Source organism: Methanocella paludicola SANAE (assembly GCF_000011005.1).
GTDB lineage: Archaea > Halobacteriota > Methanocellia > Methanocellales > Methanocellaceae > Methanocella > Methanocella paludicola.
Genome location: NC_013665.1, coordinates 280916 through 337051 on the forward strand (window position 1 = coordinate 280916; position 56136 = coordinate 337051).

The 56136-nt window shown below is 58.7% G+C and carries 59 protein-coding genes and 1 tRNA gene (2 of these 60 only partly in view); 31 read left to right on the forward strand and 29 right to left on the reverse strand.

Features of this window, described 5'->3' with window-relative positions:
• Positions 1 to 337, reverse strand: the beginning of a protein-coding gene (locus MCP_RS01420) for a glucose-6-phosphate isomerase family protein (protein ID WP_012899027.1). 431 nt of this gene lie to the left of the window's left edge; only the first 337 of its 768 coding nucleotides appear in the window; the start codon lies at positions 335 to 337; its stop codon lies beyond the left edge, outside the window.
• A 110-nt stretch (positions 338 to 447) separates the two neighbouring features.
• On the opposite strand from MCP_RS01420, the gene MCP_RS16105 reads away from it, so the two are divergent.
• Positions 448 to 576 carry a hypothetical protein gene (locus tag MCP_RS16105; RefSeq protein ID WP_269445993.1) on the forward strand — a complete coding sequence of 43 codons (129 nt, stop codon included), beginning with the start codon at positions 448 to 450 and terminating at the stop codon, positions 574 to 576.
• Positions 577 to 613: 37 nt separating this feature from the next.
• Here the strand turns inward: MCP_RS16105 and MCP_RS01425 are convergent, their stop codons facing one another.
• From MCP_RS01425 to MCP_RS01440, 4 genes are all read right to left on the reverse strand, one after another.
• Positions 614 to 988, reverse strand: coding sequence for a ferritin family protein (locus tag MCP_RS01425; protein ID WP_012899028.1), 375 nt, complete (start codon positions 986 to 988; stop codon positions 614 to 616).
• 327 nt (positions 989 to 1315) lie between these two features.
• Positions 1316 to 1702, reverse strand: a complete 387-nt coding sequence (locus MCP_RS01430) for a hypothetical protein (protein ID WP_012899029.1) — start codon at positions 1700 to 1702, stop codon at positions 1316 to 1318.
• Positions 1703 to 1714: 12 nt separating this feature from the next.
• Complete coding sequence (locus tag MCP_RS01435; protein WP_012899030.1) at positions 1715 to 1894, reverse strand: methytransferase partner Trm112; 180 nt, start codon at positions 1892 to 1894, stop codon at positions 1715 to 1717.
• Between the two features lie 4 nt (positions 1895 to 1898).
• A complete protein-coding gene (locus MCP_RS01440) occupies positions 1899 to 2912 on the reverse strand; it encodes an adenylosuccinate synthetase (RefSeq protein WP_012899031.1) in 1014 nt (337 codons plus the stop codon).
• Between the two features lie 122 nt (positions 2913 to 3034).
• On the opposite strand from MCP_RS01440, the gene MCP_RS01445 reads away from it, so the two are divergent.
• From MCP_RS01445 to MCP_RS15815, 8 genes are all read left to right on the forward strand, one after another.
• Positions 3035 to 3448, forward strand: a complete 414-nt coding sequence (locus MCP_RS01445) for a hypothetical protein (RefSeq protein WP_128859885.1) — start codon at positions 3035 to 3037, stop codon at positions 3446 to 3448.
• Positions 3449 to 3970: 522 nt separating this feature from the next.
• On the forward strand, positions 3971 to 5338 hold the full coding sequence (locus MCP_RS01450) for an FAD-binding oxidoreductase (RefSeq protein WP_012899033.1): 1368 nt from the start codon (positions 3971 to 3973) through the stop codon (positions 5336 to 5338).
• 10 nt (positions 5339 to 5348) lie between these two features.
• Entirely contained in the window at positions 5349 to 6392 is a 1044-nt protein-coding gene (locus MCP_RS01455; protein WP_012899034.1) for a (Fe-S)-binding protein, read from the forward strand.
• Positions 6393 to 6401: 9 nt separating this feature from the next.
• The gene (larA, locus tag MCP_RS01460) at positions 6402 to 7649 is read left to right on the forward strand and encodes a nickel-dependent lactate racemase (protein WP_012899035.1); all 1248 of its coding nucleotides are present in this window, start codon (positions 6402 to 6404) and stop codon (positions 7647 to 7649) included.
• 151 nt (positions 7650 to 7800) lie between these two features.
• Positions 7801 to 8172, forward strand: a complete 372-nt coding sequence (locus tag MCP_RS15240; protein ID WP_012899036.1) for a hypothetical protein — start codon at positions 7801 to 7803, stop codon at positions 8170 to 8172.
• A 182-nt stretch (positions 8173 to 8354) separates the two neighbouring features.
• Positions 8355 to 8891 carry a molybdopterin-dependent oxidoreductase gene (locus tag MCP_RS01470; protein ID WP_012899037.1) on the forward strand — a complete coding sequence of 179 codons (537 nt, stop codon included), beginning with the start codon at positions 8355 to 8357 and terminating at the stop codon, positions 8889 to 8891.
• Positions 8892 to 8895: 4 nt separating this feature from the next.
• Positions 8896 to 11070, forward strand: a complete 2175-nt coding sequence (locus MCP_RS01475; protein ID WP_012899038.1) for an amylo-alpha-1,6-glucosidase — start codon at positions 8896 to 8898, stop codon at positions 11068 to 11070.
• A 73-nt stretch (positions 11071 to 11143) separates the two neighbouring features.
• A complete protein-coding gene (locus MCP_RS15815; protein ID WP_173332306.1) occupies positions 11144 to 11287 on the forward strand; it encodes a hypothetical protein in 144 nt (47 codons plus the stop codon).
• On the opposite strand, the gene MCP_RS01480 is transcribed toward MCP_RS15815, so the two are convergent.
• From MCP_RS01480 to MCP_RS01490, 3 genes are all read right to left on the reverse strand, one after another.
• Positions 11282 to 12532: an MgtC/SapB family protein gene (locus MCP_RS01480; RefSeq protein WP_012899039.1), complete on the reverse strand. Its 1251-nt coding sequence runs from the start codon at positions 12530 to 12532 to the stop codon at positions 11282 to 11284. The genes MCP_RS15815 and MCP_RS01480 overlap by 6 nt on opposite strands.
• Positions 12533 to 13060: 528 nt before the next feature.
• Complete coding sequence (locus MCP_RS01485; protein ID WP_012899040.1) at positions 13061 to 13699, reverse strand: phosphoribosyltransferase; 639 nt, start codon at positions 13697 to 13699, stop codon at positions 13061 to 13063.
• A gap of 11 nt (positions 13700 to 13710) precedes the next feature.
• Complete coding sequence (locus MCP_RS01490; protein WP_128859886.1) at positions 13711 to 14130, reverse strand: hypothetical protein; 420 nt, start codon at positions 14128 to 14130, stop codon at positions 13711 to 13713.
• Between the two features lie 127 nt (positions 14131 to 14257).
• Between MCP_RS01490 and MCP_RS01495 the strand changes: the two genes are divergently transcribed.
• Positions 14258 to 14614 (forward strand): hypothetical protein, encoded by a 357-nt coding sequence (locus tag MCP_RS01495; RefSeq protein ID WP_012899042.1) that lies wholly within the window; start codon positions 14258 to 14260, stop codon positions 14612 to 14614.
• Between the two features lie 6 nt (positions 14615 to 14620).
• Here the strand turns inward: MCP_RS01495 and MCP_RS01500 are convergent, their stop codons facing one another.
• From MCP_RS01500 to MCP_RS01540, 9 genes are all read right to left on the reverse strand, one after another.
• Positions 14621 to 15727: a DUF373 family protein gene (locus MCP_RS01500; RefSeq protein ID WP_012899043.1), complete on the reverse strand. Its 1107-nt coding sequence runs from the start codon at positions 15725 to 15727 to the stop codon at positions 14621 to 14623.
• 256 nt (positions 15728 to 15983) lie between these two features.
• On the reverse strand, positions 15984 to 16844 hold the full coding sequence (locus MCP_RS01505; RefSeq protein WP_012899044.1) for a coiled-coil protein: 861 nt from the start codon (positions 16842 to 16844) through the stop codon (positions 15984 to 15986).
• A complete protein-coding gene (gene serB / locus MCP_RS01510; RefSeq protein ID WP_012899045.1) occupies positions 16804 to 17508 on the reverse strand; it encodes a phosphoserine phosphatase SerB in 705 nt (234 codons plus the stop codon). Before serB ends, MCP_RS01505 begins: the two co-directional genes overlap by 41 nt.
• Positions 17489 to 18757: a serine hydroxymethyltransferase gene (gene glyA / locus MCP_RS01515; RefSeq protein WP_012899046.1), complete on the reverse strand. Its 1269-nt coding sequence runs from the start codon at positions 18755 to 18757 to the stop codon at positions 17489 to 17491. The genes serB and glyA overlap by 20 nt, the downstream gene beginning before the upstream one ends.
• Positions 18758 to 18882: 125 nt before the next feature.
• Positions 18883 to 19644, reverse strand: coding sequence for a CBS domain-containing protein (locus MCP_RS01520; protein WP_012899047.1), 762 nt, complete (start codon positions 19642 to 19644; stop codon positions 18883 to 18885).
• Positions 19641 to 20486 carry a CBS domain-containing protein gene (locus MCP_RS01525; protein ID WP_012899048.1) on the reverse strand — a complete coding sequence of 282 codons (846 nt, stop codon included), beginning with the start codon at positions 20484 to 20486 and terminating at the stop codon, positions 19641 to 19643. The genes MCP_RS01520 and MCP_RS01525 overlap by 4 nt, the downstream gene beginning before the upstream one ends.
• Positions 20483 to 21460 (reverse strand): CBS domain-containing protein, encoded by a 978-nt coding sequence (locus MCP_RS01530; protein ID WP_012899049.1) that lies wholly within the window; start codon positions 21458 to 21460, stop codon positions 20483 to 20485. The genes MCP_RS01525 and MCP_RS01530 overlap by 4 nt, the downstream gene beginning before the upstream one ends.
• The gene (locus MCP_RS01535; protein ID WP_012899050.1) at positions 21457 to 22242 is read right to left on the reverse strand and encodes a CBS domain-containing protein; all 786 of its coding nucleotides are present in this window, start codon (positions 22240 to 22242) and stop codon (positions 21457 to 21459) included. The genes MCP_RS01530 and MCP_RS01535 overlap by 4 nt, the downstream gene beginning before the upstream one ends.
• Positions 22243 to 22253: 11 nt before the next feature.
• Entirely contained in the window at positions 22254 to 22865 is a 612-nt protein-coding gene (locus MCP_RS01540) for a CBS domain-containing protein (RefSeq protein WP_231845132.1), read from the reverse strand.
• 112 nt (positions 22866 to 22977) lie between these two features.
• Here MCP_RS01540 and MCP_RS01545 point away from each other — a divergent pair, with 112 nt between their 5' ends.
• Genes MCP_RS01545 through MCP_RS01555 form a run of 3 tightly spaced genes read left to right on the forward strand, consistent with a single transcriptional unit; the run spans position 22978 to position 24439 of the window.
• The gene (locus tag MCP_RS01545) at positions 22978 to 23613 is read left to right on the forward strand and encodes an Era-like GTP-binding protein (protein ID WP_012899052.1); all 636 of its coding nucleotides are present in this window, start codon (positions 22978 to 22980) and stop codon (positions 23611 to 23613) included.
• A gap of 1 nt (position 23614) precedes the next feature.
• Positions 23615 to 23965 (forward strand): DUF2073 domain-containing protein, encoded by a 351-nt coding sequence (locus MCP_RS01550; protein WP_012899053.1) that lies wholly within the window; start codon positions 23615 to 23617, stop codon positions 23963 to 23965.
• Between the two features lie 9 nt (positions 23966 to 23974).
• Positions 23975 to 24439, forward strand: a complete 465-nt coding sequence (locus MCP_RS01555) for a Zn-ribbon domain-containing protein (RefSeq protein WP_012899054.1) — start codon at positions 23975 to 23977, stop codon at positions 24437 to 24439.
• Between the two features lie 3 nt (positions 24440 to 24442).
• On the opposite strand, the gene MCP_RS01560 is transcribed toward MCP_RS01555, so the two are convergent.
• From MCP_RS01560 to MCP_RS01570, 3 genes are all read right to left on the reverse strand, one after another.
• Entirely contained in the window at positions 24443 to 24913 is a 471-nt protein-coding gene (locus MCP_RS01560) for a hypothetical protein (protein WP_012899055.1), read from the reverse strand.
• Between the two features lie 135 nt (positions 24914 to 25048).
• Complete coding sequence (locus tag MCP_RS01565; RefSeq protein ID WP_012899056.1) at positions 25049 to 25369, reverse strand: ribonuclease P protein component 4; 321 nt, start codon at positions 25367 to 25369, stop codon at positions 25049 to 25051.
• 76 nt (positions 25370 to 25445) lie between these two features.
• Positions 25446 to 25517, reverse strand: a tRNA-Gly gene (locus tag MCP_RS01570).
• Positions 25518 to 25581: 64 nt separating this feature from the next.
• Between MCP_RS01570 and MCP_RS01575 the strand changes: the two genes are divergently transcribed.
• Positions 25582 to 26337, forward strand: coding sequence for a 4Fe-4S dicluster domain-containing protein (locus MCP_RS01575; RefSeq protein ID WP_128859888.1), 756 nt, complete (start codon positions 25582 to 25584; stop codon positions 26335 to 26337).
• A 465-nt stretch (positions 26338 to 26802) separates the two neighbouring features.
• Here MCP_RS01575 and MCP_RS15245 read toward each other — a convergent pair whose 3' ends face one another.
• Positions 26803 to 26991, reverse strand: coding sequence for a hypothetical protein (locus tag MCP_RS15245; RefSeq protein WP_012899058.1), 189 nt, complete (start codon positions 26989 to 26991; stop codon positions 26803 to 26805).
• Positions 26992 to 27111: 120 nt separating this feature from the next.
• Here MCP_RS15245 and MCP_RS01580 point away from each other — a divergent pair, with 120 nt between their 5' ends.
• Positions 27112 to 28095, forward strand: coding sequence for an OmpL47-type beta-barrel domain-containing protein (locus MCP_RS01580; RefSeq protein ID WP_158301425.1), 984 nt, complete (start codon positions 27112 to 27114; stop codon positions 28093 to 28095).
• Between the two features lie 10 nt (positions 28096 to 28105).
• Here the strand turns inward: MCP_RS01580 and MCP_RS01585 are convergent, their stop codons facing one another.
• Together MCP_RS01585 and MCP_RS01590 are read right to left on the reverse strand one after the other, a co-directional pair.
• The gene (locus MCP_RS01585) at positions 28106 to 28666 is read right to left on the reverse strand and encodes a flavin reductase family protein (protein ID WP_012899060.1); all 561 of its coding nucleotides are present in this window, start codon (positions 28664 to 28666) and stop codon (positions 28106 to 28108) included.
• A 46-nt stretch (positions 28667 to 28712) separates the two neighbouring features.
• A complete protein-coding gene (locus MCP_RS01590; RefSeq protein ID WP_012899061.1) occupies positions 28713 to 29582 on the reverse strand; it encodes a PHP domain-containing protein in 870 nt (289 codons plus the stop codon).
• 171 nt (positions 29583 to 29753) lie between these two features.
• Between MCP_RS01590 and MCP_RS01595 the strand changes: the two genes are divergently transcribed.
• From MCP_RS01595 to MCP_RS01665, 15 genes are all read left to right on the forward strand, one after another.
• Positions 29754 to 31244 carry a zinc-ribbon domain-containing protein gene (locus MCP_RS01595; RefSeq protein WP_012899062.1) on the forward strand — a complete coding sequence of 497 codons (1491 nt, stop codon included), beginning with the start codon at positions 29754 to 29756 and terminating at the stop codon, positions 31242 to 31244.
• A gap of 309 nt (positions 31245 to 31553) precedes the next feature.
• Positions 31554 to 32903, forward strand: coding sequence for a phage tail sheath subtilisin-like domain-containing protein (locus MCP_RS01600; RefSeq protein ID WP_012899063.1), 1350 nt, complete (start codon positions 31554 to 31556; stop codon positions 32901 to 32903).
• A gap of 10 nt (positions 32904 to 32913) precedes the next feature.
• On the forward strand, positions 32914 to 33327 hold the full coding sequence (locus tag MCP_RS01605) for a hypothetical protein (RefSeq protein ID WP_012899064.1): 414 nt from the start codon (positions 32914 to 32916) through the stop codon (positions 33325 to 33327).
• Positions 33328 to 33344: 17 nt separating this feature from the next.
• Positions 33345 to 33701 carry a hypothetical protein gene (locus MCP_RS01610; protein ID WP_012899065.1) on the forward strand — a complete coding sequence of 119 codons (357 nt, stop codon included), beginning with the start codon at positions 33345 to 33347 and terminating at the stop codon, positions 33699 to 33701.
• Positions 33698 to 33922: a hypothetical protein gene (locus MCP_RS01615; protein ID WP_012899066.1), complete on the forward strand. Its 225-nt coding sequence runs from the start codon at positions 33698 to 33700 to the stop codon at positions 33920 to 33922. Before MCP_RS01610 ends, MCP_RS01615 begins: the two co-directional genes overlap by 4 nt.
• 74 nt (positions 33923 to 33996) lie before the next feature.
• The gene (locus tag MCP_RS01620) at positions 33997 to 36168 is read left to right on the forward strand and encodes a hypothetical protein (protein WP_012899067.1); all 2172 of its coding nucleotides are present in this window, start codon (positions 33997 to 33999) and stop codon (positions 36166 to 36168) included.
• A 15-nt stretch (positions 36169 to 36183) separates the two neighbouring features.
• Positions 36184 to 37365 (forward strand): Ig-like domain-containing protein, encoded by a 1182-nt coding sequence (locus tag MCP_RS01625; protein ID WP_128566960.1) that lies wholly within the window; start codon positions 36184 to 36186, stop codon positions 37363 to 37365.
• A 74-nt stretch (positions 37366 to 37439) separates the two neighbouring features.
• Positions 37440 to 38642: a hypothetical protein gene (locus MCP_RS01630; protein WP_128566961.1), complete on the forward strand. Its 1203-nt coding sequence runs from the start codon at positions 37440 to 37442 to the stop codon at positions 38640 to 38642.
• A 33-nt stretch (positions 38643 to 38675) separates the two neighbouring features.
• Entirely contained in the window at positions 38676 to 39536 is an 861-nt protein-coding gene (locus MCP_RS01635) for a phage baseplate assembly protein V (RefSeq protein WP_012899070.1), read from the forward strand.
• Positions 39537 to 39544: 8 nt separating this feature from the next.
• On the forward strand, positions 39545 to 39940 hold the full coding sequence (locus MCP_RS01640) for a PAAR domain-containing protein (RefSeq protein WP_012899071.1): 396 nt from the start codon (positions 39545 to 39547) through the stop codon (positions 39938 to 39940).
• An 11-nt stretch (positions 39941 to 39951) separates the two neighbouring features.
• Positions 39952 to 40389 carry a GPW/gp25 family protein gene (locus MCP_RS01645; protein ID WP_012899072.1) on the forward strand — a complete coding sequence of 146 codons (438 nt, stop codon included), beginning with the start codon at positions 39952 to 39954 and terminating at the stop codon, positions 40387 to 40389.
• Entirely contained in the window at positions 40389 to 41927 is a 1539-nt protein-coding gene (locus MCP_RS01650; RefSeq protein ID WP_012899073.1) for a baseplate J/gp47 family protein, read from the forward strand. Before MCP_RS01645 ends, MCP_RS01650 begins: the two co-directional genes overlap by 1 nt.
• Positions 41924 to 42835 carry a hypothetical protein gene (locus MCP_RS01655; protein WP_012899074.1) on the forward strand — a complete coding sequence of 304 codons (912 nt, stop codon included), beginning with the start codon at positions 41924 to 41926 and terminating at the stop codon, positions 42833 to 42835. The genes MCP_RS01650 and MCP_RS01655 overlap by 4 nt, the downstream gene beginning before the upstream one ends.
• A 38-nt stretch (positions 42836 to 42873) precedes the next feature.
• Positions 42874 to 43503 carry a hypothetical protein gene (locus MCP_RS01660; protein ID WP_012899075.1) on the forward strand — a complete coding sequence of 210 codons (630 nt, stop codon included), beginning with the start codon at positions 42874 to 42876 and terminating at the stop codon, positions 43501 to 43503.
• A gap of 4 nt (positions 43504 to 43507) precedes the next feature.
• The gene (locus tag MCP_RS01665; protein WP_012899076.1) at positions 43508 to 44206 is read left to right on the forward strand and encodes a hypothetical protein; all 699 of its coding nucleotides are present in this window, start codon (positions 43508 to 43510) and stop codon (positions 44204 to 44206) included.
• Between the two features lie 307 nt (positions 44207 to 44513).
• Here MCP_RS01665 and MCP_RS01670 read toward each other — a convergent pair whose 3' ends face one another.
• The 4 genes from MCP_RS01670 to rbr all read right to left on the reverse strand — a co-directional run bounded on the left by MCP_RS01670 (position 44514) and on the right by rbr (position 53489).
• A complete protein-coding gene (locus tag MCP_RS01670) occupies positions 44514 to 48455 on the reverse strand; it encodes a Calx-beta domain-containing protein (protein ID WP_012899077.1) in 3942 nt (1313 codons plus the stop codon).
• Complete coding sequence (locus MCP_RS01675; protein ID WP_012899078.1) at positions 48455 to 51646, reverse strand: double zinc ribbon domain-containing protein; 3192 nt, start codon at positions 51644 to 51646, stop codon at positions 48455 to 48457. The genes MCP_RS01670 and MCP_RS01675 overlap by 1 nt, the downstream gene beginning before the upstream one ends.
• 180 nt (positions 51647 to 51826) lie before the next feature.
• On the reverse strand, positions 51827 to 52804 hold the full coding sequence (gene ala, locus MCP_RS01680; RefSeq protein WP_012899079.1) for an alanine dehydrogenase: 978 nt from the start codon (positions 52802 to 52804) through the stop codon (positions 51827 to 51829).
• A gap of 100 nt (positions 52805 to 52904) precedes the next feature.
• On the reverse strand, positions 52905 to 53489 hold the full coding sequence (gene rbr, locus MCP_RS01685) for a rubrerythrin (protein WP_012899080.1): 585 nt from the start codon (positions 53487 to 53489) through the stop codon (positions 52905 to 52907).
• Positions 53490 to 53736: 247 nt separating this feature from the next.
• Between rbr and MCP_RS01690 the strand changes: the two genes are divergently transcribed.
• A complete protein-coding gene (locus tag MCP_RS01690; protein WP_012899081.1) occupies positions 53737 to 54492 on the forward strand; it encodes a V4R domain-containing protein in 756 nt (251 codons plus the stop codon).
• A gap of 16 nt (positions 54493 to 54508) precedes the next feature.
• Here the strand turns inward: MCP_RS01690 and MCP_RS01695 are convergent, their stop codons facing one another.
• Positions 54509 to 55474: a S1C family serine protease gene (locus MCP_RS01695; protein WP_231845133.1), complete on the reverse strand. Its 966-nt coding sequence runs from the start codon at positions 55472 to 55474 to the stop codon at positions 54509 to 54511.
• Between the two features lie 70 nt (positions 55475 to 55544).
• Positions 55545 to 56136, reverse strand: partial view of an OmpL47-type beta-barrel domain-containing protein gene (locus MCP_RS01700; protein ID WP_012899083.1) — the final stretch only. The gene runs 857 nt beyond the window's last position; 592 of the gene's 1449 nt are visible here — the last part of the coding sequence; its start codon lies off the right edge, out of view — the gene reads right to left on this strand; the stop codon is at positions 55545 to 55547.

Consider the following 56136-nt stretch of genomic DNA (forward strand, 5'->3'; position numbering starts at 1 on the left):
TCTGTAATAAGTAGTGTGCCATGCCCCTGAGCACCTCGTAGACCTCTGGGTACGTGCAGCACGTGCCCGGCACGCAGGGATGATAGTGCCCCGCGGTCTTCACGTACTCGGCGCCGAGCTTTCCCGGCGGTATCACCGTGATGTCGAAGCGCAGGTGATTATCGAGCATCAGCGACCGGTCGTTCCTGCTCATGGCCAGGTCACGGTACATGTAATACAGGTCCCTGTCCGGGGCGGTCTTGAGCCAGTCGATGTCGTATATGACATCCCTCATCTCGCTTAGCTTTCGCACGTCGGGCTCTACCTCGTTCTGGCCGAATCGGAGCGCTCTTTCCATCGATACACCATGTCTATATTCGAAACCTACCTTTATATTTTTTAAGGAAGGTCCGGGCAAAAGCAGTAACCGAATTCTTTATAAGGCGGGGGCGACGAGACGTTATAATTATGGAAGAGGTTGACCAGAGTAAGGTCTTTTTCGTGTGTAGAACCTGTGGCTTCGTGTTCCAGGAGGACCCCGACGCTTTCCCGGTCCGCTGCCCTCAGTGTGGAAGCGAGGATACCGCGAGGACATAAAATAGATAATAGCGGCCTGAAGGCCGCAAAATAAAATTCACTTCATCTTGTTTAGGAACCCCTGCAGGCCTGACCTGTGGCGGTTCTCGTCCGCGGAGGCGCGCTCGAAGAAGGTAGCTGCGTCGTTGTTGCCCTCCTCCTTCGCGATGCGGGCGGCGTCCATCTTCTCCCTGGTGGCCATCGTCTCGCCGCCGAGCATGTACTCGAGGTTCTCCTTCGTGCCCTTGATCTTGTCCAGCATGATCGCCACTTCGCAGGCGTGGCCAGCCTCTTCCATGGCCAGGCCGCGCAGGTAGGTCGCGACCTCGGGCATGTTGTCCAGCTCGGCCTTCTTGGCCATGGCCAGGTACAGCCCGACTTCATAGGTCTCGCCGGTGAAGGTCTGTTCCATGATCTTGGTTAACTTCGACATGTAATGACTCCTTTATTTTTTATCTTCTTCAACCTTATGCATCATGCCTCTGCGGGCTCCGCACTTCGGGCACAGATGGGGCCGGATAGCGGCCCTGGTCACGTTCCCAGAGGCCTCGCATATAAAGCTTAACATAGGGTCTCCTCTTAGCCAGTCGTTTTTTGTTCGTTTGCCATAGAACATATTTGTGGATTTCCTATAAATGGTTTTTCATCTGTATTTTAATCCACTCAAAAATCATTAAAAACTTTGAGGCGCTTCAGGCCCTCTTCGAGTCGCTTCGTGGCTGAAAACGTCTTCGTGAGCGCTTATTATACTTAGTGATGCTTATCTCGTTCGGACGAGCTTCATGGCCGTATAAAACAGGAGCGCCATGACCACGATGGACGCCAGGAGGGCGCCGTAGAAATCGGGCAGCAGGTGCATGCCGAACGTAGCGTAGAGTATGACGCCGCAGATCAGGAGCGTCCCAATGGACACGGCCAGCATCATCTTCGCCGTATCCTCGAAGCCCCGGAAGTTGAACGAAAAGCCCCGGCCCATGGGCCGTTTGGAGCGGGCACGATAATTATTGCGGGACGACAGGGATTTCTTGCCTTTTCGCCTGCCTTCGCCCATCCCGCCTCTATTACCTGCTATCTGTCCGCCGTTAAACACCTGGTCGGCGTCGACGTCGTCGTAGCCGCCGAGCTCTTCCATCGAATCCATCCCCATGTGCTCACCCTCTTATCGCAGCTCGGGCGGCAGCAGGTTAGGGATGCCGTCCTCGATGGGATAGTTCTCGTTACACTTCTTACAGTGAAGCGTGCCCTCGATGACCTCGGGGCCGCTCTCCTTTTTTACCGTGAGCTCCAGGTCGCCCTTGCAGACGGGGCAGCACAGGATGTCCATCAGGTCCTTTTTCATTTTATCACTTCTTATGATTCCGCAGGTCCACAATATCCTTCTGGTCCGGGCCGGTGGATAACAGCGTGAACGGCACGCCCGCGTCCTTCTCGGCCTGCTTCACGAACTCCTTGACATTCTCCGTGAGCTTATCGTATTCCTGCACGCCCTTCACCGCCGGGTCGATGCGGTCCAGGCCGGTGATGGCCGCCTGGGTGGCGCCGTTGATCATGGCCGAGTACCGGGCCATCTTCGGGTCCCAGTATCCGATGCGCCTGGCCCGGCCGGTGACTGTGCCGAACTCCGCTATGCCCCTCTTCTGCGCCTCTTCCGGAGTCATCTCGGTCTCGAACGGCCCCTCGCCTACTCTCGTGGGGAACGCCTTGAACACGACGACGACCTCGTCGATCTTCGTGGGCCCGACGCCCACGTCCGCCGCCAGCGAGGACGCGGACGTATCCTTCGAGGTGACGAAGGGATAAGTGCCATAATAAAGGGAGATGCCGAAGCCCTGGGAGCCCTCGATGATGAGGTTCTCGCCCCTGTCGAGGGCATCGTTGCACTCCTGAGAAACGTCAGTGAGGTACTTTTTAAGGGACTCCACGTCGGCGGCCTGCTTCGCGCTGCGCATCACCCGCTCCTTGTTGGCCGGCCCGCACCCCGTGCCCGTGGTGCCGATCTTCTTTGCAAGGCGCTCCGTGCCCTTGTCCTCGGCGATGTGCTTCTCCTCGATGATGGAGCAGCGATAGTCGACGCCGATGCGGCCGCCGCAGCCCAGCAGCTTGACCTCGCGGTCCAGCACCACCGGGTCCACGAGGACTCCGGCGCCTATGAGCAGCCTCGCCTTATCGTAAACAAAGCCCGAGGGGACCATGCGGACCCCGTACTTGACCCCATCCTTGTAGACGGTGTGTCCGGCGTTCGGGCCCACGCCTCCCCGCGCGATGATGGAAGGATGTTCAGTATAAGCGATGTGGGCGACGATCTTGCCCTTGCCCTCGTCTCCAAAAAACCCACCGACAACGATGGTTGAAACCATTAGTAAGACTCTCCATCTAACGTATACCGACTCTTTATTAAAAAGGTTGCCGTATCCGGATAGTCGCAAGTACGTCCGTAGCTTACGGAATGCCTATATTCTATGGCGCCGATTTTAATTTAATGAAGGCTTCGACCGTTATTCTCTTTGTGGCCCTGACAGCATCTGCAGCAATGTGTTTCGGCTGTATATCGAACGCCGATGGCGAGAAAGGCACGCTGTCCGGCAACGTTACCGTGGGGCCGCTGACCCCGGTGGAAAGGGTCGATGCGACGCCTATCCTTCCGGCGCCAGAGGTCTTCACCAGCCGCCATCTCATCGTTTACGAAGCCGACGGCATGGCGAAGGTAGCCGACGTTGGCATCGTCCCCGCGGGCTATTACGGCACGTACAGCGTGTCCCTGGCTCCGGGCACATACGTTCTCGATTACGTGCACCAGGGCATCGGCCGTGCCAGCCCGCTCCCGATGAAGGTCACTATCGAGGCTGGCAAGACCACCATCGTGGACGTCGACTTCGATACTGGCATACGGTGAGCCCTGACATCGCCAATGCATCGCCAGGGCCCACTAATTTTTCGCCATATGACTGATTGAACTTCTGGAAAAATGCCTTATTTCCATATTAATTTTATAACCTGAAACGTTGGAACATGTTATAGAGGGGTATATGAGGGTAAGGAGGGATGCGCGAAGGCCGTCACTGCCATGACAGCCGTCGTGCGAATTACCATCTTCGCGGAGGGCGCCCCGGACGCTCTGGCATCACCCGCTGTATCGCCCGGTGCTGGACCATTAAAATCACCCCGCACTTGCCACTTCCCCGTATGGGGGAGCAATTAGTTCTTGGCCGAACCCGCGGGCGCTTCCGCTTTCCCCTCGCTATGTATCATAGCGTCGTATAGTATGGCATTAGCAGGACCCGACGGAGATCAGAGGGTTGATCATCGCAAGAGTAAGGTCGCCGTTGGGTCGTTAAAAATGGGCTTTTTTATAAAGGACTGTGACTTCGGGAATTTATTTATACTCCTTTCATCAAGTTTAAAACCGAGTGGACGCATGTTCGAGGAGCTACAAGCCATCGTCGGGCCGGAAAGGGTGACCCGGGATCCCGGGGAACTGTACTGTTATTCTTTTGATTCTTCATACGTGAGGGGCCATGCCGACTACGTGGTGCGGCCGAAGAGCGCCGAAGAGGTCGCCGAGATCGTGAAGGTCGCCACTAAATATAATACGCCCATAGTGGCCAGGGGCTCGGCGAGCGGGCTCACCGGAGGCTCGGTGCCCGTGAAGGGAGGCATCGTGCTCGACATGACCGGCATGAACAGGATACTGGAGCTGGAGGTCGAGAACCTCCAGGCGGTCATCGAGCCGGGCATCATCCACAAGGAACTGAACAACGAGCTCATCAAGCACGGCTTCTTCTTCCCTCCGGACCCGGGGAGCAGCGACATGTGCACTGTCGGGGGGCTCATCGCCAACGGCGGCAGCGGCATGCACTCGGTCAAGTACGGCACCGTCAAGGACTACGTGCTGGGCCTGGAGGTCGTGCTCCCCAGCGGGGACATAATCAACACTGGCTGTAAAGCCCCTAAGACTTCGTCAGGTTACGACCTGACCCGGCTATTCATAGGCAGCGAGGGCACGCTGGGCATCGTGACCAAAGCCCGCCTCAGGATACACCCGCTTCCCGAGACAAAATCCATCATGATGGCGACGTTCGGCCGCATCGAGGACGCGGGCAGGGCGGCGGTCTCCGTGCTCTCGTCGGGCGTCATACCGGCGGCCATGGAGATCATGGACGGGAGCGCCATCAAGGCCGTGAAGGAGCTCGACCCCACCCTGGAGGTGCCGGACGTGGAGGCCATGCTCCTGTTCGAGGTGGACGGGTACAGGGAGAGCGTCACGAGGGAGGTCGGCCTGATCTGCACTATATGCGAGCAGTGTGGGGGCACGACGAGGGTCGCAAAAAATAAGAACGAGGAAGAGCGCCTGTGGGCGGCCCGGAGGCTCGTGGGCGTGGCCATCACCAAGCTCAACCCTGGAAAGGTCAGGGTCTACGAGGCCGAGGACATAGGGGTGCCCATCAAGGACGTCCCCTTTATGCTTAAGAAGATCCAGGAGATCGGCCGAAAGCACGGCATGTCGCTGGTGACATACGGGCATATCGGCGACGGGAACCTGCATACGGGTATCGCCATCAACCCCAGGGACGAGGCGGAGTGGAAGCGGGTGCACGCCGTGAAGGACGACATCTACGATGTCGTTTTGAGCCTGGGCGGCACGCTCCCCGCGGAGCACGGCGTGGGCATCATCAGGGCCGACTACATGGCCCGGGCCCATGGGAAAGGCTATGAAGTCATGAAATCCATAAAAAAAGCGGTGGACCCGCAGAACATCATGAACCCCGGCAAGATGGGCATGTAAGGGTAACATTATGATCCAGGACCATATCGAGGATATCATCAAGTGCACCAGGTGCGGGCGCTGCAGGGCGCTCTGCCCTATCAACGAGGAGCTCGGCTGGGAGTCGACGAACGCCCGGGGCCGGATGCTTCTCGCGAGGGCGCTGGCAGAGGGCGAGAAGCCCTCCTACGCCATGAAGAGGTCGTTCTATACCTGCCTGACGTGCTCCATGTGCACCTCGACCTGCCCCTCCGGCGCGAAGCCGGACGACGTCGTTGAGGATGCCCGGCGGGAGATGATCGCGCAGGGCAGCGCTCCGCCTTATTACGATACTATTCTCGAGAACATCACGAAGCACGGCAACTCCCTGGGCGATACCGGCCCCCGGAACGCCTGGGTGCCCGAGGAGCTGAGGCTTAACAATGGCAGTGCGGACGTCATCTACTGGTCCGGCTGTTTAACTTCGTACAGGCAGCAGCAGACCGCGCTGTCGAACCTTAAGATATTGAGCCGTTTCGGCGCGAGGGTGCTCGATGACGAGAGGTGCTGTGGCTCCCCGCTATTGCGCCTGGGCGGCGATTCGGTCGCGCTCGAGCACAACAGGAAAGAGATCGAGAAAAGCGGCGCGAAGACCCTGGTGACCGGGTGCGCGGGGTGCTACAAGACCCTGAGCGAGAGCCTGGACATCGAAGTGCTCCACGTGACGCAGTTCCTCGCAAGGCACGTCGACGAGCTCCCCCTCGAGAGGCTCCCGTACCGGGTGAGCTACCACGACCCGTGTCACCTTGGCCGGTGCATGAAAGTTTATGACGAGCCCCGCACCATAATAAAGCGGATCTGCGAGTTCGAGGAGATGGCCACCAGCAGGAGCCTGGCGAAATGCTGCGGCGGCGGAGGCGGGGTCCGTAGAGGATACGGCGACCTCGCAAGGAAAGTGGCTAAAAAGCGCCTCATGGACGCGCCGGCGGGCATCGACTATATCATAACAGCATGCCCCATGTGCCACGCCAACTTACAGGACGCCGGGGGCAAGGTGCTCGACATATCCGAGCTCGTGCTCATGTCGATGATATAGGTGAATACGATGGCAGATGTAGATCTCAAATACGGGAAGGGCCACTTCGAGGTGAACGTGCCAGATAAGAACATGGCCGGCATCATCCTGCCTAAAGAGATGACGGGCGTGAAGGACGAGCAGGCCGAGATACGCAGGGCGCTGGAGAACCCCATAGGCTCTCAGAGGCTCAGGGAAAAGGTGAAGAAGGGCATGAAGGTCGTCGTTATCATAAGCGACGCCACCCGGCCCTGCCCCTCGTATAAATTTTTACCGTTATTACTGGACGAGATCAACGCGGGAGGCGTGCCGGACGGGGACATCACCGTTGTCATCGCCCTCGGCAGCCATAGGCGCTCCACGCCCGAGGAGCAGAAAGCCCTCATGGGCCCGGCCTTCGGCCGCGTCCGTAATATCGGCCACGATAAGCACGACTGCAAGTACGTCGGCACCTCCAGCTTCGGCCACCGCATCGAGATCTTCAAGGAGGTCGTCGACGCCGACTTCATCGTGTGCACCGGGAACACCGAGTACCACTATTTTGCCGGATATTCGGGAGGCGCCAAGGCGGTACTTCCGGGATGCGCAAGCCACTCGACCATCGAGATCAACCACGCGATGATGGTAGATCCAAAGGCAGAGACGGGGAGGCTCGACAGCCCCATACGGCAGGAGATCGACGAGGTCCCCGGCATGATGAGGAACATCGGCTTCCTCCTGGACGTTGTCCTGAACAGCAAGAAGGAGATCGTCGCGGCCGTCGCGGGGGACGTGATGGAGGCCCACAGGGAGGGTGTCAAGTACGTCGATCGCATGTACAGCGTTAAAGTGCCGAAGGCCGACATCGTGGTCACCAGCGCCGGCGGCTACCCCAAGGATATCAACATGTACCAGGCGCAGAAGGCGATGGATAACTGCAAGCACGTCGTAAAAGAGGGCGGCACCATGATCCTGGCGGCGCAGTGCCAGGAATGCCTGGGGAACGACGTGTTCGCCTGCTGGGTGGACGAGGCCACGACCATCGAGGCCCAGGCACGGCGGATGGACGAGCACTTCGAGCTCGGCGGGCACAAGGCGTCCGTCATAGCAAAGACCGCCATGAAGTGCGACATACAGCTTATCTCTGAGATTCCCGGGGAGACGGTGCGCAAGATGTTCCTCACCCCAGTGAAGTCGCCCCAGGAAGCCCTGGACGCGGCCCTGAAGAAGTACGGGCCGGATGCAAAAGTGCTCGTCTCACCATATGGCGGCATGGTGCTCCCGAAGCCGCTCGAATAAATTTTACCGGGCCGTCCGGCCCGCTTCTCGTTATTGTCCAGGCCATATTTATGCTAAATTAAAGGTTTATATCCTAAAAAAATGTCTTTACCCCATATAAGCTTTTTATTCTAACGCGTCGAGTATTGTTTAACTAAGGAGGGTATTGATTATGAGGGTAAAACTGTTAATAGCATTGGCCTTAGCCAGTATTTTCCTGCTGGCAGGCTCTTTCCCGGCAGGGGCGGTAATTGGCAAGACCGGGACTTCGAGCACTTCGGTGATAGTCCCGACCGTGCTTACTGTGCCCACGGTCGCCAATTCGATCGTCAAGCCATGTATCTCTTTCCCGGCCACATCAGCTCCGCTGGCGGGGCAGTGTCTCGCGAACACGATCACTCTTGGCGGCCCGGCACTTCAGACTTCGATCCAGCTGTTCGCTCCGCAGACTCCGACGTTCGCGCCGCCGAACTTCGTACTGCCGAACCTGAGCCCGCCATTGATAACGGCCTTCAGCTGCACGTCGCCGATATTCGACCCCTGATCAGCCGGAATACTGAACATACGCTCCGAACTGCATGAAACGCCATCATACCGGGCGGATCCAGCGATCCCCCGGTAAGCGTTTCAGATATATCATATAATCTAATCTTTTTTCGTTTTCGCCGCTCTACGCGCCTTAACATTATAACGCCGTCCCGCTTACAATATATAGAGGTCATTTTCATGCTGAGGAAACTGCCTGCCCTGGACGTCGAGGGGCCGCCTCTCTCCGATCCCCGGCAGTGGCAGCTCAAGGTTGACGGCATGGTGGAGCGGCCGCGGGCGTACTCGATCCAGGAGCTCCGGGAGCTCGAGCCGGCGGAGGCCACGATGCCATTCGTGTGCGTTGAGGGGTGGGACATGTGGGTAAAGTGGAAAGGCGTAAAGCTGCGCCGCATCTTAGACGACGTGAAGCCCCTGCCCGGGGCGTGCTGGCTCACTTTCTACGCGTACAGCGAGTACACGGACAGCCTGTTCATCGACGACGCCCGGGACGAGCGGACCATGCTGGTATATGGATATGAGGACGGAGACCTGCCCGCGGAGAACGGGGGGCCGTTAAGGCTGGTCGTGCCCTTCAAGCTCGCTTATAAGTCGGTGAAGTGGCTCCAGCGCATCAGCTTCACGGACGCCGAGGAGCTCGGTTACTGGGAGACGCGGGGCTATCCGCCGGAGGCCGGGATACCGGAAGAGACGAAGATGAAGTACAGTATCCGGTGATGAGATGGCGTATGAGCAGGAGTTCGCGAGCCAGGCGAAGATACACGAGGCACACACAGTCATCAAGGACATACTGGGCGCGCTGGTCATACGAGACGGCCCGCTCACGCTGGTCACCGCTCAGAACGGAGACATCCCCGTCCGCGAGAACCACGGCTTCGGCCTGTACTACCGGGACTGCAGGTTCCTTAGCGGCTATGTGCTGACGTGCAACGGCAGGCAGCCGATCAGCATATTGTCAAGCGACGATAAGAGCTATGCGGGCATCACGGTGCTCACGAACCAGCGCTACGTCGACCGGGGCGGAAGGACCGTGGAAAAAGAGACCCTCGGCATTCGCCGGGACCGTATCATCCCCGGGATGCTCGACGAGAAGATAACCGTGACGAACTATAACGAGTTCGAGGCGGACGTGGAACTGGCCCTCGAGTTCGTGTCCGATTTTGACGACATCTTCACCGTCAGGGGAATTACACAGCCCACGAAGGGCAGGGTACTCGCGCCCGCATATGAGCCCGGGCAGCTCACGCTACAGTACATCGGGGAGGACGGGCACAGGCGGAACACCCGGATCACCTTCGATCCGGCCCCATCGGACGTGAAGGGCGGCATCGCGCTCTTCAGGCTCCGGGTCGGGCCCCGGAAAAGGGACACGATCGGCGTCCGGATCTACGTGGAGGACATGCCCCCCGACGTGCCGTCGGTCCTGGACGACCAGCATATACAGCGGCGTATCCGCGGGATCAAGGCCTCGTACGCCGACACGATGGAATGCTGCAGCAACATCCAGACGGATAACGGCATCTTCAACAAGATTTTCCTGCGCTCCCTGTCCGACCTCAGGATGCTCTACATGGGGCAGCCGGTCAACATTTTTTATTCTGCCGGAGTGCCCTGGTATGATGCCCTCTTCGGGAGGGACAGCATCATCTCCGCCATGCAGGTCATACCCTATAACCCGGAAGTGGCCCGGAGCACGCTGAAGGTGCTGGCGGGCCTGCAGGGCGGGAAAACGGACGACTGGAGGGATGAGCAGCCAGGCAAGATACTCCACGAGCTCCGGGTGGGCGAGCAGGCGAACCTCAACAACATCCCCGATACGCCGTATTACGGAAGCGTTGACTCGACGCCGCTCTTTCTCATACTGCTGGCGGATTATATCGACTGGACCGGCGACATGGGCCTTTTTAACGAGCTGCAGGGGAACGTCGACGCGGCGCTTCGATGGATCGACGCCTACGGGGACCTGGACGGCTCGGGGCTTATCTCGTACACGAGAAAGTCCACTAAAGGCCTGTATAACCAGTGCTGGAAGGACTCCTTCGACTCTATCAGCCATGCGGACGGCAGCCTGGCCGTCCACCCCATCGCCGCCGCGGAGGTGCAGGGGTACGTTTACATGGCAAAGCGGCGCATGGCGAACCTGTTCGAGCGCGTCGGGCGCCACGGCGACGCGAGCCGCCTGAGGCGGGACGCCGTGAACCTGCGATGGAAGTTCAACAACGACTTCTGGATGAAGGGCGAGAAGTACTTCGCCGAGGCCATCGATAAGAACGGCCAGTGCGACGTGGTCACCTCGAACCCTGCCCAGGGGCTCTGGAGCGAGATCATCGAGCCCCAGAAGGCCCGGATGGTCGTCGACCGGATATTCCGGGAGGACATGTTCTCCGGCTGGGGGATCCGCACGCTGTCCTACAAAGAGAAGCGCTATAACCCGCTAGGGTACCATAACGGCACGATATGGCCCCACGATAACTCGATCATCGCCATGGGCCTGAATAAGTACGGTTTCAAAGAGGAGCTCGCCGTGCTCTTTACCTGCATGTACGAGGCGGCCGGCTTTTACCCGATATACCGTTTGCCTGAACTATTCGGCGGCTTCCAGCGCGGAGAGTACGACGTGCCGATCAAGTACCCGGTCGCCTGCAGCCCGCAGGCGTGGTCGGCCGGGACGATACCCTACATGCTCTCGGCATCGCTGGGCTTCATACCGGACGCCCTCAACATGCGCCTCACGCTATACAAGCCCAAATTACCGCCCTGGCTGCACACGGTAAAGATCAGCAAGCTGATCGTCGGAGACGCTTACACGCAGCTCGAGTTCAAGCGGGAGGGCGAGAGCACGCTGGTCAACGTCGTCGATAAGAGGGGCAGCCTCGAAGTCCAGGTCGTGTATTGAGCCGGCATGGTTTATCGTTCTGCCCCGCGAAGATATTCTGGGTGGATATATGTGCATTAGCTGTGGATGCGGAATGCCCCATGACAGGCATAACAACCCGAACCTCATCACCATTGACGACCTGGAGAGGGCGGCGCAGGCCGCCAACATGAGCACGAAGGACGCGGCAGAGAACATCGCGGACGCGGTGGGGCTTAGCTGCAAGCAGGGCTCATAGGGTCGCGGCGATGACCGCGATGCCCGCGGCGATGATGACCGCGGACATGGCCGCGTTGTAGATGCCGAACTTCCGGGTGCCGAAGTAAAAGGCGTAGGCGGTATGTATCGCCAGGTTCACGAAGACCGCGATCATTATCGCCGTGACCGCCGTGGGCGCGGACGCCAGCCCGTTAGCCGCCAGCTGGGATGTTGAGACGGTGATGGCGTCGACGTCGGCCAGGCCGGCGAGGGCGGACGTAATGTACAGGCCATAGTTGCCCAGGTACAGGAGCGCCGCCTTGGACACGAACAGGACGATGGCGATGAACCCCGCAAAGATCAGCGCGGGCACGATGTTGAAGGGCGTCTTAAGCTTGATCGTCTCGCCCTTGCGGCCGTCCCGGCCCTGGAGGTAAAAGTACGACGCCACCAGTATGCTGGCCACGCACATGATGCCGATGGGCAGGTAGATGCTGACGAGGAGCCCCGGGTTAAAGATAAAGACCATGAACACTACGCGCAGGAGCATGACCATGCTGGCAAGCGTGGCCGCGACCATGGCGGGGCGCTCGATCTCCTTATTTTCCCTGGTCCTGATGGCCATCGATGAGATGACGGCGGTGCTGGACGCCAGGCCGCCCACGATGCCGGTGAGCGAGAGGCCCAGGTCCGCCCCGAACCACTTTACCAGGAAGTAGCCGACAAAGCTGATCCCGGTGAGGATGACCACGATGAGCCAGATCTGGTAAGGGTTGAACGCTTCCAGCGGCCCAAAGGCCTGATCGGGCAGCACCGGCAGGATGACCAGTGCGATGAGCGCGAACTTGAGGGAGTCGTAGAACTCCTCCTTCGGTATCTTGAAGGTGAACTCGTGGAGGGGCACCTTGAAAGCGAGCAGTATGGTCACGACGATGGCCAGGATGATGGCCACTGTCTGCTCGAAGTAGGCGAGCCCGCCCAGAAGGAACGTTAATATCAAGGCCGTCTCGGTGGTGAAGCCGAGGTGCTTATCGATGCCCGTACTACGGTAATATGCGATGGCCGTGAGCGCGATGACGCCGAGCAGGGCCGCGACGAAGATGATGTAGCCCTGCGTGGTCAGGTAGGCGGCGATGCCGCCGATGAGCCCCACGATGCCGAAGGTCCTAAGGCCCGCGAACTTGACGTTCTGCCTGCCCTCCTGGGCGATCTCCCTCTCGAGCCCGATCACCAGGCCGATGAGCAACGCCGTGAAAAGTTTTTGGAGGAGCAGCAGGTCGACCATCTATCTAACATTCATCGCATGCCACATAAAAATAGCGCAGTCAATAGTTGCACTCTGATAGTGTTTTTTCATCCTCATCATATGCTGGATTATATCTGTTGTAAGGGCACTAAGCTTACTGAGGCACTATTTTCACCACAATGGCACGGAGTTCACGAAGGCCCACTAAGATTTCTTTTTAATGTAAGGGACAGAGGCCACAAAGCCCGGTTCATTAACGATAGGGCACAAAGGATACAATGGCACAACGGAATGAACAAGAGCACTTTTTGCCATCGTGCCATTGTCCCCTTCGTGCCTTATAACCCAAAAAGCCTGCTCTGTGGCCTTTGTGACTCACATTTAAAAAAGTCTTTGTGAAACTCAGTGCGCTCCGTGCCATTGTGGTGAAAATAGTGCCTCTGTACGCTTTAGGCTGATGCCTATTCGAGCAGTGGCTTAAAAAATAGGGCATATAGCTTGAGATTATAACCTGGCAAATGTAAAAAAACATAAGCATTGAATTATTGATAGGTGCAGCCCCCGGGCTCAGGCGCTGTTCGCCAGCAGCATCAGGCCCCTCACCGCGTCCTCCGAGGTCATCTCGAACTCCTCGTAGTACTGGCCGACGGCCTCGAAATCGTCCGGGGCGTCAAGGTAGACCAGCGGCGCCACCCGTTCCATGTCCTCGACCAGCTCCTTCGGGAGCACCGGCGTGGCGACGACCACGTCCGCGGGGCCCTGATCCCTGATGGCCTCCACCGCCGCTATCATGGTGTTCCCCGTGGCGATGCCGTCGTCCACGATGATCACCGTACGCCCGTACAGCTTGGGGAAGCTGCCCAGGCCGGCCCGGAGGGAGTTAAGCCTCTCGTTCATGTCCCTGATGAGCTTTCGGGACTGCTCGCCTACGTACTCCCTCGATATGTTATACTTCCGCATCATGTTCTCGTCGAGGAGCACGGCCCCGTTCCAGGTGACCGCCCCTATGGCGAACTCCTGGTTAAAGGGCGCGCCGACCTTCTTGGCCATGACCACGTCGAGGGGCGCGTTCATCTCCAGCGCGATCTCGTAGGCCACGGGCACCCCTCCCATAGGTATGGCCAGGACGATGACGTCCTTGCCTTTATAGGCGCCCAGCTGCCCTGCCAGCATGCGCCCTGCCTCGCTGCGGTTCTTGAACTTCATGCCGTCACCTTTTATGCCCTGGCCTCAGTCGACCTCGTGGCCTGGGCTAGCCCTTTGGTCAGCTCACTGACCGTGATCGTCGTGATGTACTTGTGCAATTGTAAGAAACCGCCGATGGCGTCGAAGCTCCTCACCTTGCCCTGTATGGACTTCTGCGTGGCGTTATCAGGTACCACGAATATCAGGTGGTCGCAGTCCGTCCACAGGGACTTCATCGCGTTCGACGTGATGACGTCCGGGTCAACGTCCCCCCGCTCCGCAAGTATCTGTACGGCGTACTTCATCTCGGGCAGGTTCGGGTGGTCCTGCCTCGACCATACCTGGGTGATGTTGCCGGCCCCCAGGTTGATGTCGTGCTCGACCTTATAGCCGAGCGACTTCGCCACGTCCTCGCACATGGCGCCCATGCTCTCTTCAAGCCCCGTGTCCAACGCTATCCCTCCTGTAAAGAAAATTCGGGGCCGGTACACTAGAATTTTAGCAACATATTTAGCGGAATCATTTTTCGGGCTTTCGGCGGGCCAGGCTTATCAAGCGTGGACTCATATAATAAGATATATGGCAGGCGTTGGAAGGATGTCGGACTTCGGCAAGCCCGAGTTCACCGACGACGACATCGAGAACAGGCTGGACACGGTCGACCCGTTCGTGGACGAGAATTTAACCTACCGGGAGAACGTGCAGAGGCTCGTGTCCTGCGGGCTGTCCGAGGATAAGGCCGCGAAGTGCGTGGACATGATCATCATCCGGCGGAACAAGGACCGGGCCCGGCGGGAGGATATCCTTCGCGAGCAATCCGAGTACCGCAAGGAGCTGGGCGACCTGAAAACATGTAAGTCGGACGACGAGAGCTGCGTCCCCACGGGACCGGGGGACGAGAAAAAGAGCGCGAGGGCAGAAAAAAGGCAGCCCTGACCATTTTTAAAAGTCTATTACCTCTACCGTGCGGTACTGCATGATCTGCCTTACCTGGTTAGCGAACTGCACGCCCACGTAGCTCACGACCACCGCAAGCACGATCGAGATGACCAGGCTCTCGAAGGCCTGCACGGTGTTGGACATGTGGAGGATGTACTGGGAGCTTCCCCAGATCAGCAGCCCGCCGGCCAGCAGGAAGAACGGCGTTGAAAGATAGCGGTACAGCGTGTCGCTCTCGTCCGCGTAGGCGTCCACGATCCAGCCGATGACGATGGCCAGGAAGGCGGCGATGAACCAGAGCACCGAGTGGGACACGAAGATGGCCGCGTAGTCGAGAAGGCCGGGGGACAGCACGCCCGGCAGGTCGTTCTGCCACTGCGCCACGCCCCAGGCGCCCATGATGAACGCCATGATGCTGAGCACCAGCGCCAGTAGATAAGTGACGAAGGTGAGCTTGGACTCCGAGAATGACCGCCTCATGTTGAAGATGAAGGTGTCGAACAGGTTGTCGAGGCCCATTCCCCTGTACAGGAGGTAGCCTCCAAGGAGCAGCGCGATGGCGATCGGGGTGGCGTTCGGCCAGTCGATCCAGGTCGTGGCCGCGTAGACGAGCAGGATCAGGCCGATGGGGATGAAGATGACCTTGGCGACCTTGGGGTCGTTGATGAGCTGCTTGATGATATAATAAGTACTTTCGAGGTTCTGGGCCTGTTTGACGACCACTCTCTTGACCGACTCAATCTTCAGGCGGGACTGGAGGATGGGCAGGACGGACTCGTCCTCGGCGCCGTCCGATACCAGGATCGCCCTCTCGGTCGGGTATTTTAAGAGAATATCGTCGAGCTGCGCCGCTATGGCCCGGTCGGACTTGATGCCCAGCTCCCGGTGGCCCGCGATGCAGACCAGCTCCACGTTATGGCCTTCGGCCTTCAGCTGGTCGAAGGCCTGGATGCCCCCGAAGATGGTGTTCGTATCGGAGTCCTCCGGGTCCGCCGTGCCGAGCCTGCAGGCGGCGTCCAGGCACGCGGCCCGCCCTATGACGGGGCTCTTCACGCCGCCCTTGACGCCGATATCGTCGTCCTTATCGATGCAAATGACTAATATGTCCATTGTATCTCCATCATCCCATATGCCGTTTCAATGGAATAGGGCCGATGCTCGTCGCTATGTGAGCCATAGCATGGCCACTGGTATTTTTTGTACCTGAGACATGATAAAGTTTCTCTCACGATATTACACGGAAGGATATTACACGGAAGAAGAGCGAAGCTTACGCTAAGCACGCATGAAAATGAAAGAATTATAGAGGTTCCCTTGTGAGGAACCTACGTTGTACTGAGTATGTCTCTCAAAGTGAGCGTGACGTTTACAGGAATCCAGAGCGCTGTAACAGTAACAGGTCTTCGGTGTTGAGCTTCTCGCCCGCCTTGAACTGGGCGAAAACGTCCTCGGCCTGCTTCTTGTACTCGACCTTGTCCTTCGACTCCTTCTCCGTCTTTGCCTTCTTCTTGAGGCCGACGATGACCTTATCGAAGTCCCGGATCTCCTTCTGCAGCTTCAGGAACTGCTTGTGGAACTCGTCCGCGGTCTCCTGCGCCTTGACGAACTCCTTGTGCTGGGCGTCCGCCTCGGCCCTGACCTTGTCCGCCTCACGGAAGCACTCGATCATCTTGTCGTGGTACTCCTGGGCGAGGTCCGCGTACTCCTTGACCTTCTTGTGGAACTCGGAAGCTTCGTCCCTTAATCCCTGGGCGTCGCCTAAGAACGACTTAAGCTCCTGGTTCTGCTCGAGCTGTTCCTTCTTCTTCTTGAACTCTTCCTTAAGCTCGGAGATCTTGTCGACGAGAGCGCGCTCTTTCTCGGTGGTGAGCACTTCAGTCTGCTGCTTGAACTCGAGGTGGTCTATCTCTTTCCTCAGCTCGTTCAGCGACCGGCCGCTGCCAATGTTGTCTTTCTTCCTGAGCGAGTCGACGCGGGCGTAAACCTCGTTGGCCTTCTCGTTCAGCTCGTTGCGCTTCTCCTTGTTCTCGCTGACCTGGTTGTTGAACTCGTCTCTCTTGGTGCGATACTCTTGAGCCTTGTCAATAAGCTCTTTCGTCTGCTTATTTAACTCATCCCTCCTCTTCGAGAATGCGCTGGCCTTGGAGTTCCACTCGTTCCTGTTCTTCTTGAACTCCTCAGCGTCTTTAAGGTATTTTGTTTTCTTGTCTTGCAGTTCTTTTAGCATGTCGAATGTATTCCTCCTTTATAATAGGAATCAACGATTCCATGTTTTTGCCGTCCACGACTACGTCCGCCGCATTCCGGACAACGGGCTTCGCATTGAAGGCGATGAAGGTGCCCACAACGCCCTTCCAGCACAGGTCGTTCGACCCGTCGCCCACGGCAACGCACTCGCAGGGGCTGATATTTAACTTGTTGCAGATTTCTTCGAGAACCTCCTTCTTTGAGCTCTGCCTCGTCAGCGGTCCCCTGACATCTCCGGTGAGCACACCATCATCGACGACAAGCTCGTTCGCGAAGAAAGCGTCCATTTGAAGCTGCTCCGCGACTCGCCGCGCGATAATAGTAAACCCGCCAGATATCAAAACCGTACGAAAACCTAAAGACTTCAGTTCCTTCATCAACTTTTCGGCGCCGGGCATGAGCGGGATGCTCCCCGCCACTTCGAGGGCCTTCTGCGTGGGAAGGCCCCGTAAGAGTTTTACTCGCTCTCTGAGGGCGCACTCGAAGTCGAGTTCGCCATTCATCGCGCGCGCCGTGACACCGGCGACGTAGTCGCCGACGCCCCTGGCCCGGGCCAGCTCGATGATGCCCTCGGCGTCTATGACTGTCGAGTCCATGTCAAAAAATATGACCGGTTCCGATCCATCACCTGAGCATAAACTCATAGGCACCATCGCCATCAAAACAGTACTGCACTGTTTGATACTGAGACTTTAAGAGTATCACATCCTTTTTAACCTTTTCGGGTTTCTCCTTGTCGATGGCCACTCTCTTGAGGACCCGGGCGACTTCTTTCATTTCCGGCTCCTTCATGCCCAGCCTCGTCAATTCCTGCGTGCCCAGGCGTATGCCGGACGGGTCGTCCGTGCCGTTCACGTTGTCCCACGGGAACAGGTTCTTGTTGGCGATGACGTTGGCCTTCTCCAGGTTCGCCGCCACGACGCTGCCGCCGCCGATCTTCGACACGTCAACGGCCACCTGGTGGGACTTCGTGTACCCCTGTTCCTTGCACAGGACGCTGAACCCCATGTCGTCCATGGATGCCGCGAGGGCCTGAGCGTTCTTAACGGTCTGCCTTGCATATGCCTTGCCGAACTGCTTCATCTCGGCCAGCGCGATGGCCAGCCCGGCCTTGTGGTGTAGGTGGAAGTTGGACACGGTGCCCGGGAACACGGCCTCGTCGATGTCCTTCGCCCACTTCTCCTTGCAGAGGATGATTCCTCCCTGGGGGCCGGGGAAGGTCTTGTGGGTGCTCGCCGTGACCACGTCCGCGCCCTCCTTGAGCGGGTCCTGGAACTCGCCGCCCGCGATCAGCCCTGCTACGTGCGCCGCATCGTAGACGATCGACGCCCCGACCTCGTCGCATGCCTCCCTTGCCTCCTTTACCGGATGAGGGAATAGGAACAGGCTGGCGCCGAACATGACCACTTTGGGCTTGAGGCGTTTGATCTCCTTGACCATGCCGTCCACGTCGATGTTCATCTTGCTGTTATCGTAAGGATGAGTGTAAATTTTCATGCCCCGGATGCCCGCCGCTGAGAATTTCGCGTGGCTGATGTGGCCTCCGCTCGGCACTGCCAGGGCCAGCAGCTTATCGCCCGGCTGCGCGAGCGCGAAGAACGCGGCGATGTTGCAGTTGACGCCCGATATGGGCTGCACGTTGACGTGCGGGGCGCGGAAAACCTCCTTTGCCAGCTCGATGGCCTTGGCCTCGATGGTGTCTACGAAGCCGCATCCCTGGTAGAACCTGTGGCCGACCTGGCCTTCCGCATACCGGTGCCCGAGGTCCGAGGACAGTACCTGCCGTACTAAAGGACTGGTAACATTTTCACTGGCGATCATCGGCAGCGAGTACTTGAAAAGCTCCTGGCTGCCCATCACGGCGTCGACGACGCACTGGACGTCCGAGTTCATCTTTTTCGTCTTCAAAAGGGGGTTTTTTACAACATCCGGGCTCAACGCGAATCCTCCCGTTTTACATGTGCTTAGTATGCTAATTGATATCAAGGATAAAAACGTTTGGGTGCCGGGAATGCGTGTTAAAATGCCTTGACGATGTCCCGGCGGGTGACCATGCCCACCAGGTGGCCGTGCTCGTCCTTGACCGGCAGGGCGCCGATGTCGTTGTCCACCATAAGCTTCGCAGCGTCCTTCAGCGGCATCTCCGGCCTGGCCGTAATGACTTCCGAGCGCATGATGTCCATGGCGATGAGAAGCTCCACGTTATTATCCTGGCGGCTCTGGGGAGAGTGCTTTTTTACGGAGCGCATGGCGTTCGCCACGTCGGTCTCCGAGACCATGCCCACGAGAGCCGTGCCGTCCATGATGGGCACCCGGCTCACGCCCTTTTCAATCATGAGCTTGCGGATGTACGCGACCCTGGCGTCAGGGGGCGCGACCACGGGAGGGCTCATGATGGACCCGACCGTGCCCTCTGGCGAGTAATGGCTCAGCACGTCCTTCGTGGTGACCTGCCCGACCACTCCAATGTCCACAACGATGACGCAGCCCACGCTCTTCAGCGCGTCCAGCGCCTGGCCCATGTCGTCCTCCGGCCCCACGAGCGCGTAATCGTTGCTCAGGGCGTCCGCCACGTGAAAGAGCGTGGGCGGGTGGTTGTACTTCCGCCTCGAGCCCAGCTCGCCGCAGATGCTCCTCAGCGTAATGACGCCCTGCACGCCGTCCCGGTTCTTGACGATGAGGCGGCGGCTGCGGTACTTGTGCATGAGGTCAAGGGCCTCTGATATCCGGTCCGACTTGTCCACGACGTACGCCTTCGACATGATCTCCTTTACCTTCATTCCCGGGCCTCCGATAGCCACTTCAAGATGCTCTCTACGCTGAACTCTCCTAAAAGCTCCGAGTCGATGACGGGCAGCATGTCGTAGTTATGCTCGAGCATGAGCTTCGCGGCGTCTAACGCCTTCGTGCCCCTGTTGACGGACACCAGGGGCGTGCTCATCACGTCCTCGGCGACCATCATCGCCTCCCGGAATCCCCGGAGCATCTTGGGCCCGCCCTGCACCATCCGGTGCGCTTCCTTGATGGGCTTCGTATCCCTGAAGTCCATGGTGGCGAACCCCAGGTCGTCCAGCGTGACCATGCCGGCATACGCCGCCGCGGGGCCCCCGTCCCTGACGATGACCCGGTCGACCCCGTTCTCCGCCATGATATCGATGACGCTGTTGATCGTGTGGTGCCGGCTGACCGTCACTACTTTCTCGGACATCATATCCCCGACTCTCAGGGGACTCCCCAATAACGTGAAGTACTTGACCATGTCGTGCTTGGTCACGATCCCCCGGATTTCGCTGTCGTACACGACCAGGCCCGAGATGTCGTGGCAGAGCATCGTGGAGGCCACGTCCTGTATCTGCGCATCGGGCTTTACCGTGAACACGTCGTGAGTGGCCACAAGATCGACCGGTATCTGGTCGATGGGCCTCCGTCGCCACTGGGGCTCCGCCTGGCTCAGCCTGGAGCCGATGTCCTTCCTGGTGACGATGCCCCTGAGGGTGTTGCCTTCTGCGACCACGAGGCGGGACACCCCGTACCTCAGCATAAGGTTCCTGGCCCGGGCCACGTTGTCCCTGGGGCTTACGGCGTACACCGGCGCCGTCATGATCTCGCTGACCTCGGTCACGCTTTGCCTCCTTTCATCGACATGAGGACGTCCCGCTCGGTGACGATCCCCACGAGCTGCTGGTTCTCTATGACGGGCAGCGACCCTATCTTATTCTGCCGCATGATCCGGGCCGTCTCGCCCAGGTCCTGGTCCGGCCCCACGGTGACGATGTCGCTCTTCATGATGCCGCTGATGGGGACGGAGAACGCCTCGCTGACGTTGCCCGTGACCAGCTTCTTGAACGCCTCGCCGTTCCCCAGGTAGCGCATGATATCCGTGGCCGTGATGATGCCGCAGACGTAGCTGTCCGTTACCACGGGAAGCCGGCGGAAGCCGCTCTCGATCATCGTTTTAGCTGCCGTCTCGATGGGCATGTTGGGAGGAGCCGTGGTGACTCTCCTGCTCATGATGTCCCTCACCTTTGTTCCTGATACGGAGTCCCCCATGAGGCGCACGATGTCCCGCTCCGTGATGATCCCGACGACGATGCTCTCGGGGTCGATGACGGGCACTCCGCCCACCGAGCGGTCGATCATCACCTTTATGGCGTCATCGAGCGAGGCGTCGTCCTGGACGGTGGCCACGTCCTCTTCCATTATCTCCGTGATCGGGCCGTTGATGGCCACGATCATGTTGCCGTCGTAGACCCGGTCGATGATGCGGCGCTTTTCGCCGCCTCCGAGAAAGTCGATGATGTCGATGACCGTACAGATGCCCTTCAGGCGCTTCGTGCCCGCGTCCGCGACCGGCAGGCGGCGATAGCCGTATCCGACCATGGTCCGGGCCGCGCCCATGACCGTGGTGGTGGGCGGCACCGTGACCACGGCCTTCTTCGCGACGGCCATGATGCCGCTCTCGTGCTGCGCCTGGCGCTGCTTAAAATTCAGATCACGGGTCACCTGGCTCTCGCGGAGGTCGTGCTCGAACTTGCCCGTGTTCACCTTCCTCTCGCGCCGCTGGTCGCCGAATTCCTTGATGCCCTCCCGGCTCATCTCGGGGTCACTCCCTGCAGGGCCCTGCAGGCCCGTATCACGTCGTACCGGTCGACGATCCCTGTAAGCTTGCCGTTCATTACCACGGGTACCCTTCCGATGTTACGTTCCATGAATATTTTCGCCGCCTTCCTGATCGAATCGTTCTCCTCGACGGTGATCGCGGGCGTGGACATGATCTTCTGCACGGTCGTCGGGTTCTTTTTTCCCTCGCTTTCCCGCTCGATGCGGGCGTACCCCCGCTTCGTGATGTCCTCCCGGGTGACCATGCCGATCACCTCCATCCTGTCGCCGACCACCGGAAAGCCCGTCAGGCCGTAGTGGATCATGTTAAGCCATACCCTTGACAGGCTGTCCTCCGGCTGGCACACGACCACCTTACGTGTCATATACTCGCTCACCGGGCGGTCCTCGAGCTCAAGCTCGGGAAGCCCTTTAAAAATGTCCTTGACGCTGAGGAGGCCGACGAGCCTCGAGTCCGGGTCCACCACGGGCACCCGGCCCTCGTCCGTCCTGATGACGATGAAGGCCGCCCTCGGAAGCCCGGTATCCGGCGTCAGCCGGGGCACGTCCGCCCTTACGTACCCGCTCACGGTCACGTCCGAGCGCGTGGACGTCACGTTGATGATATCCTGGAGCGTGATCATTCCCGCCACCCTGCCGTTATCCACAACGGGCAGGCTGTCGTAGTTGTACTCCCGCATGATCTCCCGGGCGTGCGTTACGAATTCTCCGGGGGCGACGGACTGCGGGTTCGTCGCCATGATATCGCTTACCCTCATACAACCACCGCCTACTGATAAAACGGGAGCTCCTCCCGACACCTCATACAAACGTACGTGCCGTCGATGTTCTCCAGAGACTCCTGGAAGCTCTGGCACACCTCGCAAATGCCCTGGACGAACACGCTGGGATTCCTTTCCTCCTGCTCCCAGTCGGGGATGGTCTGGCCCATGTCCCCTTCCGGGTTGTTCTGCCGGATCACGTCCCTTAAAATTTCGCTCAACTCCGATGACACGGAGAGCAGGTCGGAGTCCGAGACCAGGCCGATCAGCTTTCTCCCCTGGACGACCGGCAGCCGGCGTATCCTCCGCCGCGCCATTTCCCGGAGGGCCAGCTCGACGCTCTTGTCCGGGGGAATGGTGATGAGCGGGGTCGACATGATATCCTGCGCTTTTACTTTTGACGGCTGGGCGTTCTCGGCGATGAGCTTTACCACCATGTCCCGCTCGGTGACGATGCCTACCGGATGATTGTCCCTGGTGATGATGATGCAGCCCACTTGAGTCTCGGCCATCGTCCTGGCCAGCCTGTCCGCTGTCTGCGCCACGTCGGCCGTGATGAGCCTGCGTGACATGACGTCGCTCACCGATAGGTCTGTCTCCATGTACATGCCCTCATTCATTTACATAAACATCTATGTTATATAATCATATTAATATTATCCACATTTTTAAATTTAGAGCATATCATTAATATAGTTTTGACGCGTTATCTTAGCCTTGTAGGGGAACAGGATGGCACTATTAGCTGGGCTAAGGGAGAGCCTGTCCGGTATCTGGGGACGCGTTTTCAGGCGAAAAGCCTCGCGCATCGGCATCTACGGCCCTCCGAACGCCGGCAAGACCACGCTGGCGAACAAGATATTGATGGATTTCACGGGCGAGACCATAGGCGCAGTATCGAACGTGCCCCACGAAACACGACGGGTGCGCCGCCGCGAGGGCGTTACCATAAAGGGAGACGGGTACTCCGTCACCCTCGACATCGTCGATACGCCCGGCCTGGCGACGAAGATCGACTTCCACGATTTCATGGCCTTCGGCATGACCGAGGAGGAGTCGAAGCGCAGGGCCAAGGAGGCCACCGAGGGCGTCATCGAGGCCATCAAGTGGATGGATAACCTGGACGGCGTCCTTCTGGTGATGGACGCCACCGAGGACCCGTACACGCAGGTCAACGTCACCGTCATCGGCAACATGGAGGCCCGGCGCCTTCCCATGCTGATCGTGGCCAACAAGACGGACCTGCCCGGGGCGGCGCCCGACCGCATCAAGGGCGCGTTCCCGCAGCACACGGTGGTCCCCATATCGGCGCTGAACGGCACTAACATGGACTTATTATACGAGACGATAGCCAGCAGGTTCGGATAGCATGGAAGCACAGAACATACAGATCAACATGATCTCGGCCAACAAGCTGCAGGCCATGAGCACGATGGACAAGATCAGCCTTATATTGAACGATGTGTCCAGCGGCCGCATCGTCATACTGGAGCGGGGCCTGGACCCGAGGGAGGAAGCCCAGCTCATCGAGCATACCATGCTCAAGATCAGGGACTCACAATTCTACGGTATCGAGATCCAGAGCTATCCCCGCGAGGGCCGGCCATCCCCCTGGAATATCCTGAGGCGCCCGGACAACCGCGTCACGGTCATCGGCCCGGCGGACCGGCTGAAGACGCTGAAAAAGGAAAAGGATATCATATCGGCGGTCATATCATGAGGCGAGCGTATGCCGCATCGTTGCATGGAGTGTAACAGCGTCCTGGAGAGCAGAGAGCTAAACCTCGGCACGGGGTGCCCCGTCTGCGGAGGAAAGAAGTTCGAGTACGTGCGCCCGCAGAAGGCAATGGAGGCCGACCTGCGGAAGATGACCGTATCGCAGTATGTAGCCTACGCTGGTTCGGCGGACGCCGATGAGGCGGAGCCGGAGCACGAGGAAAAGCCTAAGCACAAGGAGCACAAGGCTGCCCCCAAGCCCGCCGAAGAGCCGAAGTCGAAGGCTAAAAAGCCGGCCGCCCACGAGGGCCGTATTGACAGCGTCCGCATTCTCGAGAAGGGCAACTATGACCTCAACCTGCCCATGCTGTTGAACCGGAAGGAGCTCGTCATGTCAAAGGAGGAAGGCGTCTATCACGTCGACCTGCCCTCGGCCCTGAAGACGACCCCGAAACCTTCTAAAAAGAAGAAGCGCTAACGCTTATTTTTTGCTGAGCACCTGCATCTTGCTGGAGATGACGGGCAGCTTGTTTGTATCCGACAGGGAGACAACTGTGCCGTCCTTGTTATGGATCTCGATGACGGCGATCTTCGACGTGAACGTCGTGTTCCCGTCATAGATGTACCATCCGTCGCTGTTGAGCGCGGACACGTTTTTCACCGCCACTTTAGCGACGCCTGAGTTCGAGTCGATGCTCACGAGGGACACGTTCGAGAAGTTGGCGAACACGTTGAGGATGTCCGGCTGCAGCACTTTGGCGCCGAATATGATCGAGAAGACACGGGCGAAGAACCCGCTCTCGTAATTGACGGTAAAGTTGAGGTCTGGCCCGGCGGGCTCGACGATCATCTTCGTGACGCGGAAATCGCTATCGCTCGCGGCCGCCGCCTCTGCGGGGACGGCTAACGTGCCCAGCAAGAGCACGATAATGCCTACCGATAGGATCTTCATCGACGTCGTTCATCGCCCCTTAAATTTCGAGTTCGTTTATACAAATGAACACTAATACGGTCAGAGGATATAAACTTTATCGGTTGCCCCATAAGGCGTTTTATTATAAAAAGACCATTATAGCGGCGGGCGTTTTCACCTGTATGGATAGCGCTTGATGGCCCCGCACTTCATGCATGTGATGACGATGTTGTTGCCATCCAGCCTGACCCGGCAATTATCCCCCGGCACCAGGAACGAGCCGCATCCCTTGCATACCCGGCGCTTCAGTTCCCGCGGTATCCCCACCCGGTGGCGCATGCTGATGCGCCGCGCTATGTCCGCATATCTGTCAGCCAGGTCGGGCCTCCCCGGGTAAGCCTGCTCCGCAAGCTCGAACAGCCTCTTTATGCGCTGCTCCGCCATGTCCACGTTAAAAGGTTTTCTCTGTGGCTCTTTTCTCCTGCGCTCGGGCATCGTCGTATCATTAAGGCCGAAGGCCCTTATAAACGTATCCTCACATGAAAACGAATAAAAAAGTCGTATTAATAGATGCACCGACGGGGACTCGAACCCCGGTATTCAGCTTGGAAGGCTGATATCATAGCCACTAGACCATCGGTGCCTGTTACGGACTCTACATGACTCTACAAAGTATTAATATTTTCGGACGCCGTATTATTACTTCCATGCCAGACGTCCGCCCCGAGAACGTAAAAGAGGACATTGCCGCCATCGCGTCGAAGTACGGCATCGAAGTAGTGGGCTTCCTCGGGCTGGACGAAAGGACGAAGATACCGGCGGAAGAGATGGGCCTCCTGAGGGGCGTGAAGTGGAAGGACTCCGAGGTCGATGTTTCTAAGGTCCATGACCCCCTCGACATCATGCCCGCGGCCCGCACCATGATCATCCTGGGAAAGCGTCTCCTTGATGACAGCCAGGACATATATTATAGAGCATCGGACGATTACACGGCGTCGGTGGAGATGATGCTCCTGGACATCGCCTCGGCGAAGATCGTCGCCGGCCTCAAAAAAGGCGGGTTCGAGGCCGAGGAATACACGTCATACTACCTGAAGGCCTGGGCAGCTCTCGCCGGGCTCGGGTGGATAGGCAGATCAAGGATGTTCGTATCGAAGGCGCATGGCCCGAGGCTCAGGCTCCACGGCATCCTGACGGACGCGGATATCGGGGAGCTGCACGCCGTCATTCCGGACGATAGCTGTGGCCGGTGCACGGAGTGCATGAAGGCATGCCCCGCCGGCGCAATATCCGGGGACGAGGTGGACCGCAAGAAATGCGGCGCCTGCCCCCTGAACCACCGAAAAATATCGGAGAACGCCCTGGCGTACTGCACGGCCTGCACCGCCTCATGCCCGGTCGGGCGGCCCTCACGACATGAGCATGCGGTACAAGCCGTATCGAGGCAACAAATAACGCCGTAAGCGACGGCCATTCCGATAAATCAGCGGCCATGAGTATACTAAGCCGCTACTTATTATTCACTAAGCCCCAGGATTCGCATAAAAAGTCCGCTAAGCTTGATTACATCCAGGCGTAAAGATGCAATTGTAACATGTTAAAGCGCATGGCTTACGAGCATATGCGCCCAGCACGTTACAGAGAGAAGGCGTATATAGGAATTTATGCGATGGAGAAGTAGGGCCAGATAATCCTCACCTGCTAACCTCTGCTCCATCCTAACTCCGATACCCCACCTCAATACCCACCTCAACACCCACCTCAACACCCACCTCAATTCCTACCGCCACCGGACGTGAGATCGCAAGGATGACGGGGATAATATCACTTATCCTCACATCGGTACCGTCAGATACCCCATCGTCCTGTTCTGCGAGCCCCCGGCCGATGGCGGTGAGGAATAAATTTTTAAGGCCGCTTCTCCCCGCCTAACGCTGCTTTTCATAGCCCATCTCGTTCCTCATCTTCAGTAATTCCCTGAGCTCCTGGCTGAGGGCGACGATGTGCGACGAGTGGTTGACGTGCTTTAGCTTCGTGTAGACGGTATCGATCGCCGCGTCCAGGAGCTCCTCGCTGGAGCCCGGGCGCGCGGGCTTTTGCATTGATGCTGCAGGCATTATGAACACCTTCGAAGTGTTACTCATTTGATGTGGTTAAATCCATATCCGCACTTAAATGCCCGTGTTTTATTATATCGTCCGGCCAAGGTTCATTGAGGTGGTATGGTGCCGCCGGCCATGAAGCCGTCTCTAGTGAAGCTGTTCCTGATAATTTTAATGGCGAGCGCATGTTGCGCGCCCGCATGCTCCGTGCCGCCGGTCATCGTCACCGCCGGGCCCACGATATTCGAGGGGTCGGTGCAGGGCCACGTGCTCGCCGCAGGCACCAACGCGAGCATACCTGGGGCAAAGGTATGGCTGGTCAACGCGACCAGGGATAATACGATTTACGGCGCAACGGCCGCCGACAGTGGCGGGCATTTCTATTTCATCAACGTACCGCCCCTCGGCCCGGGAGCATACCGGCTGAAGGCGCAGAAGGACAGCAACACGGGCTTCACGACGCCCTTCGGCGTCGCATCGCTGGAAAACAGGACCGTGGACGTCTACGTGCGCATGATGCCCGCGGCTATCGGCATCGAGGCCTCAAGGAGCTACGTCGTGGCCGACGGCCGGGACCACATGGGCATCACTGTACTGGTGAACGACTCGATGGGCAGGCCCGTGGCGGGAGGATATCCGGTCACGTTCAGGGCGGCAGGCCATCCGGCCGGCTCATTATTCGGCTCCATAGTGCCGGAAAGCGCTGTCACCGGCATGGATGGCCGGGCCACGGCAGAGTACGTGTGGGTTGGAGAGACAGGCGCTGCCTCTCATGTGATCATCGAGGCCTCGGCCGGGGCGGGGCTCAACGCCAGCCTCGTAGTGGACATAAGGCTGCCCGATACGACGCCTCCCGCGACCACGCTCAAGGCAGCCGGGGAGCCGGACAACGTGGGCGGGTTCATATCTGACGTTACGGTCACGCTGGACGCTTCAGACCACGGGGGATGGGGCGTGAACGAGACTTTTTACCGGACTGGTGACTCAGGCTGGGCACGGTACACGGGGCCATTCACGATCTCGGCCGAAGGGGGGACCACCGTATACTACTATTCGACGGATAAAGCAGGCAACGTAGAAACGCCAAAAAGCAGGGCCATCGTCATACATAAAAAATGAGAAAAGCGGCTTACTTCTTCTTGTAGGCCTTCCCGGCGGAGAAAGCGTCCGTGATAAAATCGCCGACACGGTAGTACTTGCCGTCGGAGTAGATTATCGGGTCGACCTTCCTGATGTCGGGCGTGCCCCCGGTAACGACCGCCTTGTCGACGTACGTCTCCACGATCTCACCAACGACCAGGTCGTGGCTCCCGCACTTCATCGTATCGAACAGCTTGCACTCGAGGCTCACCGGGCACTCCTTCGCCATCGGGGCTGTCTTGAGCTTACCATAAAAGCTCTCGAACACAATCGACTTATCGGCCCTGGCGCCCGAGGTGATGCCCATGTAGTCCGTCTTCACCAGGTCCCTCGTAGAGGGCACGTTAATGCTGAACGTCCTGTTCTCCTCGATGCCCTTGAGCGTGTGCCTGACCCGGTTGACCGCCACCGAGATCATGGGCGGGGCCATGCAGGCTATGCCGCACCAGGCGGCCGTCATGTAGTTCGGCTTTCCGCCGACGTTCGCGCCCAGGAGCACGGTCGGCATGGGGTACATAAGGGTCTTTGGGCCCATCGTGACTTTATCCATGTGGTGAACCTCATGATAATAGTCGACTTTTGGGCAGATAAATGTATCAAAGTGTTTCGGCCATTTCAAGGAGCCAGGAAACGTCTATGCCGTATTCCGCGGGGTCCATGCCCATGGCCCGGTGGCCGTCGTGGTGGTCCGAGGCCATCGTGAGCCCCAGGCCGTGTTTTCGGGCGGCAGCGACCGTCCACTCGTTCATCTCCCGTTCCTTTTTTAAGAGCTCGTCCGCAGGCAGGATAGCCAGGGAGGCGCTCCTCACCTTGTAACGGTACTTGCAGAGCTCGACGGCCTCCCCGCCCGCCGCTAAAAACCTTTTTAACACGACGTTGGCGTCGTTGCTGAAGTCGAAGGGATGGGCCAGCACGGGCACCCCGCCCCATTCCTTGATAAGAGATACAGCCTCGCCCAGCGTGACCTCGTACTCGATGGGCACCCACAGGGACGGGTCCATGATGATGTCCATCAGCTGCTTCTCCGTCATGGGTATGTTCTGCCGCCGGGCGCCGGCCAGCGTATTCTGGAAGACGCTGGGCTTGATGCCTTCCACGGGCTCCCATCCCGGGTACTTTTCGGCCATATAGGCGTTCAAATTAGCTAAAAACCCGCGGTCCGACTCGTCCCGGGCGTCCAGCACCCTCTTGAGGGCGCTCCTCACATTCCCGTCCGTCCGGACTCCCAGCCCTACGATATGAATGCAGTTACATCCCTGCTCGTTCTTCGTGGTCATCTCCACGCCGGGGATGAGCCTGATGCCGGCGCTTTTTGCCAGCTTTAGGGCGGCAGGGTAGGCGTCCACACAGTCGTGGTCAGTGATGCTCAGCAGGCTAATCCCGGCCGATGCGGCATCGCGGATGACCTGCGCCTCGGGGTGCAGGCCGTCGCTGTGGCTTGTGTGGACGTGCGTGTCGATGAACATGGGGACCTTCCGATGTTTATGGCCGGAACGATATAGACTTTATGTTTATCTTTAGTGGTATAATGACTGGAGTTCAAGCCTTTAAGAAAGCTATATATATGCTGCTTCCTTAATTATCGAATTACCGTACTGTTACGGTCAACAAAGGGAAAGGTCCAGGGTGGCATAATTATGCTGAAAAAGGTATCGAGATCCTTATTGATCATCGTAATTATTTTGATGGCCTATGTGGGCTGCGTATGGTGCGCCACGGCGGCGAACGTGACATTGATTAATCCCGTCATTTCGTATAACCCCGTCCTGAAAAGCTCGCTCGGCATGAACCTGACGCTAAACAATACATCGGCGAACGCGGGCTCCCCGATATCGCTGGTGGCGCTGGCAAAGTACCCGAACGGCACTAACATCGGCCCTGGATACACGATCACTCTCACCTGCGCTCCTGTCGGCGGGAACTTCGGGGTCAGCACGGGCACGACCGGCTACACGAAGACAATGATTCTCATCTCCAGCATCAACACGAACTTCATGGCCTCCGCGCCCGGCACGTATAAGATCACCGCGACCGTCCACGACCCTAACGGCGTCTACTGGGACGGCGTCGCCAACCAGACCGTGACGATACTGGCCACGCCGACCACGGTGCCTGTCACCCCCACGCCCGTAGTGCAGACGCCTACACCTATAGTGCAGTCCGCCACGCCCACGGCCGTGATCCAGAACACCCCCACGGCGACCGCCCAGGCTAACATGACCGCGGGCGGCTCGACCGACCTTGGCCCCATGCTGCCCTACATCGCGATAGTCGTCGTCATACTGCTCATCATCATCTTAATAGTGGCTTTCCTCTGGTTCAAGAGGACCCTGCGGCTGGAGCTTAAGAAGCCCAGCGCGCCGGCGGACGGCAAGTCCACCGTGCCAGTGCGCATATCCTTCGTGAACGGCCTCGGCATGGCGGCGCGCGCCCGGTCCGACACGGACATAACGCTGGAGTCCTCGGCCGGCACCATCCAGAACGTGGTGCTCCAGAACGGCAGGGACTTCGTGGACGCTACGTTGACCACGTCCAGAGAGTTCGGGCCGGTCACGGTCAGGGCGAGGGCGGCAGGAAAGGAGGCGAAGGCGGCCCTTAATTTCGTCTACGACAGCGCCGTTATCGACCTGGCCGTCGCCCCGGGCACGATACCGGCGGACGGCAAGTCATCCGCAAATATCATCATCCGCATAAAGGACGGCTCGGGCAACTACATAGCGCCTCTCCAGGAGATCTCCGTCGACCTGAAGTCGACGCTGGGGAGCATCGCCAGCCCGGTCAAGATGCCGCCGAAGGTGCAGTCGGTGAACTCGTCCATCACGTCGGGCGACGTGAGCGGCGTCGCCGCCATAACGGCTACTGGCGGAGGCCTGAGAGGAGAGGCCATGCTTACGTTCGAGGGCACGGCGAAGAGGTTCTGCATGCACTGTGGCTTCACAATGACCATGGAGGCCTCGCAGTGCCCGAAGTGCGGGCTTACGCCGCCTTCCGGCGTGGACGCGAAGCAATGCCCCACCTGCGGCACCGTCATACCGGAATCCGCCGCGTTCTGCTACCACTGCGGCGCGAGGCAGCCTGAAGTGGCCAAACCCGTGCAGCCCCAGGACCCTGGCGCAAATAAAAATTAGAATAATTACCAATGGCCGCGGAAGGCGCTGAATGGGAAGCCTTTCGTCGGCTATATTTTTTAGATGCCCCTCTGGGCCGGGCTGATGGCATAAAAAAGCGTCTTTCGGGCCGATTTAAGAACAACATTCCAATTTACAATACGTTTAAATATTTGGGTTCCTTATCTATTCTAGTATGAACGCTCGCCGGACTTCGTATTGTCCGGGATACTGGTTTTTGCCGGGGGGCAATGCCGAGGACGACGTCGAGCGAGATCGATCATTTGAGGCTGAAGTGGAAAAACGTTCAATATAGCTTGAGGAAAGGTTATGACAAGAATATTGCCGGGAGTCGAAATTCAGGTAATCAAGGAGATCGTGCCCCAGCAGCTGAACCCTTCAGGCGTCGTGGCCCTCATAGGGACGACGGAGAAGGGCGAGGCGCTGGTGCCCACACCTGTGAGCAGCTACGCGGAGTTCGCGGACAAGTTCGGGTCGAGCGAGAGCTTCACCGTCACGAAGGACGCCAAGCAGGCCTTCCAGAACGGCGTGTTCCAGGTAGTCGTTGTGCCCATCAGCGGCCAGAACGGCACGAAGGGCACGCTCGTGTTGAAGGATAGAAAGGGGCGGGACACAGTGCTCCTGACCGCGAAGTCGTCGGGCGAGGAGGGCAACAAGATCATGGTGAAGGTCGAGGGCGACGCCGACTCGATACGGGTATCCGTGTCGGACGGGGCGAGCCTGGAGATCTACGAGGACGTGACCATGAACTCGTCGAGCCAGAACTATCTCGTGGACATCATCAACCAGAGGTCCGCCATGGTAACGGCCGAGGACCAGCATTCGAGCGCCAAGTTCCCGCACAACAACCCCGCGGCCGTCGAAGGCCAGCTTTCGGGCGGGGTCACGGGCGTCATTTCTAAGGCCGACTACGAGGCCGCCCTGGACAAGCTCGAGGGCGAGCCGGACGTGGACATCGTGGCCGCCTGCGAGGTCAGCGATCCGGAGATCCACGCGCTGATCGAGGCCCACTGCCTGAAGATGAGCATCGACGCCAAGAACCGCATAGGCCTTGGCTCGGTCGCGAAGGGCGAGAGCATCAAGGACATCTGCAACCGCACGACGGTCATGGCGAGCGACAGGTTCGTCATCGTGGCGCCATACGGCTGCCTGGGAGCGGTGGCCGGCCTGATGAGCAGGCTGAACTATTACGAGTCGCCGACGTTCAAGCCGGTAAGCGGCCTGGCAAAGCTGGAGAAGAAGTACACGCCCTCGGAGCAGATGGAGATGCTCAAGGCGGGCGTGCTGCCCCTGGAAGCCCAGAAAGGCCGGGGCATCGTGGTCGTCAAGGGCATATCCACGAGCAAGGAGCAGATCAGCGTCACCCGCATCGCGGACCACGCGGTGAGGGGCGTAAAGAGCGTGTCCGACCTGTTCATCGGTACGCTCAACAGCCCGACGGGCAGGGCCGCGCTGAAGGGCAAGATCATCGAGTTCTTCATGAGGATGGAGTCCGAGGGCGCCATCGTCCCGAGTACGGACGGAAAGGAGCCGCCATTCCTGGTGGACGTCTACAGCTCCGAGCTGGACTTCGCCCAGGGCATCGTGCGCGTGAACATCGCGGTGAGGCCGGTCCGGGCGATGGACTATATCTACGCGACCATCAAGGTCGAGGCGTGAGGTGTTTTAAATGGCTGTACAGTTATTTTCTGCACGGTGGAGCAACGTGACCATAACGCCGTCCATGGGCGGCAGCTCCGAGACGGTGGGAGTCCAGTCGATCGAGTACTCCATAAACCTGAACAAGGAGGACCACTTTGAGGGCGGGAGCCACCTGAGGACCTACGTGTCCTACGGATACAAGCAGGTCAAGGGCAAGATCCAGGTCAAGTCCGTGAGCACGGTGCTCGACGCCCTGCTGGACAAGATGGAGGAGATGAACAACAGCTTCTCGCTGCACGTGGACCTCTCCAACGGCACGGACCACAAGGTCCTCGACTTCTTCGAGTGCTACCTCGAGAGCAAGGAGTTCGGGATCGACGTCAACGGCAACGGCATATCGACGTACTCCTTCACCGCGAGGGACGTCAAGGAAGGCGCGTAGACAGGAGCATCCCCTAAATGAAAAAACTGACCAAGGAAGACATCCTGAAGGGCAAGGATAAGCGCGAGACGTTCCGCGTCGACGCTTACGATTCCGACGTCGTCCTGCGGCCCCTGACCGACGGCGAGCTCAGCGAAGTGTTCGCCGTCATCGGCAACGTCCCTCTCAAGAGCGACGGCACGCCGGACGGGGGCCAGGTCGACATCGTCAAGAACTTCAAAGCGCTGCGGCTTGTCACGTCCCTGGGCCTCGTCGAGCCGAAGCTCAGCGTGGACGAGGTCGGCGACATGAAGTTCGGCGTCCCGGAGCAGATCGGCACGCGCATCCTGGAGATCAGCGGCATATCCTCAGCTGTAAAAAAAGAGCTGAGATGAAGAGGTTCGTCAGGTCCCCCGAGGGCCAGGAGCTCGCCATGCTGTGCCTGGATTTCGGGTACAAGCTGGCCGACAGGCCCGGGGACCTCACCCGCCCTCAGATCAACTTTCTTGCCCTGGCGCTCTCGGACCGGCTGGAGAGGATAAACCTCGCCAGGTCCGACCGGCCGGGAGTGAATAAGATTGTCTTCGTGGACGATGACGAGGATGAAGAGGAATAAGGGGGAGGCTGCTTACGACAGCGATCAATGACCTGGTCGCGGCTGCGGCAGGCATCAGGGTACCTATTGGTATTTTGTATGAGAGCCTTCCTCCTGCGGCCGCCCGGATCGGCTCCGTTTCTACGATAGGCTTAGAGCGGATGGCCGGCCCCGATAGCCCGGCTGAGCAGCCGCTGCCTGCCAATATTATTTTACTTATCGAAGAGCTTCGCCGCTCTGTTATAGAGCTTAACGCGAGGGCCGCCAGCGTCCCCGAGATCCACAAGTACTATTTGCCTCCGGCCGCCCCGGCCCTGGCCGTGCCCGCGCCAGTGCAGGCGCCTGCCGTGGAGCCCGTGACGGTTTACGTTCGCGAGCAGGCCGACCAGGCAGATAAAAATCAGGAGCCCGTTGAACTTTCAAGGATCGTCCCTGCAAAGCCTGCGCAGGCAGTTGATAACGACATCATCCGGTCAAACGTTGTCCTGGGAAGACTCAGGGAGGACTATGCGGGGCTTACTTATGACCTGGCAGAGGTAGAGCGCCTGATAAAGGAGGCTATGCGCTCGTCGGCCGCCGATATCCCGGCCATGGTGAGCGCTAAGGCAACCCCGATAATGCCCTCGCAGCAGGCGGGGGGAGAATACGTCGAGCGCCCCGCCCCTGAAGTCATCGTAAGGGAAAAAACGTCTATAGTGAAAGAGGTAGTCACGAAGGAGGGCGCCCGGGAAAGCAAGGCTGGTCTGGACGATGCTAAAGTGTCTAAGCCGGCGGTGCTTGCCACGGCCCTGGCCCAGGGCATAAGTCTACCTGGCGTGATCCGGAAGTCGACCGTAGATATGATGATAATGCAGGCGGCGCTCGCCCCGGAGCCTGCCCGGTATCTGGCAGTCCCCGTCGTGCCTGAAAGCCGAAGCGCCATCGCGCGGGACGCTGTGCCGGATATGGTATCCTCTAAGATCCCGGCCCCAGAAGCGCCGGTCGTGCAGGCCCTGGGCATCGCCCGGGCCTTCAACGCCCTTATAGGCTCATATCTCTCTTTCCGCGGCACGCCGGCCCGGCGAGGGGACATAAAAGACGGCGTAACGCAGCTTTTACTATCACTTCCGGAGCAGAAGGCCGTCGAAGGGCCAGCTTCGGGCCTGTTCGACGCCATGGCCGCGCTCCAGGCGGCCGGGCCGAAGGCGGCCGGGATGCTTCAGCCGGTCGAGATAGCGGCAAGAGCGCCAGCGACTGCGGCGGCGCCGTTAACTCAGGATAATGAGCCGATGCGTTCTACCGTCCTTGGCGACCTCGGCGAGATGCATAACACTATGGTGGCCCTGCAGGACGCGGTCGGCAGCCTTCGAAGGGCGAGCCCGCCGGTCGCTGAAGTTCCCGAAGCTGCCGAGATCCCTGCGGCCGAATGGCCCGAATACGAAGGCGAATTATCGGTCATTCGGGCCTCAATAGCCAGGCTCCAGGCGGCCATGGACTACCTCAGTGTCAATGTTCCTACGCTTGCGGACCTCGTCGTGATCCAGAGATCTGTCGTGGACATTCCACAAGTTGCGGCGCCGCAGGCAGCAGCGCCGGTGGCCGTTACTATCGAAGGAGTACCGCCGAAGGCCGCCGCGCCCGTAAGCCTCCCGGACCTGTCCTGGGTGACCCGGGAGTTCTGGCAGATGCAGGGCATGATCGCCCGGCTCCAGGTGCCCATGTACGCGGAGGGCGGGCTGGTAGAGGAGCCTACCCTGGCGTTCGTCGGAGAGTCCGAGCCCGAGTGGATCGTGCCCATGAGCGCCTGGGACGCGTCCCAGTCGAAGCTGAACGATTTCTACCACATGCTCTGGTCGCAGATCCAGGACCTGGGCACCTCGATGCAGGATACCGTGGACGGCGTGAACGAGGCACTCGAGGGCATAACGCCTGGCGGCGAGGGAAAACCCGAGGACACCGACTTAAGACAGCAGCTACAGGATACGATGAAGGAGCTGGTGGATAGGTACCTGGGCATGATCGGTCTCAGCGTGGACACTTTGAAGGACGCCGAGAAGACCGCCGGGATGGGGCTGGTCCTGGGAACGGCTACCGTCGCGTTACCTTATGCGAAAAAGGTCATGGTGGGAGACGATGAGGAGGATAAGGAAGAATCCTCCGGCGGCGGAAAGGAAGACGATAAAGAAGAGGACGATGAGGAAGACTTCTGGGAGATGATCGACGGCCTGGACGAGGCGGCGTCGATCAGCGATAAGCGTGACGGGAAGTTCGACCCGGATGAAAAATAAGCGGGCGTGGTAAGGATGGACGTAGAGATAAGTGAGACTAAGACGGCGGGAAAAAAGCTCGTGCTTACATCTTCAGGCCTTGGGCTATACGTAAAGAGCCTGCTCGGCGTCGGCGCGTACTATAGCGTGAACAACGTGACGATCTCCGAGAGCAGGAACTTCGTCGAGCACACCATGCCCGGCAGGAAGGGCAGCGTGTTCCAGGACATGGGACGCCCTGCGATCAAGGTCACCATCGAGGGTAACATCGCCGAGGACGGCATCTACTATGGCCTGTCGGGCAAAGGTAAAAACACGATCATGCTGGAGGAGCTGCACAAGCTCTGCGACGCGGGCAATCCGGTAGACTTCCTGTGCGATATGCCCGCGCTGTTCGGGGTTTCCCGCGTCATCATCCAGGAGCTCGAGGCCACCGAGGTAAAGGGAAGAAAACACAATTACAATTATAAGCTTACGCTGAAGGAGTGGAGCGAGCCTGCCATGGGCTCGGACGCTCTCCGGAACAAGTACGTGGAGAGCATGAAGAAGGACGCCAAGATACAGCTACTGAAAAAGGGCGTCGTCGCCGGCGCCGCGGCCGGTGTCGTCGTGACCTATATGGCCGTCACGACCGTAAAAACGAATAGGCTCGTTATTAAGCTCGATATCGATAAGCGCGTGGTCACGGCCGAGGAGGCCGTGGATATCAAGGCATCGGTAAACGACTCTAAGGGCGACCCCGTCGCCGACGCGGACGTTACGATCAAGCAGGATACCAAGGAACTGTTCTCGGGGAAGACCAATGCGGAAGGCATTGTTTCCGCCACGTTCCAGAGCCCCGATGCCGGCAATTATACGGTCACCGCGACAGCCGTGAAAAGCGACTATGGAGATGGCGAGGCTAGCGCTACCGTCACCGTGGATACCAGGATAAAGGCCAGGCTTTCGACCGATAAGGCCACGATCAAGACCACGGGTAAGGCTAACATCAAAGTGACCGCGGCGGACTGTAACGGCAAGGCCATCGAGGGCGCGACCATCGAACTGGCATGCACGGGCGCCACGCTCGAGCCGGCCAGCGGCAGCGCGGACTCGCAGGGAGCCTTCACGGCCAGCTTCAGCTCCACGACCGCCGGGAGCTACGAGGTCAAGGCCACAGTGAAGAAGTCGCCGTACGCCGATGGTAACGCGAACGTCACGATCAAGGTGATCACATAAGGGGAGAATGGGATATGGACAGGGCCGGGAGGAAGTGATATCGTTTGCCGCCATCTGCTAAACTGCTGCCAAAAATGCCGCTACCTAAAAAACCACTACCTGCAATACCAAAAATTAAAAAGCCGTTACCTAAGATACCGTTATCGAGCCGTTACCGGCCGATCTATAAGGTAACGATCAAGACGCCCCAGGGAAAGCAGTACGAATATAACTCGTGGTATTACAAGGACCCTACGGGCATTAAAACGAAGCAGAACAATAAGCTGGCCATCTATATCGATCGCGACCTGGAGAAGAAGCTGGACGTATGCCTGATGAACATCTCCCTCCGGAGCGGGGACCTGATCGACACTGCCAAGAGCCCGAAGTTCGGCGACATCCGGATCGGCTCCGTGATCAAGGTATACCTTGGCTACGCGAACGTGAACGAAGAAAACCCGAGCCTCAAGGAAAGCGATATTGCGTTCGCCGGCATCATCGACGAGATCTCCCACAGCTTCAAGAAGATCTCGATCACCGCGTTCAGCATGGCCTACAAGATCATCTTTAAAAAGGCGGACCCGAAGAAGTTCGAAGGGGACGACTGGAAAAAAAATGAAAAATCCTCAAAGGACATCATCACGACCCTGCTGGAAAAGAAGCTGGACGTCGATAAGATCGACGAAGGCCTGAAGTTCACGGCCTATACGCCTAGCGATGAACAGTCGATCTACGATAATATCAAGACGCTGGCTGACTGTAACGGGTTCCTCTTCTATATCTCGAAGGATGGCAAGGCCCGGATCCACGAAAAGAGCTCCCGGGCCCATTCGTTCAAATATGGCGAGGACATCCTGGAGAACAGCATCACCATGTCCAAGCCCGCTTACGATAAGGTCGAGGTCAAATTCACCTATAAAAAGGACGGCAAAGATACTAGCGTCCTCTCATCTAAGCCGATCGCCGGCAGCACCCTGGCAAAGGATAAAAAAGAGGAAACGAAAAATATCGACTTCGGCCTGGCCGATGACGTGAATACGGCAAAAAAGATCGCGGAGAACATCCTCCGCGGGATCTACGTGATCGAGACGGGCGAGGTGAAGGTCATCGGGAATACCGGCGTGGACCTGGGCGATGAGCTGACGATCTCCTTCGACAGTTCGGCCCCGGGCGCGAAAGAGCTCGATTACATGAAGCGCGACAAGGTGGTCATAACCAGGGTCACCCACAAGTACGGGAAAAAATCGGGCTTTACCACGACGATCGGATGGAAGAAGTTCGAAAAGAAGAAGCCATGACGACGGCAGGACAGGGGAATAGAGGGTAGAAATATGGTAACAATGCCAAGATACTTCATCGATATAGGCCAGGTCACGAAGGTAATGCCACATAAGAGTAACAATGACGGCGCCAATTACCACTGCGATATCATGCTCAGGGATAGCGGCAACAGCCTGACCAACGTGCCGGTGGCCTCGACGCGCATGGGTTTCGCATGCATTCCTGAAGTCGATGACCATGTGCTTGTGGGGTTCATCCGGGGCAACCTATACATGCCGGTCATCCTGGGCACCCTGTACAACGACCAGGCCAAGCCCCCGCTGTATCTCGAAGGCGAGGCCGTCTATGTCTGTCCCGAATATAAGCAGAAACAATCGAGCGATCCAAAGCCGGAGGAGCTTAAGCGCATATACATGGAGTTGCCGAAGCATAAAATGAAGCTCATCGTCCGGGAAGAGGACGTGCACTATGAGCTTCTGAAATACAAGTTCGACCTCAAGAAGGAAGAAGGCATAAAGCTGGAGGTCAACGAAAAGACGAGCCTGGCCATCAGCAAGGACGGCGACATCACGATCACCGCAAAGGATACTAAAATATCGATCAACAAGGAGGGCGAGATCGCCATCGACTCGAAGCAGAAGGTGGGCATCAAGACCACGGCGGAGGTCAGCCTGGAGTCGAGCGGCGGCGACATGAAGCTCACCGCGAACAACATCACCCTCAAGGGCAACCAGTCCGTCAGCATCGAAGGCACGCAGGCGGTCGAGATCAAGGGCACGAACGCCAAGATGGAAGCCAAAGCACAGCTCGATATCAAGGGAGCGATGGCCAAGGTGGAAGCGACCGGCATGATGGATGTCAAGGCCTCCGGTGTCATGAACATCAAGGGTTCTATCGTGAACATCAACTAGGTGAGAGCATGGGCATGCCAGCAGCAAAGATGGGAGACAAAGTGATGGCCGTGGATACGCATATATTCCTGATCCCTGCGCCACCGGGGCCTCCGGTACCGACGCCCCTGCCGAGCCCGTTCAACGGCACGATCACAGGTAATTGCAGCACGAACGTGATAATAGAAAAGAAGCCGGCCGCAACGGTGGGCTCGACGGCGATGAACATGCCGCCCCACATGCCCCAGGGAGGGCCGTTCCAGGTGCCTCCCACGAACCAGGGACAGATCATCATGGGCAGCCCGACCGTCATGATCAACGGCAAGCCGGCGGCCCGTAACGGGGATACGGCCCTGACATGTAACGATCCGGCGCCGCTCCCGATCGGCAAGATAATCGCAGTGGGTACAGTAATGATAGGTTAGCGGGGTAAAAAATGCCAGATAGCATATATGGAAGCGATATAAAGCTGAGGATGGGCCAGTATGCCGGATTCTACGGCATCGGCGCGGACCTCTACGTCAACCGCAGGGGCGACGTGGACATCGTGTCCGGAAGGGAGAACCTGGGCCAGGCGATCATACACCGCCTGTTGACCAGGCAGGGAGAGCTCGAGGAGCTGGGCTACCCGGAGTACGGCTCGAACCTGCACGAGCTGATCGGCAGCCCTAACAACCTGAAGACGTGGAACCTTGTGAAGCTCTACGTGAACCAGTGCCTCTCCCAGGAGGTCCGGGTCGAGAAGGTCGAGAGCATTGATGTCATGCCCCATGGCAGCGACCCTCATGCCGTCGTCGTCGAGGTCGCCATCGTGCCCATCGGAAGCGAAACCCCGCTCGGCATCTCGTTCCCTTATAATCTGGAGGTGGAATAGTGTCATACGTGCCTAAGGCATACAGGGATATTGCGGACGCGATACTATCGCAGATCGCCAGCGGCGTCGTGGAGCAAAAGTTCACGTACCTGCCTGACGGGGGAGTATACACCCTGTCATATCCGGAAGAGAAAACGGTGGTCAAGGTCGAGGGCAGCCTGAACGGGTACCCCCACGTGTTCACGAAGGACGTGGACTATTTAGTGAGCGACCACACGCTGAAATGGCTCCAGGGCTCAAAGCCCGACGGCAACACCCCGTTCACGGTTTATCACCTGGCCGGGACACCGGTGGACATCACCGACGTCAACCCGGGCAGCGTCGTCCGGACCATCATCGAGTCGATCGCCGTCGAGATGGGCTTCCTGTACACCCAGATGGAAGCGGTCTACGAGTCGAGCTTCATCGATACCGCCACGGAACAGGCCCTCGACCTTGTCGTCGCCATGCTGGGCGTCACCAGGAAGCCGGCCGAGCATGCCACCGGGGACGTCACCTTCGGGAGGAGCGGCGAGCCCAAGCTGCTGAGCGTCCCGAACGAGGCCATCGTATTCGACGGCAAGGATGCCCACGCGCTCAAGAACGGCATGGTCAAGAGCGTTAAGTCCATCGAAGGCCAGGCTAATGGCACGGCGGTCCAGTTCGCCGAGGGCACGGACTTCAGGCTTGAGAGCGACCGGATCGTCTGGCTTCAGCCGGGTAAGCGTCCGGATAAAAGCTCGGTCTTTTACGTCAACTACAGCTATTACGAGAAGATCATCATACCAAAGGATAGCGAAGTATCCACCTACTCCAGGAACTCCGAGAACATACGGAGCTTTAAGACCATCCGCGAGGCCCTGCTGACGAAGAACTCGGCCGGCAAGTGGGAGATCATCGTGCCGGTCGTGGCGACGGTGCCGGGCAGGGCGGGGAACGTCTTTTCCGGAAGCATCAGCATGATGCCCACGGCCATACCCGGGGTCGACTACGTGGTCAACAAGAGCGACATCATGGGAGGCGCCGAGGTCGAGGGCGACGAGGAGCTGAGGGACAGGGCAAAGCGGGCCATGGAGCGGGCTGGCAAGGCGACCACGCGGGCGCTCCAGCTTGCCGTCCAGGCCGTCGAGGGCGTCACGGGCGAAGTCGTGGTGATCGACCAGCCCGACGGCGTGCCGGGCATCATCCAGGTCATCGCCACGGGTGGAGACCGGGAGGAGATCGAGAACGCCATCGAGGAGACCCGCTCGGCCGGGATACGCGTCGAGCTCAAGCGGCCCGTTTCCGTGCCGCTCGACGTCCGGCTCATGGTATACACGGCGGCAGGGGCCGAGATCGAGGCGGTCAGGCAGGGTGTCGACCAGGCCGTGCGTAAGTACTTCGCGTCCCTGGAGATCGGCGACGACGTCATTATAAGCCGCATCATCGAAGCGGCTGTGAGCGTTAGCGGAGTAAAGGACGTGCGCGAAGTGACGATCAACGATAAGGCGGAGAATGTCCGCATCAAGAGGGATGAGAAGGGCGACTGCAGGCTGCTGGAGCTCTTCATGGAGGCATGATGTCAAGGGCTGACGATATCGCCGACAGGCTGCCCCACTTTTACATGACGTGGAACGCGGACTCGGCGGTCACTACGCTCATCCGGTCCGTGGCAAACGTCCTGGACTACACTCAGTCGGACCTCATCGAGATCCTGCGGTCCCACTGGGTGGACACTGCCCGGGGCAATGACCTGGACCGGCTGGGCCTGATGCTCAGCACGCAGCGCAAGGTCGGCGAAGCGGACCAGGAGTACAGGGGCCGCCTGAAGACCGCCATCATAGGGTACAGTGGCGGGGGCACGCTGAACTCCATCCGTATCATGATAAGGATCGCGCTGGGCCTGCCGGAGGACTATCCCATCGATATCGTCGAGAACCCGAAGGAGAACATGAAAAAGTCCTGGACCGTCCCCGCGAACGGGGAATGGGCCGTGGACCCGGTCAGCATCTCCTCGTCGCAGCCCCGGATAACGCTCGCCGTGGAGACGCCGGACGTGGAGATCAACAATCCCACGATCACGAACATCGACACGGGGCAGTCCGTCACCTTTAACGGCAGGATGGCCCGGGGCGACGTGTTAAACCTTTATGCGGGGCGGGCGATACTCAACGGGGCGGACAGAACGGCCTCGCTCTCATCGACAACGCCGCTGACGCTGCCCAGGGGTAAGACCCGGTGGAAGTACACGGAGGCGGTGGGGTCCAACCTGGGGGTCTTTGACCGGGCGCAGTTCGACAAGTCCGTGTTCGCCGTGGAGATCGCGACGAAAGTGACCTTCGAGTGGTCTGCATACCTGCCCGCCACGTTCGAGGTCCGGATACCGTCGGCCTCGCTCGAGAGGGTCGGCGCCAGGCCGGAATACGTACAGGGCCTGCTAGACTCGCTGAAGGCCAGCGGAGTAAAGGGCACGGTGAAGGTGGTATGACTATGATTAACTTGAAAGAGAATCGGGAGGGGTGAGCAATGGCGCTTGAATTGAGCTACAAGAAGCCCGGGGACCTGATCAGGTCCGAGGAATGGAACAGGATCATCGACGAGCTGGCGGGCCTGCGCAAGTACATCGATAACATGACCAGGAGCGTGACGCTTACGCAGCTTTCCAGCCCGGCCGGCAAATCGTACAACCTGAGCACGAACATGGAGGACGAGTACAACTACGGCATCGACACGATGGGCCTCATAACGAAACAGTTCTACACGGATAAGAACACCGTCGGCACCATCTGCAGGTTCGGGCTGAACGACTACGCGGACACCGTATCGTACTGGTCCGGCGCCGTGGGAGGCGATAAGGAAGTCCTGGACATCACGGTCGAGTACGTGGACGGCACGGCCTTCAACGCCCGGGGCGTCTACATACACGAGTGGTCTAACCTCCGGCCCAGGGGCACGAAAAACCCGTACGTTGAGTACCTGCAGTCGCCGAACCAGCGCCTGTGGTACCGCTACGTGCTCGTGAACCCGTACCCGGACAAGGAGATCCGCCATATCACGTTCGCCGACACGAGCAAGGACAGCGCCGTGAGGATCGCCAACGTGCTGCACTATACGACCCGCGTGAAGCAGCTCGTCCTGCCCGTCGTGAAGACGTGATGCCATGATCGGACAGATCGACGACGCCCTGCTCGATCGGCTTAAGAGCGGCCTGTCGCTTGCTAAGGACGAGGTGGCGCTGGGCCCGGCGGCGGGAAAAAAGAGGTCCGTATCGCTGGTCTGCACTGACTTTATCGTAGACGAGACCAGCGTCGGCGGCTCCATGAGCGTCAAGTACGAGGAGGTCGTCGACATGCTGGACGCCGACGGCTCCACGGCCATATTCCGGCTTTCCAGGCCTCCTGTCAAAGCCATTATAAGCGTGGAATGCCCTCCGGGCACTTTTAAGAAAGAGGGCGACGACTATATGGTCGAGCCTTCGAGGGGCATCGTGAGCCTTCGGGCTGTCCCGAAGAAAGGGAAGGAGTCCGTCAGGGTGAAATACAGCATCCCCAGGGCCATCGGCGAAACCCAGAACGTCCACATGGCGCTCACGTACGCGATCACCGTGAAAGAGGCCGACCTCCGGACGAGGGAGGACATCGCCATGGATATCATTCGCCTGTTCTACCGGGAAAAGCCCTTTCTGGTGGAGCGCGGGGTCGAGGAGATCCAGATCGTCAAAGGCTTCGGTAACGGCGCCGAAGGCTCGCCGGAAGACGAGCTGACGCTCGTCTATAAGGTGCTGGCGACGCTAAAGGTCGATATCGTGACCGTGGGCCCGCTCGAGAAGATTAAGCTGGACGGTATCCGGGTCAAGTGACGGCGGCGATTTGCTGCTATCATTTTATTATTTATGCTTTATTGTGTTATTCTATCCAGTCTCTCATGCCGTCAAAGCCCGCGAAGAGTCCTAAGTCCGCGAAGATTATTCGAGCCCGAAGACCGCGAAGCCTACGCGAAGACCGCGAAGACTTTCTTAAAGAATAAATTACGGGATTTTGACTTAATCAAGAAAAAATAAAATTATATTATAATGAATCTTCGCGGTCTTCGCGTAAGCTTCGCGGTCTTCGGGCTCGAAACCGTCTTCGCGGTCTTACGACTCTTCGCGGGCTTCTGTCGGACGCTCAGTTCATCGACGCAGTAGCCTTCTTATCATCCGCTGAAACCGCAGGCGCACCGCACGACGGGCATACGGGCAGGCTGCCCGGTATGGGCTGGCCACAGTTTGCACAAAGCTGACGGGACATGCTCCGGAACTCCACGCGGCCGGTACCCTTTAGCGTGCCCATGGTCGCGGTCACCATCGCGATGCCTCCTTCTTTATTGGAGACGATCGTGGCGTTCGCCGAGTTAGCCCTCGCGGGCATGTTGACTATCGAGCCGACGATGTCGCCGAGGGTCGTGTTAAGCTCGATCACTTTGTCGGACAGGGGCACGACATAGTTGCCCTTCGAGTTCCGTATGCGGACGTTGACGCTGGCGGACGACTTGCTGTCGGCGATGATCATGCCCGGGGTGATGGTTACGGCCAGAGAGCCTCCCTCGAGCTTGAACTCGACGGGCACGGACGCATTGGCCTTATCGCCTATCTTAGCCTTTATGGTGACGGGGCCGAACTCCTTGGAGGACGTCAGGACCGCGTCGGCGAAGTTCCTGCCTGAGGGTATGGTGACGCTCTCGATCCGGCCGGCAGTGGACTCGAGCTCGACGTACGTGTCGCTCCGCGCCTTCTTCGGCCGGCCGAAGCCGTTAAAGACCTCGATACGCACGGGCAGCCTGGACATGCCGTCCGCGGGGATGGCGCCCACCTTCGGGACGACCCTGAGGTCGTATTCCCTCCATTTCTCTATCAAGGTCACCAGGATGATGAGCACGATGGCGATGATGATGACCGCAATGATGAAGTAGATCAGGATCTGCATGTCGAACATGCCCTGTTTTACCTTGATGAAGGTGCTGTAGCTCGCCTGGCCTATCCCCTCGGAATAGGCGGTGACTCCAAGCGTATATGTGCCCTCGGAGCCCGCTGTGTACTGGGCGACGAACTTGCCGTCGCTGTCGGTAACGCCGGACTCTGGGGTGATAGTGCCGCCCGTTGCCACGAGGCTGACCTGCGCGTTGCTCACTGGCATGACGCCGTCCGTGACCGTCACCGTGACCTCGGCCTTCGAGTTGGGGCTGACCGACTTGGGATCGACGCTCATGGCGGCGTACAGGTGCCTCTCATCGGCGCCCACGACCTGTACCGCGTAGCTCACCCTGGACGCCGGGTGACCGCTAGCCGTTGCCGTCACGGTAAGTATGTACGAGCCAGGGTCTCCCGAGTGGAACATGGCGAACATGTTGCCGTCGCTGTCGGTCGTGCCCGAGGACGGGGTTACAGAGCCGCTCGTGGTCTCGATCTTTATCGAGGCCCCCGGCACGGGGATGCCGCCATCCATGACGCTGACGGTGACCTCTGCCTCCGAGCCGATGACCACGGGCTGCTGCTTGACCATGGCGTTCACGGTAAGCGCCCCGGGTATGGCGTTGACTACGCTGGCGGCCAGCATCGCGGTGCCCGGGTCATATCCCGTGGCCGTGGCCGTGATTGTCAGCGAGTGCTGGCCTGGGTTGTCCGACTTGAACGTGGCGTAGCAGACGCCGTTGCCGTCCGTCGTCGAGTTGAGCATGATGATCTGGCCGCCGGTGCGGTCGATGCTCACTTTTGCGCCGCTGACCGGCCGGGTCCCGTCCGTCACGGTGATGGTGATCTTGCCTTCGTATCCGGCGACGATCTGCTCGGTGTCGAGGTTCGCGTTGACGTATAACTGTTCCACGTCGGGCGCCGGGGTAGGTGTCGGCGTGGGCTCGGGCGTCGGCGTTGGGGTGGGGGTCAGGCCATGGATGGACAGCGTATAGGTCTGTGGATTACCCGGAACTGCATCGTCCGATACCTTTTGAAGGCCGAAGACGACCGACTTTTCGCCCTGTGCCGAAGAGTTGACCAGCACGGTTATCTTCTGGAATCTTTCTTTGACCGCGAAGTGGACCGTGTATGGAAGGCCGGCCGTCGTGGAGTAGTCATCGGGCGAGGCCGCGCTGCCGCTGGCCCGGTAGAAAATAATGCTGGACTCCCGGTCGTATGCCGACCTCTCTATTATTATCTCGCATAAGCCACCGCTATTGGCGTCAAAGCCCGACTCGGTGAAATAGACGTCATAGGGTTCAGGCACGCGCTCCGATAGGTCTATGACCTCCACTTCCACGTGGTCTAAGGAACCGATCGAGACGTTATCCTGCGGCTGGAGCCGGAAGTATGCGTACTGGGCATCGTGCGTCCTGTTATCCTCGATCACGCTGATGTTGACTGTCTTGCCGGTCTCGTTCGGGGCGAACGTTATAATACATTTTGACGTGCTGTCCAGCGCCGGGTCAGCCTGGAACCTTGAGACGTACATGTTCCTGCTCAGCGTATTATCATACTGGAATACGACCCTGCTCTCGACGTTCTTCGCGCCCGACCGGGTCAGATAAAGGCTGACGGTGTTCCCTTCATTGACGCTGGCGATGCCGGCCGTGAAACTGACCACGGGGTAAGGGGTCGTATCGGAAACGGCCAGGGCGTTCATCGAATTGCCGATGGTGGCATTAACGGGGTTTGTGAGCGTGAAGTCCAGGCGATAATCATTGCCGCAGATGACATCGTCACGGGTCGTGACCGTGATGTTGGCCGTCTTTTGCCCTGGCTGGAACAGGACCATGTTCGTCGGCGATACCGAGAAGTTATCCCTGCTGTGGCCTTCGACCGTATAGCTGAACTCCACGCTGCTCCTGATGTTCGTGGCGCCGGTCCTGCACAGGGTTATATCGATAGCGTTCCCCTCGTCGACGGCCTCGCCCGACAGCACGAACTCGATCTCCGGCAGCGCCGTCCTATCGTTGATCGTCAGATCATTCGAGCCCTTCGTTCCGATCAGCGCCTTGCCGCCGTTCACGGCCTCGAGGGTAAATTTTATCACCCGCGTATCATCGTAGGCAAGGTTGGAGTCCGCGTTTATGGTAATGGTCTTCTCTTTCTCGCCCTTCTGGAAGGTTATCTGGTAATTATTATTGTTAAGCTGGGTGGCGTTGTTACCGGTGACCGCGTAGTAGCCGGTCCCCGGAAGGATGTCCATGCTGAGCTCGACCTTGCTGGCGGTGTTCGATATGTCGCCTTCCCGGGTGACCGTGAGGTTGACGCTGCCGCCCTCGTCGACGCTCTCGCTCGTCTCCTTGAACTCGACGACAGGCGTCGAGCCGCTGCTGGTCACCGTCAGGTTATTCTTGACCGTATTCACAAGCCTGCAGCCGACAGGGTTCGAAAGCTGAAGGGTGACATTATAATCGTTTTCGAAATAGCCGTCAACAGAAGTACTGACAGTGATATACTTGACTGTCTCGCCTGCCGCGAAGTTGACTGTCTGCGGCTGCGGGGAAACGGTAAAAGTGCCGCCCCTGGTGGCGTTGCTCATGCACGTGTAATCGACGCTGCTCGGCATGTATGTGGCCCCGGACCGGACGACGGCGACGTTGATCGAGCTTCCCTCGTTGACGCTCTCCTGCACGGCCTGGAACTGGGTCGTAGGGAGCTTATCGATGTGGAGCGTGTTCCGGTCGGGCCATCCCGGATATGTATATAAAGCACCAGATACTTCCAGTGTGAATTCCTGAGACACATCATTAGCGATCGAATTGCTCGCGTGGAACACGACCGGGATCTCATGCCAGTACGTATAAACGGGCGTAAAGACGTACGTCGCGCTTCCGTCGGAATTGAACGGCACGCCGTTCAACGTCGCCGTATAATTAGTGCCGTAGGTCGCGTTACCTCCAGTGGCCCTCATCTTAATGGTCACCGGCAAACCTCCGATTATCCAGGCGTCGGGGTTATCATAAATGATAGTGAGCCCGACGGTGCTGCCTTCGCCCACGCTCTCGGAGGTCTGGTTAAAATAGACTAGCGCTGAACCGCTGGCCTCCGCGGAGATGAGCGCTGGCAGCAGAGCGAGCGCCAGGACGAATAACGCCAGCCTGATCTGGCGCATCAATTGAGCCCTCCGACGGGCGGCACTTTTACGCGGACGTTCTGCATGGCCCCGCACTTGTGGCAGAACTGGGCCTGCTCGGGAATGACGGTACCGCAGGTCATGCACTGCTTGGTGTCCACGCCGGACGGCGGGTTCTTGCCGCAGGCCGGGCAGGACTGGGCGTCGAGGGTCATCGGGGAGCCGCAGTTCATGCAGAACCGCTTGGGCAGGCCTCGGAACTCGATCTTGGCCTCTCCCCTGAGGTTGCCCATGGACGCGGTCACGACCGATATGCCTGTCATGTCGCCCGAAAAGATGGTGGCGTTCGCAGACTGGTCGCCTGCGGGCATGTAGACGGAGCTCACGGCGTCACCCAGCGATGTGTTGAACTCGATTACCGTGTCCTCAAGAGGCTTCACGTAGTTGCCCTTTCCGTCCTTCACTTTGACCGTGATGGAGGCGGAAGACTTCCCGTCCGCCGGTATCGAGTCCGGGGCCACCGTAACTTCGAGGGAGCCGTTATCTACTACGTATAGGACTTCTGCCGATGCTACATCCCGGGCTGACTTCGCGGTGATCGTGACCGTGCCGAACTCTTTGGAGGCGGTTAGGTCAGTGTCGATGTAGTCCCTCCTTGACGGCAGCGTGACGCTCTTGATGGTGCCCGAGGTCGCCTCGAGCTCCACTTCCACGTCGCTGCGCATCCTGCTCGGCATGCCGAACCCGTTCACGTACTGCACCCTGACGGGCACCTTCGTGACGCCGTCCGCCGGTATCCTCGTCTTCTTCGGCACGATGCTGAGCGACTTCCGCAGCCACTTCCGCAGGAACCACACGATGGCGATGATAAGGATCGCCAGTATTACGATGATCAAGGCGATCCAGAACACGAAATCGCTAAGCACGAGGCTCTCGGTCGCGTCGACCATGGCGTTGGAGCTCGCCTGCTCGAACCCGGTGGCCGTGGCCACGACCGCGATGGTGTAGGTGCCGGCGTCGTCCGGTATGAACTTCGCGTTGTACTTGCCGTCCGAGTCTGTCTTGCCGTATGCGGGCACGATGCTGCCCCCGGTGCACGTGACGTTGATGCGCGCGTCGCTCAGCGGCTTTACGCCGTCCGTGACCGAAATGGCGACCGTAGCCCCCTCGTTCACGTCGACGGGCTTCGGGTCGATGGTCATATTAATGTAAAGCTTCTTCGGCGCGGCGCTCGCGGCCTCGATCGCCGTGCTGCTCGTCGCCCTCTCGTAGCCCGTGGCGTTCACGCTGGCCGTCAAAAAGCCGAAGCCCGGGCTGCCGGGCTTGAACTTCGCCAGGAACTTGCCGTCGGACGTCGTCAGTCCGGAAAGGGGCGTGACCGCGCCGAACGTGCTCGTCAGGTCCACCCGCGCGCCGTTGACGGGCTGCGTGCCGTTCATGACGGTGACGGTGATGACCGACTCGTTGCCGATGACGACCGGCTGGGGCGATACCGTTACGTTCATGGTCAGCACGTTCACGGCTGCCGGGGCCACGGTTATTATCGTGTTGGCCGTCGCGGTCCCGTAGTCTGACTTGTTGGCCGTGACGGTGAGCACGAACGAGCCCGAGGCGTTTGACGTGAACTTCGCATAGCATGTGCCGTCCGAGGCCGTCGTGGGTAACAGCCTTGTGACCTTGCCGCCCGTGCTGATGAAGCTGACCGTGGCATCGCTTACCGGGGCGCCATTATCCGTGACCTTGACCGCGATGGACGCCTCGGAGCCCGAGGTCAGCTCTTTAGGCTCGGCGGTTACATTAAGGGACAGCATTTTTGCGCCGGCCGGATTGACCACGATCACGGCGCTCGAGGACTGGTCCAGGTACCCTGACGTGTTCGCGCTTATCGTCAGGTCGAACCTGCCGGAGGACGACGACGTGAAGTTCGTCAGGAAGACGCCGTCCGAAGTGGTGGTGCCGCTGGAGCTCCTTACTGTCCCGCCGGTGCTTATGACGCGTACGAAAGAGTTCTTCAGGGGCGTGGTGCCGTTCATCACCGTGACCTTTACCTGCGCATCGGAGCCAGCTATGATCGGGTTAGGGTCCACGGTCACGTTCACCGTCGTCACGGGAAGCGGCGTGGGCGACGGCGATGGCACAGGCACGGGCACGTCGACGGTCTGCACCACGATGCCGGAGGGCATGCTCCCCACCTTGATCCTGCCTATCTCTACCTGCCTCGACAGGTCTACGACCGATATGGAGCTATCCGAGTCGCACACATATAGCGTATTGTTATCGAAAGCCATTTCTTTGGGGCCATAGCTGACGGGTATCGTGACGCTTATGCGGGACAGCGTCGCGTCTGCGATAGCGATAGAATTGGGAGCGCATGAAAGGTACACGCCGGTGCTCGTGTTGTCCGGCAGGAGCCGATTCACCTCGCCGGCGACGCCGCTGGTGGATATCGTGTGGCCGGTGACATATATTATTCCCGACCCCGCCAGGCCTATGAGCAGGTCGGTGTTGAACATCGAAACGTTATTCTTATGGGCCACGTACACGAACTGGCCGTTGGCAGAGAAGGCGACGTCTGTCGTGTTGAATACCTCATAATCGCCGCCTCCGTTGTGATGGAATATATTCACTGACCCGATCTCGCTGTACGTGTTGAGGTTATAGATGACCAGCTCGTTATCGTAATAATGCGTTATGAACAGGTACGGGGTGCCGCCGAAATATGTTACCGCGATCGCGCGGACGCCGCCGCTGCCCTGGTTATATTTCTCCGATTCGATGGTTTTGCTCACCAGCCCCGTGTTCATGTTGATGACGAAGATGACACAGTCGTCGGGGTTACCGGTAAGATTGGCGGCCACGTAGGCGTAGTTCCTCTGCGGATCCGCAACGATCCTGAAAGGATGATAATCCGGGATAGTTTCCTCAAGGTCGATCGTTCTTACCACGGTGCCGCCGGCGAGATCTACCACAGATATATCGTTGTCCCCGTAGTTCAGCACGTATGCGTACTTGCCGCTGGAATCGACGGCCAGGTCCTTCGGCTGACTGCCGACGATGGTCTTCGTGGACTGGTTTACCATGTACGGATCGACAGTCCAGACCTCGCCGTTGTTCTCACAGGTGACGAATACCTTTTTTACGAGCTCTGCCTGTACCGGAGTACATGCAAGTAACAAAAATACAGCGATTATTATAGATAAGATACAGGCAACTAACGCTTTTCGAACCATTTTTATGCCCCCGACTCTACACCAACCACTTGATAATTTATCTATACAAGGGCCTAGTAAAAATATGTTACTGTTAGTTCAGTTTGCCTTTAACGTATGTGGAAGAATATTTTTGAGATAACCCCTGGCAGGGGAAATTTTTACTGAGAAAAAATAATATTCGAGAATTAAAAATGCCCATTAGATGTTGACGTCGGTGCCGATGTGCTCCTTAAGGGCGCGCTCGTAGACGAGGTGGGCCACGGCCATGTCCTGGATGCTCAGGCCCGTGGAGTCGAAGACGGTGATCTCCCTGTCGCTCGTTCTGCCGGGCATCATGCCCACGATCACTTCGCCTATAGTGCCGGCCAGTTTATCTTTATTCAGGAGGCCCTGGCTCCAGGGGACGTTGATCTCGCCACTATGGGAGGCCTGCTCGACGGAATCGACGAAGACCCTGGCCTTGACGGTCAGCATGGACTCGAGCTCCTGCTTGCCCGGGGCGTCCGCCCCGATGGCGTTGATGTGCGTGCCGGGCTTCACCCAGTCGGCGATGAGCACCGGCCTGCGGGCGGGCGTAATGGTAGCGATAATGTCAGAGTCCGCCGCCTCCTGGGCTGTCATTACCGCCTGCGCATCGTACCCCATCTCCGCCCTGATGCGCCCCGCTAACGCCTCGGCGTGCTCGGGGTGGCGGCTGTAGACCTTGACGAGCTTGATCTGCCGCCCGAACACCACGTTGTAGGCGAGCATCTGCGTATAGGCCTGGTGGCCGCTCCCAATGAGGCCGACCACCGAAGAGTCCTTGCGGGCGAGGTACTTCGCCGCAACTCCTCCAGCAGCGCCGGTGCGCTCGTCAGTGAGCGTGGAGCCGTTCATCACGCAAATGAGCCTGCCTGTCTCAGGATCGTTCAGGAGTATGGTCGCCATGACCGTTGGGAGGCCTTTTGAAGGGTTATCGGGGTGCACGTTGACCCATTTTACACCTGCCGTGCCTATGGACGGCACGTAGGATGGCATGGCGCGAAAGTCCCCGTAGCCCTTTATGTCGAGGTATATCTTACTGGGCATCTCCACTCTGCCTTCGGCGTACTCCGCGAAAACGTTCTCCACCGCGGGGACGATATCGTTCATCGTGACTAGCCGTTTTATGTCCGTATCCGACAATAGCCTGACCATTAAATTTCTCCGTAATTATACAATAAAAAAAGAAGGGGCAATGGGTAGATTAAGCTTTCCAAAAAAGGTGAAAGCTTCGCTTTCCAGTGCCCATCGGGCTTTAATAAACCTCGTTCAACAGCTCGTAGTATGACTTCTCATGATCGCACGACGGGCACTTCGCCGGGGGCTCCCTGCCGAAGTGCACGTATCCGCACTTCCTGCATACCCAGGCTACTTCCTGCGGCTTCTTGAAAAACGTGCCCGCCTCTACTTCCTTGAGTATTCTGGCGTACCGGCCGCCGTGGTGCTCTTCCGCATTCGCGATCGACAGTAAGCGCCCGGCAATGTCCTTGTAGCCCTCGGCTTTGGCGACGCGGGCGAACTCCGGGTACATGGTCGTGTACTCGTACGTTTCGCCGGCTATGGCGGCCTTCAGGTTCTCCACGGTGGTGCCCCATACGGTGGGCGCGGCCGCCTCGACGTGGATCTCGCCGTAATCGTCAGTCGACTTCGCCTTCAGCTGGTTGATCATCTTCATCAGCCACTCGGCGTGCTCGTTCTCGTTGTCCGCCGTGAGCTGGAAGATCGCGGCGATCTGCTCGTACCCTTCCTCGCGGGCGGTGCTCGCGTAGAACGTGTAGCGGTTCCTTGCCATGCTTTCGCCGATAAAGGCTTTCGTCAGGTTCTCAATGGTCTGCGTCATGTTCGGTTCCTGTCACATTTATATTTTTATTACAAGTTTAATATCCTTCTCATTTCGAGAGGAGGAGCCGCATTCTGCGGCCCCTGTTGCTTCATGCAGCTTCGCAGCTCATGATCGTTAATCAGGTGGTATACATGCCTGCTACTTCCGCGCGGAGCACTCCATCTCCAAATGTTCGATAGTAAACGAACATTCTGTTATATACGAACAATAACTATTTGTAGTTTATGGTCATAGTATGGAAGAGATGAAGCAAAAAAAGGGCCGCGATGAGCGGGCGGCGGAGCTCTTTGCCACCGAGGGCGGAATACGGGCTGTCGACAGCCCCGTCCGCATGAGCATCCTCTCCATGCTCCTGGAGAAAGAGATGAGATTCGACGAGATCGTCGAGGCCTCGGGCAGGGCTAAATCGACCATATCCGTACACCTGAAGAGCCTTGCCGACGACGGCATCGTATCATCGCGCGCCGACCCCGCAGACGCCCGTAAAAAGATCTTTTTCATCGATTCCAGCTACCTAGGCGGCCTGTCCCGGCGGAAAAAGCTGAAAAAGGACATGACGGAGTACATATCTAAATATGCCATGTCGTCCGGCGACCCGTTCGCTTTCTTCCGGCTCATGTTCCGCACCATACGCGTGGCCCTCCTCGACGAGGGCATCGACCTGGACCCCGTACTCCACGAGGCCGGCGCCAGCGTTGGCGAGGCGCTCTACCCTCGTGTCGCCGACCCGGACCTGGGCCGGCTGCTGGCAAACCTGGCGAAATTCTGGGAGGCGCAGAAGCTGGGACGCCTGGATGTCAGGAGCGTGGAACCCCTCGATATCGTCATCTGCGACTGCTTCGAATGCCAGGACCTGCCGTATCTCGGGAGGCCGGCGTGCGCCTTCGACTCGGGCATCTTCGAGACCATCTTCACTAAATACTATAACAGCCCGGCGAAGGTAAAGGAGACGAAGTGCTACGCCATGGGCGACGGGCGGTGTGAGTTCATCATTGAATAAAAAATGATCGAAAAAATTATTTTGAGGTCGGGATCTCGGCCAGCCTCACCTTAACGTCTCCCTGGAGATTTCCTCTCTTCACGGACAGCGTGATCACGTCGCCGATCTTCTTCTTCCGGACGTACCCGGCCAGCTCCGTCATGTCCTTGATGGGCTTGCCGTCCACCTTCGTGATGACGTCCCCCGAGGTGATGCCTTCCGCCCATGCGGGGCTGTTCTCGAAGCTCCTCGTGATGAGCACGCCCTCCTCGGCGCTTAGATTATAATATGCGGCGATGTCCTTGTTCAGGCCGATGCCCAGGATGCCGAGCCAGGGCCGGATGACCTTGCCGTGCTCGATCAGCTCTTTTGCGATGGCCATGGCATTGTTTATGGGTATGGAGAAGCCGATGCCCTGGGCGAACGGGATGTTCGCGGAGTTCATGCCTATGACCTCTCCCTTGCTATTCAACAAAGGCCCTCCGCTGTTGCCCGGGTTGATGTGGGCGTCAGTTTGAAATAAATTCTCGAAGACGCCCTTGTCCGCCTGGATGGTCCGGTTGAGGGCGCTGATGACGCCCACGGTAACGGTCGGGCCGCGAAGCATGAACCCGAACGGGTTCCCGATGGCGATCGCCGTGTTTCCGACCTTGACGCCGTCGGAGTTGCCCAGCCTCGCCACGGGCAGCTTTTTATTGCTGTCCACCTTCACGACCGCCACATCAGACATGGGGTCGTTGCCCATGAGCGTGCCGTCGAGCTGGGTGCCGTCGAACATGCTGACGACCATGCCGTTCGCGTTCTCCACGATGTGGTTGTTCGTGAGGATGTAGCCCGCGCTGTCCACGACGATGCCCGAGCCCATTCCCTGTACGGGGGCGGCGTTCATGTAGGCGTCCTGCACCATGCTCACGCTGATGTTGACGACCCACGGGCTGGCGTTTTCGATGATCCTGACAAGCTCTTCTTCATCCACGGGTATCATGACAGGCCCTCCGGCCATACAATGAAGATACGGCATTAACTCATTTATGCCTTTCTAAAAGAGAAAAAAATAGGGGGCCTCTCCATGCTCACTTTTTCTTAGACATGAAGAGGTATACTGCGGCCGCGGCGATGCCCAGGAACGCCAGCACTCCCACGAGGACCGCGATGGCGAGCGGGTTACCAGACCCCGAGGACGTGTCCGGGACCGGGGTTGCCGAAGGCTCTATCGTGGGCGTAGGGGTGGGCTGCTGGGTCGGCACGGGCGTCGGGTTCTCCGTGGGCGATGCGGTCGCCGTGGGGTTTCCGCCGGACGTCGAGCCGTTTATGTAGACCGTGTCGGACATGGGCCCCTGGTCCACGCTGCCGGGGCGGAAGTAAATGAACGTGCTGCCGCTGGCCGTCCTGTCGTACATATCGAAGGTGCGGTAAAAGATCGTCCTGGATTTGCCCCAGGTCACCTTGAACGGGTCCTTGTACGTGTTCCAGTTCGAGTTGTCCCAGCTGTACTCCGTCCTGCTGATGGAGCCGTTGTCATTGGCGTTTATGTGCACGGTGACGTCACCGTTGAACCAGCCTTTGCTCCTCGACATATCCCCGTCATAGCTAATACCGATAGTGGGCGGGGTTATGTCTATGCCGAACCACATGAAGCGAATATCGCTGGTGTTGCCAGACCTG

Excerpts from the sequence above, each read along its gene's own strand:
- MCP_RS16105 (WP_269445993.1), top strand. The coding sequence starts at position 448 with ATGGAAGAGGTTGACCAGAGTAAGGTCTTTTTCGTGTGTAGAACCTGT.
- MCP_RS01425 (WP_012899028.1), bottom strand. The coding sequence starts at position 988 with ATGTCGAAGTTAACCAAGATCATGGAACAGACCTTCACCGGCGAGACC.
- MCP_RS01430 (WP_012899029.1), bottom strand. The coding sequence starts at position 1,702 with ATGGGGATGGATTCGATGGAAGAGCTCGGCGGCTACGACGACGTCGAC.
- MCP_RS01435 (WP_012899030.1), bottom strand. The coding sequence starts at position 1,894 with ATGAAAAAGGACCTGATGGACATCCTGTGCTGCCCCGTCTGCAAGGGC.
- MCP_RS01440 (WP_012899031.1), bottom strand. The coding sequence starts at position 2,912 with ATGGTTTCAACCATCGTTGTCGGTGGGTTTTTTGGAGACGAGGGCAAG.
- MCP_RS01445 (WP_128859885.1), top strand. The coding sequence starts at position 3,035 with ATGAAGGCTTCGACCGTTATTCTCTTTGTGGCCCTGACAGCATCTGCA.
- MCP_RS01450 (WP_012899033.1), top strand. The coding sequence starts at position 3,971 with ATGTTCGAGGAGCTACAAGCCATCGTCGGGCCGGAAAGGGTGACCCGG.
- MCP_RS01455 (WP_012899034.1), top strand. The coding sequence starts at position 5,349 with ATGATCCAGGACCATATCGAGGATATCATCAAGTGCACCAGGTGCGGG.
- larA (WP_012899035.1), top strand. The coding sequence starts at position 6,402 with ATGGCAGATGTAGATCTCAAATACGGGAAGGGCCACTTCGAGGTGAAC.
- MCP_RS15240 (WP_012899036.1), top strand. The coding sequence starts at position 7,801 with ATGAGGGTAAAACTGTTAATAGCATTGGCCTTAGCCAGTATTTTCCTG.
- MCP_RS01470 (WP_012899037.1), top strand. The coding sequence starts at position 8,355 with ATGCTGAGGAAACTGCCTGCCCTGGACGTCGAGGGGCCGCCTCTCTCC.
- MCP_RS01475 (WP_012899038.1), top strand. The coding sequence starts at position 8,896 with ATGGCGTATGAGCAGGAGTTCGCGAGCCAGGCGAAGATACACGAGGCA.
- MCP_RS15815 (WP_173332306.1), top strand. The coding sequence starts at position 11,144 with ATGCCCCATGACAGGCATAACAACCCGAACCTCATCACCATTGACGAC.
- MCP_RS01480 (WP_012899039.1), bottom strand. The coding sequence starts at position 12,532 with ATGGTCGACCTGCTGCTCCTCCAAAAACTTTTCACGGCGTTGCTCATC.
- MCP_RS01485 (WP_012899040.1), bottom strand. The coding sequence starts at position 13,699 with ATGAAGTTCAAGAACCGCAGCGAGGCAGGGCGCATGCTGGCAGGGCAG.
- MCP_RS01495 (WP_012899042.1), top strand. The coding sequence starts at position 14,258 with ATGGCAGGCGTTGGAAGGATGTCGGACTTCGGCAAGCCCGAGTTCACC.
- MCP_RS01500 (WP_012899043.1), bottom strand. The coding sequence starts at position 15,727 with ATGGACATATTAGTCATTTGCATCGATAAGGACGACGATATCGGCGTC.
- MCP_RS01505 (WP_012899044.1), bottom strand. The coding sequence starts at position 16,844 with ATGCTAAAAGAACTGCAAGACAAGAAAACAAAATACCTTAAAGACGCT.
- serB (WP_012899045.1), bottom strand. The coding sequence starts at position 17,508 with ATGAGTTTATGCTCAGGTGATGGATCGGAACCGGTCATATTTTTTGAC.
- glyA (WP_012899046.1), bottom strand. The coding sequence starts at position 18,757 with ATGAACTCGGACGTCCAGTGCGTCGTCGACGCCGTGATGGGCAGCCAG.
- MCP_RS01520 (WP_012899047.1), bottom strand. The coding sequence starts at position 19,644 with ATGAAGGTAAAGGAGATCATGTCGAAGGCGTACGTCGTGGACAAGTCG.
- MCP_RS01530 (WP_012899049.1), bottom strand. The coding sequence starts at position 21,460 with ATGAGCCGGGAGGGCATCAAGGAATTCGGCGACCAGCGGCGCGAGAGG.
- MCP_RS01535 (WP_012899050.1), bottom strand. The coding sequence starts at position 22,242 with ATGAGGGTAAGCGATATCATGGCGACGAACCCGCAGTCCGTCGCCCCC.
- MCP_RS01540 (WP_231845132.1), bottom strand. The coding sequence starts at position 22,865 with ATGAATGAGGGCATGTACATGGAGACAGACCTATCGGTGAGCGACGTC.
- MCP_RS01545 (WP_012899052.1), top strand. The coding sequence starts at position 22,978 with ATGGCACTATTAGCTGGGCTAAGGGAGAGCCTGTCCGGTATCTGGGGA.
- MCP_RS01550 (WP_012899053.1), top strand. The coding sequence starts at position 23,615 with ATGGAAGCACAGAACATACAGATCAACATGATCTCGGCCAACAAGCTG.
- MCP_RS01555 (WP_012899054.1), top strand. The coding sequence starts at position 23,975 with ATGCCGCATCGTTGCATGGAGTGTAACAGCGTCCTGGAGAGCAGAGAG.
- MCP_RS01560 (WP_012899055.1), bottom strand. The coding sequence starts at position 24,913 with ATGAAGATCCTATCGGTAGGCATTATCGTGCTCTTGCTGGGCACGTTA.
- MCP_RS01565 (WP_012899056.1), bottom strand. The coding sequence starts at position 25,369 with ATGCCCGAGCGCAGGAGAAAAGAGCCACAGAGAAAACCTTTTAACGTG.
- MCP_RS01575 (WP_128859888.1), top strand. The coding sequence starts at position 25,582 with ATGCCAGACGTCCGCCCCGAGAACGTAAAAGAGGACATTGCCGCCATC.
- MCP_RS15245 (WP_012899058.1), bottom strand. The coding sequence starts at position 26,991 with ATGCCTGCAGCATCAATGCAAAAGCCCGCGCGCCCGGGCTCCAGCGAG.
- MCP_RS01580 (WP_158301425.1), top strand. The coding sequence starts at position 27,112 with ATGAAGCCGTCTCTAGTGAAGCTGTTCCTGATAATTTTAATGGCGAGC.
- MCP_RS01585 (WP_012899060.1), bottom strand. The coding sequence starts at position 28,666 with ATGGATAAAGTCACGATGGGCCCAAAGACCCTTATGTACCCCATGCCG.
- MCP_RS01590 (WP_012899061.1), bottom strand. The coding sequence starts at position 29,582 with ATGTTCATCGACACGCACGTCCACACAAGCCACAGCGACGGCCTGCAC.
- MCP_RS01595 (WP_012899062.1), top strand. The coding sequence starts at position 29,754 with ATGCTGAAAAAGGTATCGAGATCCTTATTGATCATCGTAATTATTTTG.
- MCP_RS01600 (WP_012899063.1), top strand. The coding sequence starts at position 31,554 with ATGACAAGAATATTGCCGGGAGTCGAAATTCAGGTAATCAAGGAGATC.
- MCP_RS01605 (WP_012899064.1), top strand. The coding sequence starts at position 32,914 with ATGGCTGTACAGTTATTTTCTGCACGGTGGAGCAACGTGACCATAACG.
- MCP_RS01610 (WP_012899065.1), top strand. The coding sequence starts at position 33,345 with ATGAAAAAACTGACCAAGGAAGACATCCTGAAGGGCAAGGATAAGCGC.
- MCP_RS01615 (WP_012899066.1), top strand. The coding sequence starts at position 33,698 with ATGAAGAGGTTCGTCAGGTCCCCCGAGGGCCAGGAGCTCGCCATGCTG.
- MCP_RS01625 (WP_128566960.1), top strand. The coding sequence starts at position 36,184 with ATGGACGTAGAGATAAGTGAGACTAAGACGGCGGGAAAAAAGCTCGTG.
- MCP_RS01630 (WP_128566961.1), top strand. The coding sequence starts at position 37,440 with ATGCCGCTACCTAAAAAACCACTACCTGCAATACCAAAAATTAAAAAG.
- MCP_RS01635 (WP_012899070.1), top strand. The coding sequence starts at position 38,676 with ATGGTAACAATGCCAAGATACTTCATCGATATAGGCCAGGTCACGAAG.
- MCP_RS01640 (WP_012899071.1), top strand. The coding sequence starts at position 39,545 with ATGGGCATGCCAGCAGCAAAGATGGGAGACAAAGTGATGGCCGTGGAT.
- MCP_RS01645 (WP_012899072.1), top strand. The coding sequence starts at position 39,952 with ATGCCAGATAGCATATATGGAAGCGATATAAAGCTGAGGATGGGCCAG.
- MCP_RS01655 (WP_012899074.1), top strand. The coding sequence starts at position 41,924 with ATGATGTCAAGGGCTGACGATATCGCCGACAGGCTGCCCCACTTTTAC.
- MCP_RS01660 (WP_012899075.1), top strand. The coding sequence starts at position 42,874 with ATGGCGCTTGAATTGAGCTACAAGAAGCCCGGGGACCTGATCAGGTCC.
- MCP_RS01665 (WP_012899076.1), top strand. The coding sequence starts at position 43,508 with ATGATCGGACAGATCGACGACGCCCTGCTCGATCGGCTTAAGAGCGGC.
- MCP_RS01670 (WP_012899077.1), bottom strand. The coding sequence starts at position 48,455 with ATGCGCCAGATCAGGCTGGCGTTATTCGTCCTGGCGCTCGCTCTGCTG.
- MCP_RS01675 (WP_012899078.1), bottom strand. The coding sequence starts at position 51,646 with ATGGTTCGAAAAGCGTTAGTTGCCTGTATCTTATCTATAATAATCGCT.
- ala (WP_012899079.1), bottom strand. The coding sequence starts at position 52,804 with ATGGTCAGGCTATTGTCGGATACGGACATAAAACGGCTAGTCACGATG.
- rbr (WP_012899080.1), bottom strand. The coding sequence starts at position 53,489 with ATGACGCAGACCATTGAGAACCTGACGAAAGCCTTTATCGGCGAAAGC.
- MCP_RS01690 (WP_012899081.1), top strand. The coding sequence starts at position 53,737 with ATGAAGCAAAAAAAGGGCCGCGATGAGCGGGCGGCGGAGCTCTTTGCC.
- MCP_RS01695 (WP_231845133.1), bottom strand. The coding sequence starts at position 55,474 with ATGGCCGGAGGGCCTGTCATGATACCCGTGGATGAAGAAGAGCTTGTC.